Genomic DNA, 57,671 nt, shown 5'->3' with positions numbered 1-57,671 from the left:
CGTTGTAGTCTTCAACACTCTTTTCGCAAAATGGACAAACCCAAGGCAAATTGGGAAAGCCTTGACCATAGGGAATTGCCCCTGCTGGCACATCTGGCTCACAGTTATGATAAATGAGAAGCTGATTTTCACAGAGTCCTTCAGCTTCGAGAACAGCTATGACTGCAAGCGCTTCAAAGTATTCCAATCCCAATCTAACGGCAAGCTGGTGTGGCATAGCCGTTTTTGATGGTTTCTGAAAGTGCCTACTCAGTTCAGCCCTTTGCTCACCAGATAGGAAATCTAAACGTCCTTTACAAATCACGCTGACCATTGCCTTAGCCTCGAAGTCCAAGTTCCCTTAGAAGAAACTTTAGTACACCCGTACTCCCTCCATAGTATCCTGAATGGCACTTTAGGTGCTGAAGAGAATCTTGGGTTTTAGAACCGGGTTTGAGTCCAAAGTAACAATGTGCTTTGAAAAGCTTTTCTAATTGGGCTTTGGTTTTTGAACCTTCAGTGTCAGCTTCCCTCAAATTGACTTCTCTGTCTAGACTGAATTCATAAGATTTAGTGCCCCATTCTTTGAGCAGAGTACGCAAAAGGGCATTTTCAACATTACTGATTTTCTCTATATCATCTGTAAAGCCAAGTGTCTCTAGTGCAGATTCAGCTAATTGTCGAGAGAGTGCCTGTAACCCACTCGCATCAATTTCGTGTACTCCAGAACTATGAGCATTCAAAGCCACCCCGGCAGATTCTGCTCTTATCCGCAAGTGTTGCCATTTATAGTGAAAATCATTGATAGATTTGTTGAGATATTTGTTCCACATTTCATGCAGAACTAAACGAGGAAGATTGGGGTGAACCCATTGACCTTGCAGATAATCAGCTAATTGATCGAAGAATGCCGGAATATACAACCAGAAAGGAAACTGCGTTGATTTATCTGTGTGTTCATCACTGCGTGGAGTAAATGAGAAGCCTTCCCATGATAAAGCAACATAATTATGACCAACCTCAGCAATGACAGACCACCGAATATTGCATTCCTCAAATTGACTAGTTTCACCAGTCCTCCTACGGATGTAATCAGGAATCTTATAGGTGCGAATATACCATTTCTTTAATCCCATAGTCTCTTGAATAGGGCCATACCAGCCCTCTTCACCAAATTCTCTTAATAGCAAAGCGGGCGACTTTAAACTAGGTATATGGGCACTCTGTCCTTGCTTGATGCTCAACCACATCCTTGGCTGCTTGACATACGCTAGTAGAACTTTGTCTGTAGTAAGTTCACCCTTTTCAAGAGAATCAGCTATGTGTAAAGCTATTTTTTCTTTCTTTTCTTTACTCGTAGCTGACGGAGCAATTTCTCTGAGGGTTGTAGCCTTAAACTCCGAACTAGACAAAAATTGTACGCAAAAATCTCTGCCAGAAGGGAAGCCATAATCCACAAAAGCGTTAATGCTCATAGAATTTTTTTGAGGAGGTCAATTTTACTAAGTGGAAGTGATATTAACACTCAGAGCATACTAAGATAGCGTCTAATTTAAGTATTTAGTTTTGATATTTGTTTCAAAAGCGATCGCTCCTCTCTCCCCTTGCTTGCATTATGCTATCATTTTGATAAATTCTACTTTGAGGTAAAGCGATGGCTACCCTTTATGTAAGAAATTTACCCGATGATTTGTATGCAAAACTGCAAGAGTTAGCGGCATCTGAACACCGTTCTATTAACGCCCAAGTTATAACTCTGTTAGAACAAGCTTTAAAAACTGAAGCACAGCAAATAGAAGACGAAAGACGAAAAAATGTCCCAAAACTCTTAGAAGAAATCCGCCTTCGTCGTGAGAGTCGCCAGACTGATGTGGAATGGCCTGATAGTACTGCGTTAATCCGAGAAGACCGAGACAGATGACTATCCCTCTCAAGTGTGTTGTAGACGCAAGTGTAGCTATTAAGCAATTTATACCAGACGATCCACTAACTCCGAAAGTGAATCAACTGTTTGCTCATCTTGCCAATCCTCAAACTGCGATCTTTGTCCCAGACCTGTTTTACATTGAGTGCGGCAACATCATTTGGAAGTATGTCCGCGCCAGACTTTATTCTGTTGCTGATGTGCCAGCAGATTTAGCAACTCTCAAAAGCTTCCCTTTGCGTGTCGTCTCCACAGCTGACTTGATGGCGGATGCAGTTGCGATCGCATTAAATTATGGAATCTCCGCCTATGATGGCTCTTATGTTGCACTTTCACAGCAGATAGGTGTTACTTTGCTGACTCTCGACGGTAAGCTGGTAAAGGCTTTAGCGGCTTCTTCTTACAATGTTTGCTCGTTTAATGACTTTGAGGTTCCGCCGTTGGAGTCAATGTAGAAGCGATCGCCTTTCCTCACCATATATTCAACCCCAAAGCATTGAATGAGGCTAAACAAATCGATACAAACTCAGAATTGGGGAAATTAAATTTTTATCACTGACTTATCTTAGTTGCAATAAAATTAGTTTGTAAAGCAGGGGATAAACCTGCTGTTTTTTTAATATTCAATTGTCAAAAATGCCTTTTACTTATAACCGCACGGTTCGCTTTCAAGATACTGATGCTGCTGGGGTAGTTTATTTTGCTAATGTTTTGGGTATTTGCCATGAAGCTTATGAAGAATCTTTAGAAGCATCAAGTATTAATCTCAAAGATTTTTTTACTAATCCGTCTGTGGGGTTTCCCATTGTTCATGCTAGTGTTGATTTTTTGCGCCCTATGTTTGTTGGGGACAAGTTGCTGATTAGTTTAATTCCGCAAAAAATAGGTGTTGATAAGTTTGAAATTGCTTACGAGATTACAGTGGCTGAAGTGTTAGTTGCTAAGGCTATTACTAGGCATGTTTGTATTGATGCAAGTAGTAGAAGTAAGCAGGAATTATCTGAAGAGATAGTCGAATGGTTGGAAACGAACCGCAGAGACGCTGAGGGCGCAGAGAGAAGAAAGTCGAGAGAAATTATGTGATGGGATTTTGGAGGAATTCTGTGGCTATTTGCTGTAACTGTTGGCGGTTAATTTTACCTTGGGAGTTGCGGGGTAAGTTTTGCTGGGGAATCCAATATTTAGGGATTTTAAATTTGCTGAGTTTGTTTTTAAGTAAGATTTGGATTTTTAAGGCAGAGGTATTTGGTTGTTTGGGAATGTAAATCGCTGTTAAGGCTTGTCCCCAATGTTTATCTGGGATGCCGATGACACAAATATCGGCAACCATTTGAGTTGATAAGATAACTGATTCAATCTCTGCTGGGTAGATATTTTCTCCACCTGTAATAATTTTGTCGCTGTTACGTCCGACTATATTTAAATGACCTTGAGCGTCTAAAAAGCCTAAATCATCTACTTGGAAATCAGTTTGATCTTCTCTGGTTATCGGATAGTAACCAAGAGCTAAAGATTGAGCATGAATGGTGATATTTCCGATTTGATTGGAATTTAAAATTTCGCCTTGCTGATTGCGAATAGTTACTTTCGCATGGGGAAGAATTTGACCACTGCTAATTTTACCACTCAGAAAATCATCCGGTTTGAGGGTAGCAATTTGAGAGGCGGTTTCTGTCATACCATAGGTAGGTGCTAACCGGATGTGGTGAAATCTGGCTTTTTCTAGTAGTTCGTTCCATGCTGGCGCACCTCCCAAAAGTACAGTATTAAATTGGGATAGCCATTCAGTTAATTCTGGATTTTGCAGAAGACGTTGTAACTGCGTTGGTACTAAAGATATGAAAAAGTCTGATTGTTTAATATTTAAGATTTGACTAGATTCTACAGCTTTAAATGGTTGAATAGCTAGTTTACCTGCGGTAGCGAATGAGCGCATAAATTGCATTAAACCGCTAACGTGATATAGCGGCAATACACAAAACGAATTGACTTGTTTGATTTGAAAATATTCTGTAAACCCTTGTACCGACGAAATGAGAGTTTCCCAGGTGTGGATGGCAAATTTAATTTGTCCTGATGAACCACCTGTGGCAATCATGATGCTATTGGGAATTAGGCATTGGATATTATTATTCCCATTCCCTATGCCCCATGCCCCATGCCCCATTCCCAAAATAATATCTGGTTGTACTAAATCAAAGACTTGTTGCCATTCTTGTGTTCCCCAGTCGGGATTACAAAGAAAAACTGGACAATTAGCTGCACAAGCAGCAATAAAACTTGCTAAAAATCGTAATGGTTCACGTTCAGCTAATATGATTTTTGGTGGTGTTCCACGAGCTGATAATTGTGTTAATTCTAAATATAATTCTTGAGCTATTTGATTAAATTCATGGCTGTTGTAACCGATAAGCCAATCATTCTGAGTTAGGTTATTAAGACAGTCTAAAGGTCGTTCCATAAAGTTTGAAACCACGTTTCTTCTTGTTCAAAAAAATGGTCGATGCCAAAACCAATTGCTCTGTTGTTTTGGGATAATTCGGCTGCTAGCTTGAGTGCTGCAAGTCTAGCGATCGCAGTTTCAAATACTGATGAGAATACAGTATCAATTTGATGCTGGTAGCAAAACTTTCTCAGACGAGATGGCGATCCGACTATCCCAGGCTTGATCACAAAAATCCCTCGCCAACCTTGTTGATGACAAGCAGCAAGTTGCCCAAGTGTGGCGACAGATTCATCTAAAGCGATCGCAGTTTCATAACTTGTACTCAATTCCAACATCTGCTGAAATTTCTCAACGGGTAGCGGTTGTTCGATAAATTCAATTTCTAGGGGTAGTTCTGCATTTGCCTTGAGATTGTCGCAAGTCCGCAGCCATAAGTTAGCTTCTTCATAGCTGAGTCCACCGTTAGCATCTAATCGCAGTTTGGTAGAGGCTGGTAAGGTGTGTATCAATAACTCAAAAATTTCTAGTTCATCAGCGATCGCATACACACCAATTTTCCACTTAAATGTGCGATATCCTTGCTGCCACAACGTTTCCCATTGATTTAAAGCCGCTTCCCCTGCTACTAGCAAGGCGCTGTACAAGAAGAGTGAGGATTTAGGAGTTATAAAATTATCTCCCCCACTCCCCACTCCCCACTCCCCACTCCCCCACCCTTGCGCTGACTCAAAGCCAAATTGACAAGCAGGTAACTCATCTGGGATGGAGAAAATTATCTCGTCTGTAATTTCTCGTGGGAGTTGGCGACAAAAATCTAAGGCTTGTTCTAAGGTTTCGGAACCAAACCAACTGATGGGGGCAATTTCTCCCCAGCCGACTTTACCTGATTCATCGGTGAGACGGAGGATAATACCTTCACGAATATCCCATTTACCATGATTGGTGGTAAGCGATCGCAAAAACTTTCGCTGATATGGACGAAATTTAAATTGATAACGCATCAATTAATAATTGCTAAAGCATAAATCCCAGTCCGAACAGCAAGCAAGCCCAAAAATGCACGGCTACGGCGATGAATTTACAGTTACTAACTTTGTCCGGCTGGTTGTGATTTTCTTGAACGTGGCGACATAATTTGACAGCGAAGGGTAGACTTACCCAACTCAGTAACGTCCAAACTGGAGAAATTCCCAATAGTACGAATAGCAAGGTGAGGGGATAAATACTACCAGTGAACCAAACTAGGAGTTGGGCACCTTTTGCTGTTCCTAGACGGACGATAGGCGATCGCTTCCCTGCGGCTATGTCATCTTTAACTTGGTGAAAGTGTGAGCAAAATAAAATTAAGGTTGTGGCAATCCCGACAATCACTGAGGCTGCTAAACTTGTCATTGACCAAGTTTGAGTCTGGCTGTAGTAAGCTGCTTCCACTGCTAAGGGGCCAAAGGCAAAAAAGCAAAGAATCTCGCCTAAACCCTGATATCCTAAGCGAAAGGGAGGCCCTTGGTACATATAGCCCAGACCGCAGCATAGTAGAATGATGCCAATAACGGTTAGGTCATGTTGCCAAAAGGCGATCGCTAGTATGCCCAGCAATCCCAAACCTAAACATAAATTTCCTATCCAAAATATTAATGGCTTATTGCCTGTTAAGTTCACCAGAGAATGGTGCTTATTTTGATCAATACCTGTTTCGGAATCAAACACATCATTAGTGATATTTTCCCAGGCAAGAATTAAGATTGCCGCAGCTACAAAAGTAGAAAATACTACACCATTGAAAATTTTAGTTTCGGCAAATGCTACTGCTGTTCCTACCCAAATGGGCATAATGGCAACGCTATACATTGGCGGTTTAATCGCTGCCATCCATAACTTAGTGTTGGGATATAAAATTTGCTTGGTAGTCATCAGTCGTGATTAATTAAATTGCCGGAATATTACTCACACTTTAGATTTTATGATTTAAAGAGACGCTAGATATGGGCGATATACAAATAACTGTCACTTTTATGATGGCTTGTTAACCTTGTGTTGTTAACACTCACTCTCACATTGCAGTCTTAGGCTGAAACTGTCTTATCATGGTCTAGGAACACCATGAACAAAGCAAATCCTACGCTGGTGAAATGGCAACTTAATATGTTACCTGTAAAAATACGACCACGATTAATTACACTTTAGGAAGTTAACTTAAAAAAAATTTACTATCGTTAGATCCATGACAGTTTCACCATGTCGTAGTAACTTGTTTGTAAAGCGCAAAGATTTATATCAATTTCTGTTATCAGTCCAAGAAAAGTGCCTCCAAAATAATGACAAGCAAATTGTCAGCATCTCCCAAGAGATCGATTTAGTTGATCCTTTACTTGTATTGGATCAACTTACACAAGCAAATGAAATAAATTTTTACTTTGAAGACAAAGCAAAAGGAGAAGCGATCGCAGCAATTGATTCTGTAGCAAAATTACAGATTGATGGTGCAGATCGTTTTACACAAGCTGAGTATTTTATCAAATCTTGTCTAAAAAATATAATTAATTTTGGTAACGCAAACCAACCTTTTTCTGGGCCTCACTTTTTTTGTTATTTCAGCTTTTTTGATAAAAACGCCCAAGTAGATTATCCATTTCCATCTGCTACCATTTTTCTTCCACGTTGGCAAGTAGCCGTAAAAAATCAGCGTTGCATATTAGTAACAAATATAATTATCAATCCAAATGTAAATATAGAAAGATTGTTGGAGAATGTGCAAAATAAAATTGAATTTATTCAATCTTTAGAATATTACTCTGCTAATATTGATTATTTCCCTAAAAACTTATATAAAAAATCTCTCACAAACTCTGCCCAATTTAAACGTTCAGTAGTATCTGTTTTGGAAAAAATTCGGTCTAGCCATTTAAGTAAGATTGTCCTAGCAGATATATTAGATGTAAAATCAAGCAACCACTTTGACCTAGTTAAATCATTAAATAATCTTAGACAAAATCATCCTAATTGTTATATTTTTTCTACAAGTAATGGCAAAGGACAAAATTTTATTGGTGCAAGTCCAGAAAGATTAATTAGTATTAATAATCAACAGTTAATTACGGATGCTTTAGCTGGTTCTGCACCACGAGGTAAAACCCCTGCTGAAGATGCAGCTAATGCCAATCGCTTACTAAATAGTGAAAAAGAAAAGCATGAACATTCACTAGTGCTTGATTTCATTACACAACGCCTATGCCAGCTAGGTTTATTACCGCAAATATTAGCACCCCGCTTGCGACAATTATCTAATATCCAGCATTTATGGACACCAATAAGTGCTACAGTTCCTGCTGACATACACCCATTAAAGATTGTCGGACAATTGCATCCTACACCAGCCGTTGCGGGTGCAGCACAAGATGTAGCTTGTGCCGAAATTCGTCGTTACGAAAGCTTTGAAAGGGGTTTGTATGCTGCGCCTTTGGGTTGGATAGATTCTCAGGGTAACTGTGAGTTTATTGTGGGAATTCGTTCAGCATTAATTGATGGCGATCGCGCGAGATTGTATGCTGGTGCTGGTATCGTGGCTGGCTCTGATCCTGACAAAGAGTTTGCAGAGGTGCAGTTGAAACTTCAAGCTTTACTGAAAGCATTAGTTTAACATTCAAAAAAGGACGTTTTTAAACAGACTATTTGAGTTGATTTTAATTATCCAAAGAATTGTAGGCTTCATTCAGTTTGGTGGCTGACTCTTCTAATAAGCGTTGTTCATGAGCATTTCTTGGTAACACCAGTTGGCGCTCAATACCTTGGGAGCTAATGATACATGGAAGTCCAAGAACAACTTCACTACCAACTCCATAGTTAGAACCTGCTCTCACCGATACTGGAAATATCTGCTTTTCATCTCGCAGGATGGCATCAACTAACTGACAAATTACTATTGATATGCCATAGCTAGTATTTCCTTTACGTTCAGAAATGTTATAACCTCGCTTACGGGTTAACTCTGCGTACTCTTGCTGAATTTCTTCCAGCGTTGCTCCTTGTGGTATGGGAAATTCAGCTAACAAAATTCCCCCAATAAATGCACTAGACCAAACGACAAATTCACTGTCTCCATGCTCTCCAATCACATAAACACGAACGTCTTGTTTACTAACGTTCAATCGCTTACCAAGTTGATATCTCAGTCTAGCAGTATCAAGAACGGTTCCTGAACCGAAAATTAGATTTTCTGCTCTAGTGGAACTGGCGATCGCAATCCGTGTTAGTACATCCACTGGATTGCTAACAATAAGTATGATTGAATTGGGTGCAACTCGATCCAATTCTTTTATTGTTGAACGCACGATCTCTGCATTATCGCTCAATATATCTAATCGGCTTTGTCCTTCTTTTTGCTGCACCCCAACAGTCACGACAATCACATCAGAATCCGCTAAATCTTCATACTGATTTGATGGTATAATCTCCATGTCTTGAAGTAGGGGAATGGTGTCTTCAATATCCCATGCTTGCCCCTCAGCTTTTGATAAAGTTCGGTCAAAAAGGACGACTGTTACACATTTACCGAGTAGCACTAAAGCATTTGCTACGTCTGCACCCACATTACCCGCACCAATAATACCGACCTTGGATATTTTGCTACTCATGCGAAATCTACTTTTTTGTAACTGGCCCGACTATAGGACTCCGATTTGATTTTTGAAAACATATTGAGACTGAAAAGCCCGTTTTATCGGGGTTTCACTTTAACTCTTGTTCAGAAATCAGACATGAGTCCTATATGTGAGAATACTTTACACTAAATCCTGATGAGTAAAAGCCTTAGCATTCTCCCCTGTGTAAGTAGCTACAATATGACCATCGCCAGTCATTTGATATTTATATGTCACTAATCCTTCTAAACCAACGGGACCGCGGGGTGGCATTTGTTGCGTACTAATTCCTACTTCTGCACCAAAACCATAGCGGAAACCATCAGCAAAACGGGTGGAACAATTGTGGAATATATTGGCTGAATTTACTAGTCCAAAGAAAGTTTCAACAGACGCCGAATCTTCAGAGATAATGGCGTCAGTATGACGAGAACCATATTCGTTAATATGTGCGATCGCATCTTCTATAGAGTCTACAATCTTTATCGACAAAATAAAATCGCTGTATTCTGTTTCCCAGTCGGTTTCTGTTGCATTTGCAATGTTAGGCAAAATTTCCAAGGTGCGTTGATCACCTCTTAATTCCACATGGCGTTCTTGCAAAGCCTCAGCAACTTTTGGTAAAAATTCTGTAGCAATTGATTGATGAACTAGCAAAGTTTCAATTGCATTACAAACAGCAGGATATTGTGCTTTCGCATCGACGGTAATCGTAACTGCTTTAGAAATATCAGCGGCTTTATCTATATAAAGATGACAAATCCCGTCAGCGTGACCTAGTACCGGAATGCGCGTATTTTCCTGCACAAACCGGACAAAAGAATTAGAACCTCTAGGAATAATTAAATCTACATATTTATCTAACTTCAAAAGTTCTAAAGTTTCTTCTCTAGTTGTCAGCAACTGCACCGCATCAGGGTTAACAGCAGTTTGAGATAATCCCTGTTTAATTGCCTTAACTATCGCTTCACAAGAACGCACCGCTTCCTTTCCACATTTGAGGATTACACCATTTCCCGATTTGATTGCTAACGAAACAATTTGAATAGCCGCTTCTGGACGGGCTTCAAAAATAATCCCCAAAACACCTAAAGGACAAGTGATGCGCTTCAGAATTAAACCAGTGTCAAGTTCGCGGTGAATCTGCACTTTACCAATTGGATCAGCTAGCTTACCAACATCTCGTACCCCAACGATCGCATCTCTTAATTTATGTTCATCCAACTGCAAGCGTTTATAAAGCGGTTGAGGAATCCCTTCGGCAGTAGCAGCTTTACAATCAGCAACATTTGCTTGTAAAATTTCATCTCTAGCTGATTCTAAAGCTTGAGCGATCGCAACAATTGCTTGATTTTTGGCCTCAGTGGAGAGAATCGCTAGCTTACTTGCAGCTTGGCGGGTTTGTCCTGCGATCGCAATTAGGGGAGAAGCAATGTCAAGAATAGTCATAGCACAAATCTTTACCTTTTCTTCATCTTATCAATCTCAGGTGATGTTCATCACTCGTCTTCCTCCAATCGGGTGAACCATCTGGGTAATCAATAATTACTCTGATCGGGTGAAGTAAGACTTGGTTAAAAACATTTATTCTGTGATTATTGAACACAGATAAGGAAGACGTACTAAATTTACATTTTCAGCAATATTCTAAGTATTATCACGGTTTGTATTTGAAAGTCTTAAATATGATTTATGCGTTCCCCAGGCTAGAAAGACATACTAATGTATGTTTCTCTAGTCTTTTACTTAAGTAGATATTTTATACTTTCATTATTTAAATTTTTACGAAATTGCAGTGACGATCGCTGGATCTATTGAGTATTGATAGATTAAATACCACTCCTTCACTAGGGAGATCCTATGTCATTGCAATCTGGATTAGACGCTTTAAAACAAAAACGTTATCAAGAAGCGGTTGAATTACTCGAACAATTTTGCCGTGATTGTGTTGAACGTGATTCCTCAGATTATCTTTCAGCACAGATGTGGCTGATGAAAGCCTATCAAGCCACAGGCGAAACCGAAAAAGCCAAGGCCCTGTGTCAAAAGTTAATGATGAGTGAAAACCCACAGGCTCGTAGTTGGGCAGAACAAGCTAGTCAATCCTTCCGCCAAACGCCAACTAACGCCAGCCAAAAAGCTGGTCGTGCCGCTACCACCGGGATGAAATTAGCGATGGGGGGCGTGGGTGGTAGTTTAGCGTTAGCTTCTGGTGTCACCATGACCTTGCTGTTTGGCATGGTGTTGGCTTTAGGTTTGAGCTTGGTATTTATTATAGGTAGCGACGATCCACTCCAAGGGCTAGCGATCGCTATTGGTATTACCCTAGTTTTTAATATCGCTGCCTTTTTCATATCTCCATTCATCATGGACTTAACCCAAGGCTGGCTTTACCAAACTCGCTGGGTAGAGTTAGCAGAAGTTGAAACCCTCAGTCCAGAGACAGCTAAAGTTATTCAGCAAATCTGTGAGCAGAAAAAGCTGAAAATGCCCCGTTTGGGAATCATTAACGACCAAAACCCCACGGCTTTTACTTATGGTTCATTGCCGAACAGCGCCCGTTTAGTCGTCAGTCAAGGACTTTTCACATACCTGGATGACGATGAAATTGCTACTGTTTACGCCCACGAACTAGGGCACATAGTCCACTGGGACTTTGCAGTGATGACAGTAGCTTCTACCTTAGTGCAAATTTGCTATCTAATTTACATTACAGCCAGAAGATTGGGACGTGGTGGCGATAGCAAAATTAAAGATGCGATACAAACTGCTGGTCTAGTTGCCTACGTGTTTTATGTCATCGGTACATATTTAGTGCTGTACCTCTCCCGCACACGGGAATACTTTGCCGACCACTTTGCAGCCGAAAGTACAGGTAATCCCAATGGATTATCCCGCGCTTTGGTGAAGATTGCCTACGGAATTTTGGAAGAAGGTTCACGGACACAAGAACCGAGTCGTTTGATTGAAGGAACTCGCGCTTTGGGTATCTATGATCATAAAGCCGCCGCTTCCACAGGAACCGCCTACCGCATTGCATCTGATAGCCAAAAAATTGGTCGCGTCTTTCTGTGGGATATGTTTAACCCTTGGGGCTGGTGGATGGAGTTAAATTCAACTCACCCATTGACAGGTAAACGAGTTCGTGCATTAAGTAACTATGCCGAACAATTGGGTTTACCGACTGAGTTTGATATGGGGCGAGTTATTGGAGAAGGAAAAACTCTGAATAAAAGTAGGCTTTACGGCAACTTCTTTTTAGATGTTGTACTGTATGGTGCTGAAACAATTGGTTTCTTCGTTGGCTTGGTAATGGGTATAATTTTGTGGTCAAGTTCTCCAAACACAGGTTTGGTAATTGGTGCGCCACTAATTGGCTTAGGGATAGGAATTCTCGTCAAAGCCTTAGTGATGTTTCCTGACTACAAGCAAGCACCAGAAACCGACATTCTCACCTTAATGTCAGACCCCTACGCCAGTCCGTTGCGTGGACAACCTGCAAAACTTGAAGGTCAACTCATTGGTCGTGGCGACGCTGGTTATAAATTTGGTTCCGATTTAAAAATTCAGGATCGTAGCGGAATGCTTTATCTGCATTACGCCTCACGCTTTGGCCCCATTGGTAACTTTCTGTTTGGGATGAAGCGAGTCCAAAGCTTGATTGGTGAACAAGTTGGAGCGGTAGGTTGGTTCCGTCGGGGTGTTGCACCTTGGATGGATCTGATTCAACTCCAGAGTGAAAATGGCACTATTGTCAACAGTTACCATCGCTTCTGGTCATTCATCCTTGGCGGTGGATCGATTATCCTGGGAGTGGTCTTGACTATGTTTTTGAGCAGCAGATAGCTGAGTTTCTAGGCTGCTGTCAAAGCATTTCTCAGTCCATCCAAGCTTTAATTTCTAAGGAGGTAGTTCATAACTGCCTCCGTTTTTTATGTTAATACGAGTTTGTAGTAAGGACTTTAGTCAATACTGCTCGGTTAAGCATTTTTAACTCGGCATTGGGTTTGGGGTAAAGGTTAAAGGGTAAAGGTTAAAGGTTTTTTCTTTCCCCTTTCCCCCGCCCCTTATCCCCAGAGGGGGCCCCACCTTCCCCTTTTCCCCTTAACCGACAAGTATTGGGACTTTAGTCCTTGATTTTCACGCCCACGCAATCAGTAATTGCGTTCATCCTCAAACAAATTAAGTTAAGACAAAAATCTCTGCCTGGTTTAACGACTACGGCACAGCCAAAATAAACCACCCATTTGAAATGTCTGAAACCCTTGCAAAAACCTAATTACGAATTACGAACTAGTAACGCTGTGCATTATGTTTGCTGCCTTTAACAAGGTTTGCTACCACTGTCACCAACTCTTCTGGCTCGATTGGCTTGGATACATGAACTTGGAATCCAGCTTGCAGAGCGAGTCTGCGTTCTTCATCTCTAGCAAATGCCGTTAGTGCTACAGCTGGAATCTTCTCCCCTTGCTCTCCTTCCTGCGCCCGTACTTTGCGAATTAGAGAATAACCATCCTCATCTGGCATTCCGATATCACTGACTAGAACATGTGGTCTTAATCGTCGTAACGCTTCCAGGGCTTCACCTACTGAGCTAACCGCCCTCACCTGCGCTCCAGACTGTTCAAGAACGAAGGCAATTAACTCACGCGTATCGGCATTGTCATCTACAACAAGTACTTGCAAACCATCGAGCATTAAGAGGTTATCGACTTTTACTTCACTTTCTTTAATTAGCTGTTCTGGTTGCGGTTCTAATAAAGGTAACAGCACTGTAAATGTTGCTCCCTTTCCTTCCCCCTCGCTAACCGCATAGACTATGCCTGAGTGCATTTCTACTAAGTGGTGCACAATTGCTAACCCCAGCCCCAAACCACCATCTGCTCTAGTCGTTGTGCTATCAGCTTGACGGAAGCGCTCAAAGATATAAGGTAGAAAGTCAGCACTAATTCCCTTACCTGTGTCAGAGACAGTTATCTGGGCATTTGAGTTTACCTGTTCCAGATGTACTTCAACTCGTCCCCCGCTAGGTGTGAACTTGACGGCATTAGAGAGCAAATTCCAGAAAACTTGTTGGAGGCGTTCTGCATCACCCATAACCTGACCAACTGAGGAGTCAAGATTAGACTCAACTTGAATATCCTTAATTTCAGATGTGGGATGTACAGCTTCAATTGCCGCCTGAATTACAGGTACAAGGTCAACTTTACAGATATTTAGGCGGATTTGTCCTTGGACAATGCGTGAGATATCCAGGATATCTTCAATCAGTTTTCTTTGAAGTTTGGCATTCCGTTCGATTGTCGCCAGTGCCTTAAAGGTAATTGCCTCGTCCAATTTTCGATTACGTATTATTTGAACCCAACCCAACATAGAATTGAGAGGTGTACGAAGTTCGTGGGAAACGATCGCTAAAAACTCTTCTTTGATGCGGTTAGCTTCCTGGGCTTGTCGATAAAGCTGTGCATTGTCAATGGCGAACGCTGCCCGTTGAGCAAGTTCTTCAGCCATTTCTAGGTCTACGATAGTGTAATGGCGTCCTGGTTGTGCAGATGCAAATAGAATTGTCCCCAACTTATGTTCACGCACCAACAGTGGGACAACTATATGAGACTTAACTTGGAGTTGGCACAGCAGACTGAGGTGTTCCTGGTTCGACGCCTTTCTCTCTAATGAAGACTCAAGAATATTTGTAACTAATTCTGGCTTACCAGTCCGTAAAACCTTTGGTGGGCCATAATCAGCATCAACAGGAATTGGATAGCGTTGTTGGAGTTCTCGTACTAGTGATACTTTCGTCGGTTCAGATGCAGCGATGACTGGGTTACTGAAAACTGCCAAATTATTTTCAACAACATCCACAATACACCAATCGGCGAGGGTAGGCACTGCCAATTGCGCGACGCTGGTGAGGGTAGTACGGTAATCCAAGGAAGATACCAATATACGACTTGCTTCAGCCAAAAAATTAGAGCGCCTCTCTGCTGCTTGGGCTGCAATTCGGGCGGCTTGCTCATTGGCAAATAACTGCTCGCGTTGTGACTCTAAACGCCTACGCTGGCTAATGTCGCGCATTAGCCAGCGTAGAGCAACTGGCTTACCTTTTTCGTTACGGACGGTAACTACTGTCAAAGCAACATCAAAACAGATTTTTTCCCGTGGTTGTAAACACACTTCCCATTCTCCACCCCGGTCTAGGTGCTGCAACTGAGTTAGGTAATTAAAAAAAGGTTGATGATCTGACTGGGCGATGAAACTAAGCAGCGGTTTGCCAACCAAAAATCGCTGTAAAACATTCAGGTGTATGGTAGCAGCACGATTAGCTTCGAGGATAGTGCCGAATGTATCAGTTACCAAGTAACCATCAGGCGCAAAATCAAATAATTCTTGGTAGCGCTGACGCTCCTTCTCTACTACGATTCGTGTTGCTTGTAGTTCCTCGGAGGCGATTTTTAGTTCTTCCAAGGAGATTTGAAGTTCTTCAAAAGCTTCTGCCGTTAGCTCTTGTTGCGAGTATCCCTCACTTGCACTACTTTGCAGTAATCCTGTCACCCGTGAGCGCAATTTCTCTATTTGTTGACTAAAATCATCCATATTGCTCACTTTGCTAAGATATAACAAGCGCACGTGAGAGAGAAAATTAAGCAGCTATAAGCCCAACTTTACGCTAAAAGCTGATCTCAAAACTTATTGCTCAAACATAGAAGTTTGTCTTGCCAACGCGACTTCTACAAAGTGAATTTAGACACAATATAGCTATCTCAACCTCTAACTCTTATCCTAAAATAAAGAATTGATAAAGAAATCCATCTAGGGTGCTGTACAGCAACAAACATAATAAGTAGATTTAAGCAATTTAAGCAATTTTTTTTATAGCTTAAGGAGGGCCTGATGGTTATAGCAACAGTACCAGGACAACAGGTCAAAATTGGCCCAACCAAGTTGCTGATTAACAATGAGTGGGTAAATAGTGTCAGCGATCGCCGATTTGAAACAATCAACCCGACTACAGGTGAGGTAATCTGCGAAGTCTCAGAAGCAGACGCCCCAGATGTAGATAACGCAGTACAAGCGGCCCGCAACGCCTTCAATAGTGGGGAATGGAGAAAGATATCTGCGACCCGTCGCGGCGAGTTGCTTTACAAATTAGCTGACTTAATTGAGCAAAATATCGATGAGTTGGCGCAGCTAGAAACTCTCGACAACGGCAAACCATTACAAGATTCATTAGGTGATTTGGGTCTAGTCATCGCCTGCTATCGTTACTATGCAGGTTGGGCAGACAAAGTACAAGGTAAAACTATCCCAATTAACGGGCCATACTTCTGCTACACTCGCCATGAACCTGTGGGTGTAGTTGGTCAAATTATCCCGTGGAATTTTCCCCTATTGATGCAGGCGTGGAAATTAGCACCGGCTTTGGCAACTGGTAACACTGTAGTTCTTAAAACAGCAGAACAAACACCATTATCAGCGTTGCGGGTAGGTGAGTTGATTATTGAAGCTGGTTTTCCGCCTGGCGTGGTGAATATATTATCAGGATATGGCCCAACCGCCGGGGCTGCGATCGCTCGTCATAGAGATATTGACAAAGTGGCATTTACTGGTTCCACTGAAGTCGGTCATCTAATTATGGAAGCGGCAGCCAAAAGTAATCTGAAGCGCGTCACATTAGAACTTGGTGGTAAGAGTCCTAACATTGTCTTTGCCGATGCTGACATGGATGCAGCGATCGCAGGTTCCCACGATGCCATATTCTTTAACCAAGGGCAGTGCTGTTGTGCTGGTTCGCGGCTGTTTGTCGAAGAAAAATGTTATGACGAGTTCGTTGCTAGAACTGTAGAAAGAGCAAGAGTGCGGGTTGTCGGTAATCCTTTCGATGCGAACACAGAACAAGGGCCGCAAGTAGACAAAGACCAATTTGATCGAGTGATGAGCTATATCGAATCTGGAATGCGCGAAGGTGCACAGATGCTATGTGGCGGCAATCGAGTCGGCAACAAAGGTTATTTTATCGCCCCCACAGTCTTTGCAGATGTCCGCGATGACATGAAGATTGCTCAAGAGGAAATCTTTGGCCCAGTGATGAGCATCATCAAATTCAAAGATATCGACGAAGTAATTCAACGGGCGAATGCCACCATATACGGACTAGCCGCCGCTGTTTGGACTCAGGATATCACCAAAGCTCATGCGATCGCGAATAATCTCCGAGCAGGTACGGTGTGGGTAAACTGCTACGACGTATTTGATGCTGCTGCACCCTTTGGTGGATTTAAGCAGTCTGGTATTGGTCGAGAACTTGGCGAATATGGCTTGCAGCAATATACCGAAGTTAAGACCGTTACCATCAAATTGTAGTTCGGCTTGAATCTAGCTTTAACCATGTTCATCCCCCTAAATCTGAAAAAAATCGGTTTTAGGGGGATGATAATTGTGATATTTGATATGGGGTGGGCATGATAAATAGATTATGCATACAACCCCAAAAAAATTCTGATGATAAATGCGATCGCTACTAGATTTCGCCAACTTATAGCTGGGAGAAAAAGCCCAATTGGCAGATATGACCGGAAAAACAAAACCAGGCGTTCCTTAGCACTGTATACCTGCATAGGATTAATAAGTGGAATTCTGGCATTGTTGTTCATGACATCCCCAGGACTAGCCCAAAAACCACAACTCCAACAACCGTTATTAGTCGCTACACGAGTTATACCGCCCTTTGTGCTAGCAAACAAAGGTGAGCTATCAGGATTCAGTATCGACCTCTGGCGCAATATCGCTAACCAAATAGGTGTAGAGTCTAAATTTATTGAATATTCCTCTGTACCAGAACTGCTTTCTGCTATTAAGGACAACAAAGCTAATTTAGGGATTTCAGCTATTTCGATTACAGCCGAACGCCAGGAGAATTTTGATTTCTCATTACCCATTTTTGCTGGGGGGCTGCAAATTATGGTAAGAAACTCAGAAACCAACGACAATGCCTTCCCAAATATTTTGCAATTGTTTTTCTCAGCTAGCCTGTTGCAGGTAATAGGCGTTGCCCTAGTGCTAATTGTTGTAGCAGCCCACATTATTTGGTTATCTGAGCGCAATCATAAAGATGGGATGATTCCCAAATCATACTTTCCTGGCATTTTCAAAGCCTGTTGGTGGTCAGCTGCCACATTAGCCACCCAAGCTGATGAAATGCCCAAAGGAGTACTGGGACGCTTAGTAGGTATTATCTGGATGTTCATTGGAGTACTTTTTGCCGCCTACTTTACAGCCAGCGCTACTACCTCATTGACAGTACAACAGCTTCAGGGCGATATCAGGAGTATAGACGATTTACCTGGTAAGGTAGTGGCCACAACTGCGGGCAGCACAGCGGCCACATATATGCGAGAACATAAGATTTCAGTTTTAGAAGTTAACAAGATTGAGCAAGCTTACAATGCTCTGCAAACCAAAAAAGCTGATGCCGTGGTGTTTGATGCGCCTGTACTTCTTTTCTATGCTGCTAATGAAGGCAAAGGAAAAGTACAGATTGTTGGCAGTATCTTACGTGAAGAAAGCTATGGAATCATTCTGCCTAACAACAGTCCCTACCGCAAACCAATTAATCAGGCTCTACTGAATCTTAAAGAAAATGGCACTTATCAATCGCTATATGATAAGTGGTTCGATGCTGAAAAAGCTTGAAGTAGGGAATGGGGAATGGGGAATGGGGAATGGGGAATGGGGAATGGGGCATTGGTTATTAATTCTTCTCTTCCCACACCCCCCAGACCCCCCAGACTCCTCTTCCCCATCTGGCTATATGCGTGAGAAATCCGGGCTTACCCCCTGCCCCTTTTCAATGCCCAATGCCCAATGCCCCATTCCCTACTCCCCACTCCCTACTCCCCACTCCCTTCTTGAGCAAGTTGAGCTTTTGCTTGTTGCCAGAGAGTTTCTAACTCATTCAAACTGTAATCAGAAAGGGGACGGTCAACAACCGCCTCCATTTTTTCTAATCGCTGGACAAATCGCTGATTTGTACCTTGCAAACCAGTGCTGGGGTCAAGATCATGCCAACGGGCTAGCTGAATAACTGCAAAAAGTAAATCACCTAACTCTGCTTGTTGTCGTTCAGGTGTTTCCTCAGCTAAAGCCTGTTGAAACTCCCCTAACTCCTCATGAAACTTATCCCAAACGCCTTGAATATTTTCCCATTCAAACCCGATCGCCGCAGCCTTTTGAGAAATCTTCATCGCCGCCGTCAGTGGGGGAAGAGTACGTCCATAACGAGCGAGTTTAGCACTAAATTTTTGCGTGTCTGGAGATGCTTCACCCTTTTCCGCAGCTTTAATTTGTTCCCAATTTTGCCGCACCTCATCCACACTCGCCACCGACACATCACCAAACACATGGGGATGACGGCGAATCAACTTTTGGGAAATCCCCTGAGTTATTTCTTTCAAAGAAAATTGCCCAGATTCGCTAGCTATTTGGGCCTGCAATACCACCTGTAATAATAAATCGCCTAACTCCTCTGCGATCGCACCCTTATCCCCACTCTTAATCGCATCCACCACCTCATAAGCTTCCTCAATCACATAAGGTGTAAGCGTTTCGGAAGTTTGAGCCAAATCCCAAGGACAACCACCATCAGGCGATCGCAACTTCGCCACCACCTCAATCAATTCCTGCAACGCCACCAAAGTCTCATTTTTTTCTTCCATACCTCTGCGTACCTCTGCGCTTCCCTTCGCGTTCCTTTGCGTTTAAAAAAATTATTTCTTTACTCTCGGTCGACGACTACCACTCCTCACTTTCCGCCTCTTAATTTTGCCACTAGGAAACACCCCCCGAACCCCCTGCTTTTTAAACCGCTTATAAGCTGAACCACCCCAATCGCTGAGAGAATGACTCATCGCACCGAGTTCCAAACCCAAAAAGAGGGCAATATATTCAGTATCGTAATCCACGAGCGATCGCCCCACAGTTCTACCCAAATCCTGCCAAGTAAAACTCAGATTCCACAACCTTTCAGCAATTACCAAAACGAAAATTGCCACAATAGCAAGCAAACACCCCAGATAAATTATCCGCAAAATCGTGCCAATAATCGGCCCGTGGGATAAAAAAGAACGATGACGCAGACTTCTTTGATAAGGTAGCCAAATCCAGCGCAAGAAACCCCAGCGTTGAAATTGCACAGAGTAGATATCCAAATCGGGGCCAAACATCAGCCCGCCAAATAAAAACCCGCCTGCAACCAACAAAGTCGCATTGCTACTGTGAGTCTGCCAGAAAGTAACGCCCGCCACGAACGGCAGAGCATACATAGTAATGCGATCGTGCGTCCGACCAGAGGGCATACTAATTCCTGTTAGCGATAGCGGGGCGTTGAGCCAGTGCTGATTAACTGAATACTGAGTCAGTATAAGAGAAAAAAAGATTTTCTGAAAAAGACTAGCGCAATGTGAAATGTTTTGCTATATTAATTAAGGATTAGTCAAAAGGGCGGTTAGCTCAGTTGGTAGAGCGCCTGCCTTACAAGCAGGATGTCATCAGTTCGAGTCTGGTACTGCCCATTAAGTAACATCCATCTACCTTCAGCCATGTATTTTGGCTGGGGGTTTGATAGGAATTTCAATCCAGAACTCTGTACCCTTCCCAGGTTCTGAAATGCACTCCATTATTCCCCCATGTTTTTCGACAATAATCTGATAGCTGATTGCTAGTCCTAAGCCTGTGCCCTTGCCCACAGGCTTAGTAGTGTAAAACGGATCAAAAACTCGCTTTTTCACCTCTTCAGTCATTCCCGGCCCATTGTCGCTAATACGAATTAACAGACGAGAGTTATCTGCTGAGACTTTAGTAGAAATCCGGATAGTGGGCATTCGGCATAGGTTCTTCTCTTTGTCGTCAGTCCCGATTGCCCATTCCCCAGTCCCCATTACCAGGGCATCTATGGCATTGCTGAAAATATTCATAAATACCTGATTCATTTGGCCCGCATAGCATTCCACGCGTGGGATGTTGCCATACTCTTTGATTACCTCAATGCGTGGAGATTCAGCATTTCCTTTCAACCGATGTTGCAAAATTAATAAGGTATTGTTAATCCCTTCATGCAGGTCAGCCCGCTTATTTTCAGCCTCATCCAACCGAGAAAAATTGCGTAACGACAGCACTATTGAGCGGATGCGCTCGGTTCCCACTTGCATTGAGGTCATAATTTTTGGGAGGTCTTCTACCAAAAATTCAAAATCGATCGCTTCGATCGCAGCTTGGATTTCACTATGGGGATGGGGATAGTGTAGCTGGTAGAGACGTAAAATTTCTAGCAGTTGTTCGGTGTAGTCACTGGCGTGGCACAGGTTCCCGTAGATAAAGTTAACAGGATTGTTGATTTCGTGAGCGATACCTGCTACCAACTGTCCTAAGCCAGACATTTTTTCGGTGTGAATTAATCTTGTCTGTGTTTCTTGGAGTTCATGTAGGGTATGCTCTAACTGGGCAGCTTGATTTCTGGCTTCAATTTCGGCATCAGAGGTTTGTTCGTAGAGTTGTGCTTGTTGAATGGCGATCGCAGCCTGATCTCCTAGCTGTTGTAATAAATCAATTTCTGCATCCTGCCAATTTCTGGGAGCCTCACATTCATGGGCAATTAGTAAGCCCCATAGTTCTATACCTATATTTATCGGAACTATTAAGTTTGCTTGCACTTGTAAACTCTGCAAAAACTCTCGATGACAATCACTTAAAGAAGCTGTTGAAACGTTGTTAATTGCCCGTACCCTGCCCTGGCAGTATAGACGCGTATACTCATCAGGAAAGCATTCCGGTGGTGCATTCACTCCCAAGACTGACTGCCAATTGCCATTAATCTCTTCCACAATCACCGATTTACTCTTCAGTTGTAAAATCAGCACCCGATCTGAATTTAGCAGGGGACGGACTTCCCGAACGATAGTTTGCAGAGTTGTCTGCAAATCTAATGTGCGGCGAATCTGTTCGGTGACTTGCTTGAGTAGTTTAGTAAGCAGTAATGATTTTTCGAGTTCAGCAGTTTGCTCTTGCACACGCACTTCTAGATTGGCATTCAGGGCTTGTACGTGTTTGTACATTTGCTGCTGCTGAATTGCCATTGAGAAATGATCGTATAAGGCTTGCGCCAATAACATATCTTCCGGCTTCCACTCAGGTGCTTGCCCCTTTTTTTGCTCTCGCCAAACCTCAAATGAAAGTTTGGGTAGCAGTTGTCGGCGATTTTGTTCACATTGTCCGGCCCACAAGATTTCCGTTTCAAATTCAGAGCGAAAAATACTTAATACACCAATAAATTTTTCGCGGTAATGTAAGGGAATCACCATAAGTCCGCGAATTTCAGTAGAACGGAATGCTAAAGCCAAAACTCGCAAACGTGGTTCTTTATAGAGGTCAGGTGTTGTCCAAATATTACCTTGTTGAAACTCAGCCATCCAGTTTTGCCATAAGGGATGCTGTTCGATAATAGTGTTATCTAACTCGTAGGGAAGTGTCGGTTGATCGCCCCAGGTGTATAGTTCCCGACTCTCTTCAATGTAAAGCCTACCACCTACCCCATTGAAGGCAGTAATAACTTCTTCTAACGCTCCTTGTAATTGGATTGTCGGTAGTTTATGTAATAGTGTGGTAACTCGGTTAATAGTGGCTTCTCGCTCTTGCTTGGCGTGGGCTTCAGTGAGTAGATTACTTTGAGCGATCGCGATCGCTACCTGGTCAGCAACTTGTTGCAATACTTTCAGTTCCCGCTTTAAAATCTTTCGCGGTTCACTGTGGTGAGATACTAATAATCCCCACAATTTAGGCTTTGCCGATTGTTCTTGTAGATCGGAATGTAAAATGGGCACTACCAACGATGACTGCACGCCCATTGCCTGTAAGTATTGAATATGGCATGGGTCTACTTGCCGATAGTAGATATTAGTTTGTAGACGTTTGCCAGTTTCTTTTGACTGTAGAGGCGATAACCCTGTCTTACCATTAGCCACATCGACAATCACACGTTGCTGCGCTAACAGAAACATCTCTCTAGCTGCTTGTGGAATATCATGAACTGGGAAGCGTAACCCCAATAAAGATGGTAGATGCTGTTCATAGATAGATTCAGCAATGACTTCACCACTACCATCAGCATCAAAGCGATACACCTTTACCCGATCTGCACCCAAAAACAAACGCACTTCGCTAACAGTAGTTGTTAATATCTCTTGGAGATTGAGCGATCGCCTGATCTGTTTTGTCATCCGGTGCAGTAAACTTTGTTGGTATAAGCTTTGCTGCGACTCGTTTGGTTTATCGGTAAATGTCATTGTCTATATACACTATGACTGAAGTATATTTTTTTATAATTGTCTCTGATAAGAATTTTCAACTTACAATACTTTGATTTTCATCCCATTTCGCGACATATTTGCTAAAAATAGGTTGCTAGAGGTATACATCTGTTGCAAAGGTTTTTTCAATGGTATTCAAATATACTTGATGTGGATCAGTTATTTTGTTTTATACCTTAGATTTATAAAGTTATTTAGAAAAATCTCAAAGCATTTTGAATATCATTAATACTTTCCAAACATCCTCATAAGTCTAAAATTGAGAAAATCTTATTCATAGACACCTATTAATTTTATATTCTTAATCATCAAACTATTTCAGTGATATCACCCAACTTAATTCCTTCAGAATTGCTTTGAAATAAAAATATTTTTTACCACTTTTACTCATTAATTCAATGAATTAAGATTTTTAAAACAAATAACTAAATTATTGGCAACTTTTTATAATGTTTTTGACTGGGGAATTTTACCATTCCCCGTTTAATTGCTGATTTTATGTTGAACGTAACTATTTTGATTAAATTATTCGTAAATTCCCGTTAAAGATAGTAAATTACGAATTTCTTCACGCACACTCATGAGAGTTTTACCGAGATGATTTTGGCCGGCTTTATTAGCACCACAGCCCCAGAAAGAATCGGTTGGGGAATTTTCAACCAAAATCTCATCACCTGTCCTCAGAAGAACTTCTCTAATATCAGCATGGGTGAGAAACTTTTTGAGTACAGCTTCTCGCATAATTTGAGTTTTGACTAAATCCCAGTCTCGACGGAGTTGGCGATCGCTACATCTTCCCAAAGCAGCAGCTTCTTCTGGTGTGGCGGCAGCATGGATGATAGGTATAATTACTGCATCCGTGCTGGCTACAAACTTTTGTGCTTGATAATAATGCTCAACCGTTGGCCAGTAAGTACCCTGGATGTGGATTCCGTGGGGAGAAAAGTTAGAAAAACAGCCATAAGGCTGCCAAACCTTATAAAAGTAAATGGTCATTTGAAAATTGCTCTTTTATATATCAACTTCAGGGTAACTGAAACTTTAGGTTTCAAAACCCTTCATATAGAAGGGTTAATAACATCAGGTCAGGGGAATTATTTTACACAATTCCTGGAACAACAGGTTTACCACTTTACTCATAAGCCTTAGAGGTTATTTGAAAAGTTTTGGGCGAATATAATTCGCTACTACACAAACGAAGTCCACCTCCGTGGACTAATACAAAATCAAGGGTTTTTAACCTGTGTTCGCGTAGCATTCCGCAAGGAAAGGCAGGTTTTGTCTGTGTAGCCGCGACTTCTAGTCGCCAGGCAAGTAATAATTTAGACTTTTCAAACATCCTCTTAGAAAGGATGTGTTTACCACCTAGCAATTTTTTCACCCTGTTCACTGACGTTAGCTTTGAGTTTTGAGTGAGTCGCGGTAGTCAATCAATTCCTTGATCAGCTCGTTGACAGGAAGCATTACAGCTTCCATGCCGATCAAAACATATTGTCACAGGCTAGTTCGGCAAAAATATGAACCACTCGGTTTTTCAACCAGTCCATCTCCTGACTGTTTCAGAACAGTACTATCCCTAACCTCCTGCTTGAAAGTGTCGCGGCTGGGGTTGCGTTTAATCCGTTTTGTCTCGCCAGCTAATCGTTTTTGCGATGTCTAGGATGGGCTATACCTCAATACGCTTGGGTTAAGGAACGAAACCCAACAGTCGATACTATTCTTCTTTATATGCACCAGTCCAAGGTCCAATCACTTTATCTGGTAGTTCCTGCTGATGGATTTCCTCTTTGTAGAGTTGGAAACCTCTTGCTTGGTAATTGGCAAGCGCATGACCACTATCCAAACTGCACGTATGAACCCACACTCGCTTTGCGCCCATCGCCCAAGCTTTTTCTACACCAACACTCAACGAAGAGGCAGGGGGAAAGGGGCACAACACTTGGGGAGATGACCCCATCCTCCTGCTATGGAGCCTACGGTGTACACACAAGTCCTAAAAACCTAGCTTGATAAGCATTTCCTCGTTCCCAGTCTCCGACTGGGAATGCATTCATTGAGTCAGAGACTCAATATCTGACTAGCAGAGCCTCTAATTAGGCATTCCTATTGCTCTGCATAGGAACGAGATAAACGAGAGAACAATGAGAAATTGATCTTTTTTCGATTTGTGTGTACACCGTAGGCTATGGAGCAGAGCTTTAAATAGTTCAAGACTGTTCCAATAATTTTATCCGCTGCCACCAACGGTTCAAAGGATAATAAACTACAGGTGCCCATAAACTACTAAGAATGGCAGAGGCAAGAGCGACACGCTGGTAATACGTCCAAATATCTGTTACCTTGCGCTCATCGCCTATCAAAGTTAATTGCAACCCAAAGATAGTTTCTGCCAAAACTGCCATAATAAAGACAATTACAGCAATTGAGATAAAATCTTCTTCGATAAAACGCTGTTTCTGGAGCAGACTAGTTAAAATTCCCACTATACCTAAACTGAGGGCATGAGTAGGGTTAGGTGATGTCATTGAATCTTGAAGTAGCCCTAGAACTATACCTGCCAATGCTCCGGCAAACACCGTGCGCTTCACACTCCAAGCTACCACCCAAATTAACAGCCAGTTAGGGCCAATTCCCAATAATTCCATACCTGGGAACCGGGTTGGTAATAATAGTAAACATAACAGTACAGATCCAATCGTCACTATCCAACCCAACAGCTGACGTATGCCGGGATGCCAACGAGAAAGCGGCTGGATTTGGAATTTTGATTTTCGCTTTCGTTCTGACGATTTTGGCTTTTTCTGCCTGCTAACACCAAATGCAGGAATCTTCATTTTTCTATGGATTTTCAAGGAAGAATTTACTTAGACTTTTGCGGCACTTGATTTGCCGACTCTTGGTTTTCTGGCTTTGGATAAACAGCTACCCAATCGAGAGAACGGATTGGCGGAAAAAGCTCTATTTTTGCCACTGATGCTGGGAGTTTCTTTAAATCCAGCGACTTGATTCGTCCTACTGCCAAGCCGGATGGAAATTTCTGACTATAAGTAGATGTGGAAACTAAATCTCCCACTTTCACATTTGGAACTTTTTCATAAAATTCCAGCACAGCTTCCGCAGAAGAATCTCCTCGCAAAACACCTTTAGCTGCCGTGCGGCTAATGGATACACCCACTTGACTCTTGAGGTCACTGATTAACAACACGCGACTAGTATTGGGAGTTACGCTTTCCACTAAACCCACCAAACCGCCATCGGCTTTGACTATGAAGCCTTCCTGAATCCCTGCATTCGCACCGCGATTCAGGGTAACTTGTTGCCACCACTGGTCAGCACTACGTCCTATCACCCGTGCAGGAATTGGCCGTGATGCCAGAGGCTCTTTTTCTACATAGCCTAATAAATCTTGTAGTTTTGTCTTTTGACTTTCCAAATCTACTATACGGGTTTGCAGTTCTGATATCCGGGCATCTCTGAGACGTTCTTCTCGAGTGGGCCCTGACTGCAACATCTCTAATGGACGGGTAATTGCCTGGTAAGTCTCAAGCACCAATTCACCTTGAGTCTGTCGCAATATCCAAGCACTACCAACTACTAGAGCTAACAACCCGATTTGCAATCCTTTACGATCCCACCAACGCCGTATTGTCACCATATATACCTTTGCATACTTATATAAATTAAGTTCTACTTGGATTCTATTTATATAAAACCCAAATAGAACTCAAATAGAACTCAAGTCTGATATTTTTTTTGTTACATATTCCGAGAGCTTTCAGTGACAACTCGTTCCAACTGTTTAAAGTTTTCTAACACACGACCTGTTCCCAGCACAACACAGCTTAAAGGATCAGCTGCAATGTGGGTTACAATCCCTGTTTCATGGCTAATGAGGGTATCTATGCCTTTGAGCAAAGCACCGCCACCAGCTAACATAATACCTCTGTCAATGATGTCTGCTGCTAGTTCTGGAGGTGTGCGTTCCAGTGTCCGCTTTACAGCTTCTATAATTACTGATAGCGGTTCTAACATGCTTTCACGGATTTCTGGGGCTTTGATTGTTACAGTTCGCGGTAGACCAGAAAGCAGGTGTAAACCTCGGACTTCCATCATGGCGTCATTATCATCATTAGTCGGATAGGCAGAACCAAGCCGAATTTTGATATCTTCGGCAGTACGTTCACCAATAACTAAGTTATGAACCTTCTTAATATACTGAATGATCGCTTCAGTCAGTTCATCTCCAGCAATGCGTACTGATTCGCTGATCACTGTACCTTGAAGACTCAGCACTGCAACTTCAGTTGTTCCACCACCGATATCAATGATCATGTTGCCAGTTGCTTCGGCAACAGGTAGTCCTGCACCGATGGCCGCAGCTACAGGTTCATCAATTAAATACACTTTTCTTGCTCCTGCTTGGTGAGCTGCATCCATTACAGCTCGCCTTTCTACCCCTGTGACACCACTGGGAATACCAATGACAATCCGGGGTAAAACTAAAGATTTACCTTCATTTACACGCTGAATAAAGCTTTTTAGCATCAGCTCGGCTATCTCAAAGTCAGCGATTACACCATCTCGCAAAGGGCGGAGGGCAATCACATTTCCAGGTGTGCGACCGAGCATTTTTTTGGCTTCTTCTCCGACTGCTAGTGCCACCTTTTCGTTGACATCGATAGCAACTACAGAAGGCTCTTGTAGTACAATACCTTTACCAGATACATAAACCAGGGTGTTAGCGGTACCGAGATCGATACCCATATCCCATGATGTGCGAAAGTTCCTAAAAATGCCCACGCTTCTCTAAGCCCCCTATGTGCGATACTTTTTGACTACAACGGTCAGAGTTAATCGTGCCAGATTGGATTACGTTTGTATCCTGAGTTGAGTAAACTAGACTATATTTTTATATGATTCCCAGGAATATTTAGTATGTCTCAGGCATCTGTTTTTTGATATTCTCTGGTTAGCTTAGTATATCCGTATACTTTTATGTGTTTCTCCAAGTAGTGTGTATAATTTTTCAAGTCAACTATATTGTTAACTGTTTAACACATTATTTTCAAGTGTTTCACAATTCGCTATGATGGAAGTCGGAATTAATGAGTACACTTGTACTGAAAGGCAACACGTATGAGTATTAATATTGTCACTCTTGTTGGTCGTGTAGGCGGCGACCCTGATATAAAATATTTTGAGTCTGGTAGTGTGAAGTGTAGATTGACACTAGCGGTAAAAAGGCGATCGCGCAACAGCGATGAACCTGACTGGTTCACGTTGGAATTATGGGATAAGACGGCTGAGGTAGCAGGTAATTATGTCCGCAAGGGAAGTCTAATTGGCATCAAAGGTTCCTTAAAGTTTGACACATGGAGCGATCGCCAAACAGGAGCAAACCGTTCTACACCGATTATTAGAGTAGACCAACTAGATTTATTAGGCTCTAAGCGAGATGGAGAGGGCGGTACTGGAGATATGTCTTCAGAACATTTTTAATTGGGCATTGATTATTAGTCCTTTATCCTGACAAAGGACAAAGGACTAATGACAAATGACTAATAACTAATTTGTAATGTCACCGATGCTTCTACTTCCTGTTCACCACCAACAACAGGGGTGGAAGCATCATCTAACTTTGCAGCCTCAGCCCGTAAAAACATGGGTGGTCGAGGTGGAGTAGCATTATTAACTTGAATGCTCACTATTTCTTTGGATTTGAAACCCAAGGCACTGAAAACAGCTTCAGCTTGCTGCTGGGCATCTTGAGTAGCTTCTTTTAATGCTTGTTTTTGAGCAGCCGCGATCGCTTCATCATTCGCAACAAAACTAATACCGTTAATTTGTGTCGCACCCGCTTTTACTGCATCATCCAATAATGTCCCAGCTTGCTCAACAGGAATGCTAAAACTCACAGTGTTATTGGCAGCATAACCTGTAATTCGCTGTACATTATCGGTGTAGCTATAAACTGGGTTGAGCCGGATACCAGTAGTTTGTAATTTTTCAACATTTTTGCTCTTGAGGAACGCAACTACAGCCGATGACCTGCGAGCGGCTTCTTGCTGTACCTCCTGTGCTGTTTTCCCCTGAATCTCCACTCCTAAACTGACTTGCGCCAGGGTTGTAGGAATTGTTTCCACTCCGCGACCACTGACACTAAGGGTTCGCCACAATTTATCTTTTTCTTGCGCCAACGCGGGCAGCGTAAAAGTTACACATACTAGCAAGGCTAAAGGCAGTATTTTCCACAAGTTTCCAGATGGAAACTGAGAACCGGTTAAAGCGGCTCTAGTCATAAGATTTGCACTCCTCAAAGTATCCACAGATGTTTTTAATCAACGCATGTAGCAATCTTCTGGTGGCCGTTGAGAGTCAACAGCTACCACAAGTTTTTCACAACTCAAGTGCGATCGCTAGATACGATTTGTATGTTCTTACTTTGACATTGCGATCGTCAAAAGCTGAAACGGTTACATTTTTTGAAACTAAAAAAATTACACTAGTTTTTTTAGAGATTTTATTGTGGCGTATTGGCTGCTGAAACCTGAACCGGAAAGGTAGCGCTTGATTGATTTGACAAATGGCACAAATTAATTTATGTAAGCTGCAAATTGCATCTCCACAGATAGACGTTTTTCAGAAACGCGTCAAAATCAAAGAGAAGGATTTTCAGAGAACCTAATGCATTTGTTAGATCCAATCAACTTTTCTTTTCCTCTGCTGGCTAGCGCAACAGAAGTCGCAGACAGTTCAATGGTAGTAGCAGCAGTGCTACTAAGCTTAGTAGTCATTTATCTCGCCAGCAAAGTTGGTGGAGAGTTATCAAACCAAGTGGGTTTACCGCCTGTCTTAGGCGAACTCGTAGGTGGTGTGGTAGTTGGCATCTCTGTTTTCCACCTTTTGGTATTTCCAGAAGGCAGCACAGACAGTTCTAGCTCTTTGATCATGTCCTTCCTTCAAACCACTGGTGGTTTAACGCCTGAAGCCACACCAGCGGTGTTTGCCGCTCAGTCTGAAGTCGTTTCCGTTTTAGCAGAATTGGGTGTAATCATCCTGCTGTTTGAAATCGGCTTGGAGTCGAATTTAAAAGACTTAATGGCAGTTGGTATCCAAGCCACTGTTGTAGCAATAGTGGGGGTAGTAGTACCCTTTACCGCTGGTACTGTGGGACTGATGACTTTATTTGGTATTAGTGCTGTCCCGGCAATTTTTGCAGGGGCGGCTTTGACTGCCACTAGTATTGGGATTACTTCCAAAGTGCTGTCAGAGTTGGGGCGACTCAATTCTAAAGAAGGGCAGATTATTTTGGGTGCTGCCGTAATTGACGATGTATTAGGAATCATCGTTTTAGCGGTAGTTGCCAGCCTAGCTAAAGATGGCGTGGTGGATGTCACCAAAGTAATTTATTTGATTATCAGCGCCACTGGTTTTATTTTGGGAGCAATCCTACTAGGTAATGTTTTCAATAAGTCCTTTGTGGCGATCGCTGATAAACTCAAAACACGCGGTGGACTGGTAATACCAGCATTCATCTTTGCTTTTGCGATGGCATACCTTGCCGCCGCTATCCACTTAGAAGCAATTCTGGGAGCTTTTGCAGCGGGTTTAGTCTTAGAAGAGACAGATAAGCGCAAAGAACTGCAAAGGCAAGTCTGTCCCATTGCTGATATGTTAGTGCCAATTTTCTTTGTGACTGTTGGGGCAAAAACCGATTTGGGAGTGTTAAACCCAGCAATTCCCGATAATCGGGAAGGTCTAATTATGGCAACTTTCCTGATCATAGTAGCCATTCTCGGTAAAGTGATCACAGGTTTAAGCGTGTTTGGTCAACCAGGAATTAACCGTTTAGCGATCGGTGTGGGGATGATTCCCAGAGGGGAAGTTGGATTAGTGTTTGCTGGTGTCGGCGCAGCCAGTGGCGCTCTCTCAAAACCATTAGGGGCGGCAATTATCATGATGGTTATCTTGACAACCTTTTTAGCTCCTCCCTTATTACGATTTGTATTTCCAGACCCAAAAGCTGTGGACGCAGGCTCAGAGCAACTAGTTTTAGACGGTTCTTCTGGGACTTCGTTGGTAATTGAACCACCTCAGTTAAAGGTGCCAGCATCAAATGATAGTGGCAATTCGGAAATAACTCCAGAATCTAGCGATCGTTAATCAAAGTCTTGGGTAAATTCTTACTGAGTTCTGAGTAATTTTCGCTCAGAACTCAGGACTCTGAATTCAGTACTATCACCGTGCTTTGAAGATGTTGCGATTGTGCAGTGGAAACTTCTCTCCTCAAATTTCCGTCCCGTGTGATTGTAGAATAATCGTCTGTTTATAATTTCTACCAGCATTCGGAATGTTATTTATTTCTAGTCTCCCTTGGCTTGTATGCCTTTATCTGAATATTTTCCAGGTAATTGGGGAGTAAACCCATAAATCTTGCTAAATCATCTGACAGTAATGGGAATTATTTACTTAGTGCATTGATGGCAAAAAACAAAAAACAGTTATCAGTGAACGGTTATCAATTATTTGTTTTCTAGCTTCCTTGAGAGTGACAATTCCTACCTCTAAAGGTGGAAGATTTCATATTGGGGATTTAGATCCAATATGAAATCTGATAACTGATTTTAAGTGGTCTTACAGAAGTTTTCAGTTATTTAGACCACAACTGAGACGGAGGTAGGGAGTGCTGTAGTTCTATTACTTGAAAAGCCCTCTAGTAGCAGCTTAAAAATCAAAATAAGGCATCATAGGTCAAGTTTAGGTGGTGACGATGTGATGATTTACCAATGAGTTGAGATATTGACGGCTCCCATGAACGTGAATTAGGAGAAAGGACTGTGAAATTACACTGGTTACTACCCAGCACTATTGGAACTATCTTCATGCTGTCGTCGCCAGCAATGGCTGCGAGACTTGAATCTTGGCGCTTTGATGCCAATCAAAACAGGCTGGAAATTAATACTGTGGGAGCAGTTCAACCCCAGGCACAACTAATTTTCAACCCGACTCGGCTAGTAATTGATTTGCCAGGAACCACATTTGGGCGTCCGCAGTTAACCCAACAGGTGGGTGGTGGAATTCGCTCAATACGTGTTGGGCAGTTTGATACAGAAACAACACGCATAGTTGTCGAACTAACTCCTGGTTATACTTTAGACCCCAAACGAGTGCAATTTGTGGGTACAACTGGCGATCGCTGGACGGTGCAATTACCTAAGCCAGAAATCGAGAGAGTAGCTTTATCTCCCACCTTATCTCCGACCTCATCTCCCAGAAGTGCTTACACTGTTGTTACCCCAGACTCTGAGCCGCAACCTAGTATTTCCAGAGTTGCCACAACTACACGAGGGGCGACTCAAATTGAGAGCTTACAAGTAACAGGTGATGGGTTGTTCATCCGCACCAGTGGTAGTAATCCTCCGATTCAGATAATTCGCAGTCGCGATCGCGCTACCATCTTCATGGATATCTCTGGCGCATCTTTATCACCACGTCTGGCGCAGCAAAATAATATATCGGTGAACAAGCATGGTGTTAGCCGCGTCGAATTCACCCGACTACAAACCCAACCTCCTGGCGTTCGCCTGACTTTGCGGGTAGATAAAAATAGCCCAGACTGGCGAGCAAGTAATAGTAACGGTGGTGGTTTGGTAGTTCTACCTAGTCGCGTTGTCAGATTACCTGGAAGTAGTAATTCAAACAATCAGTCACAACCACCTTCCTTACCTAGCAGACTATCTGCTAACAACTCCCCAGCAACAATTGAGTCTGTACAACTGGCTGATAATGGCACACAACTGCTAATTAGAGCTGACCAAACTGTATCTGCTACAGGAGCCTGGGATAGAACTTCTGGTCTGTTCCGCGTCACAATTCCCAATGCCAAGTTAGCTCCCAGAGTTACAGGCCCTACTTTTGCTCCTAATAGCCCCATTCTTCGGGTACGCCTGCAACCACAAGAACCCAACACAGTCGTTGTCTTAGTTCAACCAGCAAGCGGAGTACAACTTGGACAACCCCAGCAAATCGGCGACCAGCTTTTAGCTCTACCAATACAAGGCTCTCGTCGAATTGTTACAATCCCCCCCAGAAGACCTCCTTTTGCTTTACCTCCGCTACCACCGCCAAACCGGGGGCCATTCCCAGACCCAAACAATCCAAATCCCCAACCCCCAACACAACCACAGCGCCGAGTTACCAATGGACGAGTGGTAGTCCTCATTGACCCAGGACATGGTGGTAAAGACCCTGGTGCAGTAGGTCTTGGGGGACTACGCGAAAAGGATGTTATTTTACCTATTAGCAAAAGAATAGCTCAGGTCTTGCAGCAAAATGGCGTACAAGTAGTTATGACGCGGGATTCTGACTATTTTGTTACCCTTCCAGGACGGGTGCAATTAGCAGAGCGAGCTAATGCTGATGTGTTTGTTAGCATCCACGCTAATGCAGTTGGCCCAGGTCGTTCGGATGTCAGTGGACTGGAAACATATTATTACGACAGTGGTTTGGGTCTAGCTCGCAGTGTCCATAGCAGTATTCTCCAAAGTATAAATGTCAGAGACAGGGGAGTGCGGCGAGCTAGATTTTTTGTCCTCAGAAAAAGTTCTATGCCTTCTATTCTCGTAGAAACAGGTTATTTGACCGGTCGAGATGATAACGCTAAACTCAGAAGCTTGGCTTACCAAAATCAAATGGCAGATGCGATCGCTCGTGGCATTCTTCAGTATCTCAAGAGAAGATAAGTAATTTAGTCGAAATTATTGAGTAAATACATCTAATCTTTACCATTTTTATCCAATTTAGTAGTAAAACAATTTAAGTATTCTTGCGGCGGGACAAGAGTAGTTTCTTTGTTATTGTCATCTGATGCTTTGTAAGTCAACAGATTTTGGATTTTAGATTGGTGTCACCCACAAGGGGTGAAAGCGCATAGCAGGACGTTAGTCCGGTATGAACCTAAAATAGGCAGTCAAATTTATATCGGCTAATGGCATGGCAAAACCAGAGGAGCGTGCTATATTTTACGCCATTAGCTGTGTCTTAATAACAGCGCAAAACTCAAGTGTGCGTGGTGACGGTGTGAGGATTTGCCAATATGTTGAGATGTTGACGGCTCCCATGAATGTGAATCAGGAGAAAAGACTGTGAAATTACGCTGGTTACTATCCAGTACTATTGGAACTATCTTCATGCTGTCGTCGCCGGCAATGGCCGCGAGACTTGAATCTTGGCGTTTTGATGCCAATCAAAACAAGCTGGAAATTAATACTTTAGGGGATGTTCAACCCCAAGCACAATTAATTTTTAACCCGACTCGGCTAGTAATTGATTTGCCAGGAACCACATTTGGGCGTCCGCAGCAAACCCAACAAGTGGGCGGTGGAATTCGCTCGATTCGTATTGGGCAGTTTGATACAGAGACAACGCGTATAGTCGTTGAAATCAGCCCTGGTTACACTTTAGACCCCAAAAAAGTACAATTTGTGGGCACAACTGGCGATCGCTGGACAGTGCAATTACCTACACCAGAAGCCGAAAATGTACCCTCAAGAAATACTGAGGGGCAACAAGAAGAAGTTATAGCCACAGACACTTCACCAAGAACATCTACACCAAATTTCTCCCCAAGAAATATTTACAATGTGGTGACAACCGGCTCTGTCAATTCACCTAGAAACGGAATGGTTGCCGCCAGGGTTACTGAAATTGAGAACTTACAAGTCACAGGTGATGGCTTTTTCATCCGCACCAATGGTGGTAATCCTCAGATTCAGGTAAATCGTAGTAATGATCAGAAGGCAATCAACATTGACATTGCTGGCGCAATTTTATCACCAAGTCTAGAGCAACGCGATTTGTCAATTAATCGCTATGGTGTCAGCCGCATTCAGTTCAGTCAACTACAAACAAGTCCATCTGTTGTCCGCTTGACTTTAGAGGTAGGCGAAAATAGTCCTAATTGGCGAGCAACTACTAGCAGTGTTGGTGGTTTTATAGTTCTGCCTAGTCGTGGCGTTGCTCAAGTGCCTGGAAGTAGCATTCCACGCCCCGTAGCACCTTCTAACACCTTACCTGCTACCATTCAGTCTGTGGAACTGGCTAATAATGGTACACAACTGTTGATTAGAGCCGACCAAGCTTTATCTGCTATAGCCGGCTGGGATAGAACTTCTGGTCTGTATCGCATTTCCATCAACAATGCTCGGTTAGCTCCCAAAGTTACAGGCCCAACTTTTAATGCTAATAGTCCTATTCTGCGAGTCCGCCTGCAACCACAAGAATCTAATACTGTCACGATCTTAGTTCAACCAGCAGCCGGAGTGCAAATTGGAGAACTCAACCAAGTTAGCGATCAGCTTTTAGCTCTACAATTACAACGCTCTAGTAGTAGTATCACACCGCCCATTACTTTACCTCCCCTACCATCGTCAAACCAAGGTCAATTCCCAAACCCCACAGATAATCCCCGTCCCACTTCTCAGCCACGCCCCTCGGTTCCCAGAGGAAAATTGCTAGTAGTGATTGACCCAGGACATGGTGGCAAAGACTCAGGTGCCCCTGGTCTGGGTGAACTCTTAGAAAAGGATGTAGTCTTACCCATTGGTAGAAGGGTAGCAGCAATTTTAGAGCAAAATGGTGTACAAGCGATACTCACGCGGGATGCTGACTTTTTCGTAGAACTTCAGGGACGGGTAAATATCGCCGAGCGAGTTAACGCGACTTTGTTTGTCAGCATTCACGCTAACTCGGTTGATGGTCGTCCAAGTGTGAATGGGTTAGAAGTCTATTATTACGAAAGTGGTTATGCTCTGGCTGAAGCAGTTCGCAATTCTATTCTCCAGAACATCGGTACTATCAAAGACCGAGGAACCCGCAAAGCTAGATTCTACGTTCTCAGGAAAAGCTCCATGCCTTCGATTTTAGTGGAAACAGGCTACATGAGTGGTTACGAGGATAACCCCAGATTGGGAACACCAGAGTATCAAAATCGGATGGCAGAAGCGATCGCTAGTGGCATCCTCAAATACTTAAAGCAGAGGTAATATAGTACAAATTACTAATTAAAGAGGTGGTATTTAAACTTCTTTTATTTGCAGAATTTAGTGGTCAATTTGGAGATTGTCTGCTAAATTCTGTATTTTAAATCCCAAATCCTAAATTTATATCTGCCTGTGTATTCATCTTCCATTTTTGAAGGGAATCTTGACGATTTTTCTGATCAAGAACCCCAACGTGCCCCAATTGGCATCTTTGATAGTGGTGTGGGTGGGCTAACGGTATTGCGACAACTATATCGGCAACTCCCCAATGAATCAATTATTTATTTTGGGGATACAGCTAGACTTCCTTACGGAATTCGTTCACAAGCAGAAATTTTACGATTTACGCGTGAAATTATTACCTGGCTACAACAGCAGCAGGTAAAAATGGTGATTATGGCTTGCAACACCAGTTCTGCTCTAGCTTTAGAAACCGTGCGTCAAGAATTCAGCATACCCATTTTGGGAGTAATTTTACCGGGTGCAAGAGCGGCGGTGCAGCTAGGAAAGCGGATTGGTGTAATTGCTACTCCAGCCACAGCTAAGAGTAATGCTTATAAGCACGCCATACTCGAAATTGCTCCTGATGTCCAAGTCTGGCAAGTTGGATGTCCAGAGTTTGTACCACTGATTGAGCAAAATCGCATTCACGACCCTTACACTGCGGAAGTAGCACGAGCCTACTTAGAGCCTTTATTGGAGCAGGAAATTGATACCTTAGTCCACGGCTGTACCCATTATCCCCACCTTACACCAGTACTGCGATCGCTCCTCCCCTCTCAAGTCCAGTTAGTTGATCCAGCTGTTCATGTTGTGGCAGCTTGTGCCCAAGAGCTAGACTTACTAGGCTTAAAAAATACTCACTTACCACTACCAACTCGCTTCGCCGTCAGCGGTTGTCCGCAACAGTTTTCCCAGTCAGGAGTGCAGTGGCTAGGCTATACCCCAATGGTTGAAGAGGTTTGCTTCACTGATACCGCTATTTCCAAACTCCAATAAAACTAATTTGTCCTTAGTCCTTAATCTTTTAATCAAAACAAATGACCAAGGACGAAGGACAAATGACTATTGACTATTAACTGATATCTCCTGCTTGTGTTTTCCCTTAGCAGATGAAGGGAAACTTGTAGGAACAGTCTTTGTACCCGTTCGCTTCGCCAGTGCTAATAACAGGTAGACTGTGAACAAATATCCAGACGCTAAAATAAAAATCATCATAGGTATACTTCCGTAAATCATTGTTCTACTAGCACCCTTCTAAACGAATATAAAATTCCATAAATTAGTAGAACCTCAGCCAATCAAGTGCATTCTTGATGGCTGTAGTTTCCTATGGTAAAATTACCTATAGAGATAAAATTCTCTACGGACAAAGAATTTATTGTCTGATGCGACTTCTTGCAGACCATAGATCCCACAGCAGTTAGCTTGCCGTTTAGCAATCTAAAACTACGATTCTCAGCGGTCTACTTGATCTGCTTTATTGCTGCTAAAACTGCTGTGAAAAGAGCAATGCTTGCGCTCAACGTGCGCTGAAGACGTGTAGCAGCTTCCCATAGGGATATCACATAGCTCCAAACCAGGAGTTTCGCGTACCGTAGGAAAAATTAAAGAATTTATTCCCTTAATCTTACCGACGAATATTTATTTTAGACTCACAATACCAACTCAGTAAAATCAACTAGTAGCTGACTTAACTTTTGGGGTGTGAATATCTGAAAAATTTAAAATTCCTACATTTTAGCGTAACACAACGACCCTGAATTTGAAGCCCAATCGGCTGCTAAATTTCAAATTTTTTGAAGAGCTATGACTCAATCTGAAAAAATTTAGCCTTACTCATTGGCAAAAAATTTAAATTGCATCTCTTTTGTCAATAAGTAATGTTACTTAACTTTTGTTTTGAACTGTGGCGGTAAAGGTGAGATGAGAAACTACTTAATACAATTTAATCTGATATTTATTCCCATGTACTGAAAATTTATGTTTTAAGTTAGTTTAAAATCTGAGTTCTCACAAATTAAGCACAATTACTTATTGACAAACCCATTATCAACCTTAATTATCACCCATAGACTCATAAAAATGGGATTACCTTATGAAAACTTTGCGCTGGCACAGGGTTATCTTAAAATGAGTATAGGATATGTAAACTTTCGTAACCTAAGTCAGAGTCCGCCCATCCATGACCCCAGCCACCTCCCTGTTTACCCCTGTGGAAGCAGACCTGCGACTACTAGCAGATAACCTAAAACAGCTAGTTGGAAACCGCCACCCCATTCTGTTTGCAGCAGCCGAACATTTATTCGGAGCTGGGGGAAAGCGTATCAGACCAGCAATTGTCCTGTTAATATCGCGGGCAACAATGTTAGAACAAGATATTACATCGCGTCACCGCCGCCTAGCTGAGATTACAGAAATGATTCACACAGCAAGTTTGGTACATGACGACGTGGTAGATGAATCAGACGTGCGGCGAGGCGTTCCCACTGTTCATAGTTTGTTTGGGAACCGCATTGCCATCTTAGCAGGAGATTTTCTCTTTGCCCAATCGTCCTGGTATTTAGCAAACTTGGACAATTTGGAGGTGGTGAAACTGCTCTCAGAAGTCATTATGGATCTGGCTACTGGGGAGATTCAGCAGGGACTAAATCGTTTTGATGCTGGTATCTCTATTGAAACTTACATTGAGAAGAGTTACTACAAAACAGCTTCGTTAATCGCCAACAGTTCTAAAGCAGCTGGATTGCTCAGTGAAGTCTCACGAGAAACTGTTGAGCATCTGTATAGCTACGGTCGTCATTTTGGTATAGCATTTCAAATTGTTGACGACATTCTAGATTTCACCAGTACAACAGATACCTTGGGTAAACCAGTGGGGTCGGATCTCAAAAGTGGTAATCTGACTGCACCTGTTTTATTTGCTTTAGCAGAAAAACCATCTTTGGAAGTGCTGATTGAACGAGAGTTTGCTCAAGAAGGTGATTTAGAGCAAGCACTAGCATTAATTCAAGACAGTCAAGGTATACAGCAGGCGCGAGAGCTAGCTGCTCACCATGCTAAGTTAGCAATTGAACATCTTGCAGTTCTCCCACCCTCAGAATCCCACCAGGCATTGATTAACATAGCTGAGTACACACTGAGTCGCCTCTATTAAATCAGTTCTCAGTTATCGGGTAGAAAGTGGGGATTTAGACCCAAGTGAAACTTTCCACCTGTTATTAAGGGAACTTCAAAAAATAAATTCAGTAGATCGAAAAGTTCTGCAATGCCTACGCTAAAACTCTAATAAGCTGTTCCAAATCTGACTTTTCACGTCATGTGGAATCAAACATCCTCTAAAAGGGAATGGAGAGAGTTCAAAACCTCTCTCCTACAAAATTACAGTGTAAACACAAATCTTAAAAACTTAGTTTGAGAAGACTTTCCTCGTTCTTATACTCCGTAGACTGTTGGTCTTTTTAGACAAAATAAGTTTTGACATTGAAGTAAGGACGACACCAGATGCTCCACTTGGGATGCATCCCAAGACCGCACTGGCTTTCTTATGTCTTGTGTCACTTTCCGCGACGCTCGATAGCATAGCGTTAGCGACACAAAAGCGTCTGACTCGCTTGCCGCCGGCGCTATCGACACAAATCTTTTTATACTAGTGGGCAATAACCCGCAACTAAAGTTTTTATTAATACTTCTTTCATAAAAGCCTTCTGCCCTCTGCCTTTCTTTGTAACACACTCTATTGGTATGACAGATATTAGCTAATGTTAAAAACCTTTAGAAATTATAAGTTTAGAAGCATAGCCAAATTAGTTTTTTATCCACCAATTTATAGTTAAACTGATACAAATTTAATTTTTATTGTATCAATTAATATGCCAAGAAAAATTCTACTATTAATTATGTTTTTTAGTAGTAGAATTAGCATTTTGTTGTGAGATTACATAGTAATTATTGACAATAGAGCTTATTCACAAATTAAAATCTTTTTCTTGTAAAGGTTTTAACGCTGGAATCTGTCAAAAAAACGATTGCTATCTTTGAGAAAAAATACTTATGCTCATTGATGATGTTAATAACAATGTGCTGCCAGATAAACAGCTAAACGTCACTTCAATATCCTCATTAGATAGCTTTAATACGAAGGATGACTACAGCATTAACTTCAGCGGACGTAGTAGCTATAACTCAACTTCCGCGGACGTGCAGTTGCTAAATAACGGTGACTCCGAAAATACCATTAACGCTACTGCTAATGCTTTTAGCACTGGAAATTATAACTCCACCAATGGCTATGGCTTGATTAATGGGGCAGCAGCAGTGGCTAGAGCTACTGGTCAGAATACCTTTGCTGATGTTCCTAATCTTGGTGGCAATAATTGGGGAGCAGACCTTGTTAAAGCACCAGAAGTTTGGGCACATGGATACACAGGTCAAGGTGTTGTTGTTGCTGTTGTAGATACTGGGGTTGACTACAACCACGAGGATTTGAGGAATAATATCTGGACAAATGCCAACGAAATTGCAGGTAACGGTATAGATGATGATGGCAATGGTTATATTGATGATAATTACGGCTGGAATTTCTCTGGTAACAACAACAACACCCTAGACATAAACGGTCATGGCACCCATGTTTCCGGCACGATCGCAGGAGAAAATAATAACTACGGTGTCACTGGTATTGCATACAATGCCAAGATTATGCCCGTCAAAGTTTTAAATGACTCTGGCTCTGGTTCCTATAGTTCCATCTCTAAGGGTATTCGCTACGCTGTGGATAATGGAGCTAATGTAATTAATCTCAGTTTAGGAGGCGCATCTGCCAATCGTACTCTAGAGTCAGCTATTAACTATGCCAGCAGCAAAGGAGTGATTGTTGTCATGGCAGCAGGTAATGATGGTGACTCATTACCAGACTATCCCGCTCGTTATGCATACAAGTCGGGAATTGCAGTTGGGGCAGTAGATAGAAATAATAATATGCCCGACTTCTCTAACCGTTCTGGAACGAATGAAATTTCCTACGTCACAGCCCCAGGAGTCAAGGTCTACTCCTCAGTTCCGAATAATCAATATGCCACTTATAATGGCACTTCTATGGCTACTCCCCACGTTGCTGGTGTAGTTGCTCTAATGCTTAGTGCTAACCCCAACCTAACTGATGCCCAAGTACGTCAGATTGTCACAGAAACCGCAGGAAATACTACACAAACTACAAGTTCTAGGTTTAATATTTCTAATGTCAATTCTCTAGCGAGTCAGGTGATTGCAGAGACATCAAGAAATAACACACAAAGTACAATCTCTAGTTTTAATAGTTACAATTTTGCTTCTCTAGGGAGTCAGGCAATGTCTGGCGACAACCTGCTACGCGTCTATACACAAACCGCAAGTTATCTCACATCACAACAGAGAATTTCTAGTTTTAATAATTCTGATGTCGGTTTTCTGATTGGTCAGGCAATTACAGAAACGGCAAAATATCTGACACCAGGAACCCTCGCTAGTTTTAATAATTCTGATGTCGGTTTCCTGATTGGTCAGGCAATTACAGAAACTACAAAATATCTGACACCAGAAACCCTCGCTAGTTTTAATAATTCCGATCTCGGTTCTCTGATTGGTCAGGCAATTACAGAAACGGCAAAATATCTGACACCAACCGCAGGTAATAACGGATTAGCCAATCCAGAATTATGGTCGCAATTCCAAAACTATGAGAAGATTCTGGGCAGCACAAATATGGATAGCAATGAGGATGAAAATAATCTTGATTTTGGCAAACTACTAGAGGAAATGCAAAAACAAATAGATCAGTATAGAAAATTCTTGGGTATGGTTTGAAAATTGTAGCGATTTGCAGTTCAGTTCAATACTGATTGGTTAAGAAAATCAACTAACTAATACCAATTCAATTAATGATTGCAACACATCCTTGGGTAAAGACGCGATTCATCGCGTCTCTACAAATGGTCTATTTGTTGCATTCTTTTTTCAAATTGGTATAACTCATCTGTTGTGAATGAATGTAAGAGTTTAGCATTGCTAAACTCTTAGGTTTTAGGTGTGGGTTGTAGGATGCGTAGGCGTAGCCCAACCCAGGCATAACTTTTGTGAATCGCCTTTGAACTGGAATAAAAACAGGAGAGGTTACAAACCTACCTAACTGAAAAGGCCTCGTTGAACCGTCGGGTCACAGGCTCAGTGATGAATGTTAAAATTGACTTTTTGCGAGTTACAATTTCACCTGTAGCAGCCATCCCTGGTGTAAATGCTACTTCCTGACCCCGCACGTTTACGGTGTGTTTACTTAACTTAATTCTTGTAGGAAAAACTAAGCCTAATTCTTTATCAATAATTGCATTCGGACTGACTTGCATTACTTCGCCCTCCACAATGCCAAATTCCTGGAAGGGGAAAGTTGCCATTTTCACTTTTGCCTTCATTCCTTGACGAATAAACCCAATATCGCGGTTGAGAACTTTCACTTCTAGGAGCATTTCTTCCCCTTCCGGCAAAATTGACACTAATTCTTCACCCACTTGTACTGGCCCTTTGGTGGCTTTGACTCTGTAAATCGTACCCGCAACTGGAGCCTCAATGGTTTCTAATGCTTGCTGTTTTCTCGCCTGTTCTAATTGACCTTGAACAGTTGTCAGTTCTTCTTTACGCTTGTTGAACTGAGTCAAAATTTCACTTTGGCGTTCTGATGCTACACGCTGGGCCTGACTGCGTGCAGCGTTGTAAGCTTGTTCTGCTTGGCGAATTTCTTGGGCTTGGGCAGCAATATCTTTTTCTAATGATGTGACTTTATCTTGAGCCTCTGTGATTCTATTTTGGGCGTTAATCACTTCATCTTGTGATCTAGTGATTTCTGTCTTTGCACGAGTTAATCTTTCTTGGGCATCCAAGTAATCGACACGAGGTACAGCGCCAGGAGTAATTAGGGTGCGTAAGCTTTTTTCCCTTTCTTGGGCGAGAGCCAAATTACTTTCAATTTTAATGCGGATGCTATCTGCGTTGGCAAGGTTGGTTTTAGCATTTGCAACGCTGGTTTTGGCATTAACTAAGTTGTCTTGTAATCGAGTCAACCGGACTTTGGCTTGATCAATAAGTGCTATTTGGCGATTTGCTTCTGCTTCCGCCCCTGCTTGACGCGCTTGGTAATCTTGCAAACGGGAGTTTAAAAGTTCATCTTGTACTTTCGTCCCAGTAGTTGTGCCTCCAATGCGTTCTGCATCTAAACGTTGCAAATCGTCTTGAATTAATCTAGTAGATTTAGCTAGGCGGGAAACATCGGTTTTCTGCAAGTCTGGATCTTTTTGAATCAGAATTTGACCTTTGGTAACGCGATCGCCTTCTTGCACTTTGACGGCGACAATTGAGCCTCCACCCAAGGATGTCACCGGTCTTACCTGTGTGGAAGCAATTAATTCCCCTGGTGCTGTTGCTACTTCATCTATTTGTGAAAAGTACGCCCAAGCGATCGCTCCAAATACAATGGCGCTCATCGTTCCCGCTAATAATCTAGTGTACAGGGGTGGCAATTCCTGTACCGCTTTACCTAATTCATAAGTGAGTTGTTCCTCTGGTTGCGCGAATCGCTCTTTTGTCTGACGTGCTTGAGCAGCATTTACCATATATTTTTGTCCTTTGTCCTTTGTCCTTTGTCATTCGTTATTTGTCATTTGTCCTTTGTCATTTGTCCTTTGTTATTCACTAATGACTATTGACCAATGACCAATGACTATTCAAACTGCTAAATAGCGCCGCAAAAAATTTTCTAATGTCTCCAATTTAAAGTTATAAATCGCTTCTAAATTGGCAATTTCATCTTTTGTACAGAAAAATTCATTTGCTAGCAATGTGCGATAAGTTCCTAAAGCTTTTTGGATTTGAGGATTAAATAAACCCAATGCACCTTGTAATCCATCAATTACAAATAATGGTGAATTAATTATTACTGGCTCTTTGGCAAAGATCCGACCAAAAATTCGGGGAATATCTTCTCGCAATAAAATTTCCGGGCCTCCAACGGGTAAAATCTGGTTGCGAGCGCCTTCAACCGTCACAGAATCCACTACTATCCTTGCCAAATCATCGGTACTGACGATTGAGGTACGGTTTTTGCGATCGCCAATCAGCAGATACAATCCTGTTTCGCGAAACCGTTCTACTAATGGCAGCAAGTTAGATGCTAATCCAGCTGGGCGTAAAATAGTGTAATTCAAGCCACTAGCTGCCAAATATCGCTCTACTGCTCGTTTGGCTTTGAAAACGGGAGCGTCTTCATAACCGCGATCGGCACCCAGTACGGAAATGAAAACAAAATGCTCGACGCCATTGGCTTTTGCTTGGTCAATAAGTTCAATATTGGCGCGGTAATCTAAGGATAGGGCATCGCTATCAGAACCGTGGGCGCTAATAACATACTGGACACCCCGACTAGCTTTCTGGATATCTTTTTCGTGTAGCAAATCACCAATGAAAATTTCTGCACCCCGGTGTTCTAACTCGCTGTAGCGCGAGTTAAGGCGGACAAATGCCCGCACAGACTGTTCTCGTTGCCGTAGGAGTCGCACAACTCTGCGACCAATTCCTCCCGTTGCTCCAGTTACCAGAAACATATAAATACCTTAATTGAATATTTCAGCGTTTATAGTTTTTGAAATGCTCGATATATGCTCAAAAAGATACGAGCATATTTTTATACTTTGTTGCCATGCTCAAGATATCCTCACGCCAACTAAACCAATAGGTCACACCTTATTTATCTTAATACTGTAAAAATTATCCCCCATATCTTTGTAGATGTGGGGGATAGGGTAATGGGATTAGTTTTACTAGCTCAACAAGTCAATAGCTTGTTCAAATGACATCTTAGCCTTCTAGGAGAGAGAAATAGAAGAGAGGTTTTCCATATACCGTGAAAAGTCAGCTTTTTAATTGTCGCTTGTAGGGCAGGGAACAGACTTTTCTCCTGACCAATCTGTAAGAGTATTTTCATCTTTATAATGTCGGGGAGTTTGCAGCAGCAAGTACCAAGCCTCTCCAGCATCCAATAAATTAAAGCGTTCAGGATAGTGAGTTTCTAACAAATCCCTAACCAGACAATAGTAATCAGAGTTCATTCCTGGAAAAATATGATGTTCGGTATGGTGAGAAAAATTTAAATGCAACAGGTCAAATATTTTATAAACCCGGAGAGACATACTATTAATCAGTGGATCATTAACGCTGGTCATCCTACAAAGTAAATGATTTGTATAAATATAAAACATTACTCCAGCATAACCAATTGCAATTGGTAAAAAGTAACCAAGTATGAGCTTTATGGGTTCAAACTGGAGATAGATGAGGATACTCAGATGAATCATGATCATCATTAATAATTCACCTGCGATCGCCCGACGATCTTTAAGACTAACTGTAAATGCAGCAGGAACATAATCGACGGATTCATGATTGAAAAATAGCACAGATGTCAGATTGCGAAAAGTATGTACTCCCCAAGCAGAAGTCATGCCCACTGTGAACCATATCGGATTGACTTCAGTAGAAGGCACAAATAAGTCCTGAATCCATTTTCCCCAGGTTGCAGACTGTTCATATAAGTAATTGCGATCAGGGTCGCTCAAATCATTAGTGTGGTTATGATGTACTCGATTATGAACTGCCTTCCACAATGTTGGTGGCATCCACAACATTGTTAGCCCTAAAAAGCTAATAATATAAGATAATCGGGCGTTTTGAATCACGCTACCATGCATCAGATCGTGAGTGCTAAATAGTAAGACAACCACGCTGTTACCCATAACGATGGTTAGAGGTAGATAAAGCCATAAAAGATATGGCGACCAACAATCTAGCCGAGCCGCTATCATCCAACCTAGAATCAAAATAGCTAGATTAATGAACAAGATAACTAATTTACTTGGATCGGGGATAAATGCTTCAGGTGGAATTAGGGAACGTAATTCTTTGGCATATATTTTCTGATGAATTAGTTTCTGCTCGGTACTAATAGTCATAAATCATTGTCACGTAAAGAATTTAAGCAAGCACAGTTTTGCGGAAAATCCTAGTGTTTTAAACTCGGACGATTCAATTCGCAGTAGGCCAGCTTATCACCATATCACAAAATATTTTTACAAGAGACATATTGCAGAATTTTGCCTCATAATAAATTCTGCGGCTCATAGCTAAAGTCATCTTAAACTGGCTGAAATTATTGTTTTACAAGCATTTTATGCTGGTAAATACACAAGTTGAGAAAAGCCCGATTTTCCTTTGTTCTCTTGTTACCATGTAGAGTAGGGGAACAAGGAAAGTCTCATCAAGCTAGGCTTTTAGAACTTTTGTGTACATTGTATGCCAGGGGCTAGACAAAAGTCTGTGAAAAGTTTTCCTAATTTGCAATCCCCCTACATCTACAAAGATGTAGGGGTAGTCATGAAATATTGATTATTAATCAATTTGTGGGCGCTATTTACCGATTAATCCCACTTACCGCAGGTGTGGTGTCTACGATGGGCTACGCTTACGCACTATGTATGCTTTGTGTAAGCAGCCCATCTTAAAACTATTCAGATGCTTTATTATTAGCTCTATTGGCACGCGCCTCAGCTGAAGCCATCACTTCATCCATATTTTCTAAGACTTCACCAGGGAAGTTTTCCAAAACTCTGGTAGAAAGAGCAACACGCCCTTTACCTTCATCCAAGTCAATAATTACAGCTTTAATTGGCTGACCAACTTGAAATACTTTTTCGAGAGATTCAATGAATTTTTGGCTTACCTGCTTAATATGAAGCAAGGCACTCATGCCACTTAAATCGACAAATACACCAAAAGGTTTGATGCCGGTAACTTTGCCTTCCACCAGTTGACCTAGTTCTAATAAACTGAAGTTGCTAGAACGAGTTGCTAAACGCTGAGAAAGAATGAGTTTATTGGTGTTTTTATTAATTTCCAAAAAACCCACAGTCAGATTTTGACCTTTGAGTGCTTCTAAATTATCACGTTCGGCGAGGTGCGATCGCGGAATAAATCCCCGCAAGGAGAGAATATCAACGGTGACACCACCTTTATTCACACCCATAACCCGTACTTGCACAGTCTGAGCATTTTCCTGCATTTCGGCCAGTCGTTCCCAGATGTGCTGAATTTCCAACTGCTTTCGAGAAAGGGTGACTTGACCTTCTGCATCCTGATCTCGGATAATCAAAAACTGCATTTCCTCTTGCAATGGCAGCACCTCCGATAAATCGGTAACTGCTCTCAAAGAAGCCTCATCGCGCGGCAGAAAAGCTGACGACTTGCCACCAATATCAACATAAGCCCCATCATGGTCAAGTTGGAACACTTTGCCATGTACAATCTGTCCCTTTTGAAATTGGTAGTCGTGTTTTTCTAGTGCTTTGGCAAAATCGTCCATTGTAAATGACGAATTGGCTGTTTGAGAAAGTTTCGATTCGGAATTCATGACTTTTGAAGATTAATTGTTATTTGATATGATGCCACTGGAGTTTAGATTGTCATTTGTCACTTGTCATTCGTCAGTTGTCCTTTGTTATTCACTAATGACTAATGACTAATGACAAACTTGCCTGCGTATGCTTCAGTTTAGTTGACTAAAGAGTTGTTTTACTTGCTCCCAAGCATCGGCCGCAGCTTTAGGATTATAACTGGCACGATGGTCACAGAAAAATCCGTGATCAGCTCCATCGTAGCGAAACACGCGATGAGGAATTTTATATTTTTCTAACTCTGCCTCAATCTCGTCTACTTGTTCCGCTGGGATGCTAGCATCTTCTTTACCAAAGAAGCTATATAGAGTACCTGGAATTTCTCTGGTACGGGTGACAGTAGGAGCGCCGCCTCCTGGTGTGCGAGTGGTAATTCCAGCACCGTAGAAGGAAGCTGTAACTTTAATATCTGGCAAAGTGGCTGCAAGATATGCGACATGACCACCAAAACAGAAGCCAATACAGCCAAAGCCATCTTTTTTCACTTGGGGCAGATTTTTGAGGTAGTCAATTGCTAATTGAATATCGCTCAATAACTCTGATGCTTGAGTCTGCATGGCGTAGCTTCTGCCAGTTTCAATGTCTTCGGGTGTGTATCCGGTTTCAAAGCCAGGAGCAATCCGTTGAAAAAGCGCAGGTGCGATCGCTACATACCCAAGTTTGGCAATCCGTTCTGTAACTTCCCGAATGTGAACGTTGACACCAAAAATCTCTTGTAATACCACCACTCCTGGGTAAGATCCAGATTCTTTTGGTTCTGCAAGAGTTGCAGACACTTGAATATTATCTTGCAAAAGATTAACCGTTGTGGTAATTGTTGCTTGCTCTGTCATAATAATTTTTACCAGTGCTGTGTAATTAGCTGTGTGTTTATTTGATATAACTATGCCAGTATGCCCAGGTTATTCCCAATTAAATTATCAATTACCAATAGTGGACGCGTTAGAAATTTCTACCAGAAAAACTTTATATGTAAATAAAATATTCAATATGTAGCAAATGCATCTGGACACGAAAATAGTGCTGAGTTAAAAGTGCTGAGTAGACAAGCAACACTTAATACTCAAACCTCAGCACGGGCAAACGCCCCGCTAACAGCACTCATCAGCACTTAGTATTCAGGAGGTTTGGTGATGATTCAATTCCGTATTCAGCCAGACAGCGAAATTCCGGCATCAACCCAGCTGTTTAATCAAATCAGGTTTGCGATCGCTTCCCGGCAATATCCCCCTGCTTACAAATTACCAAGCACACGGGCGCTAGCAATGCAAACTGGGTTACACCGCAATACCATTAGCAAAGTTTACCGTCAACTGGAGGAAGACGGATTTGTTGAAAGTATGGCTGGTTCGGGAATTTATGTTCGTCCCCAAGGTCATGAGGGCGGTAGCAGGCTGCAATCACCAATTCTCAAACAAAATCCTGATGCATATCAAGTTGTCCAGCAAGCACTGGATGATTTGCTCTCTCAAGGATGTTCACTGAATCAAGCCAGGGAGCTATTTTTAGCGGAAATTGACTGGCGCTTGCGTTGTAGTGCGCGGGTATTGGTTGCAGTTCCATCTTATGACATGGGTGCTGGTGAGTTGATGGTATATGAATTGGAGCGATCGCTAAAAATACCAGTCCAGTTGGTAGCAATGGAAGAATTAACGGCTGTGTTAGATAAAACTACCTCTGCGACAGTCGTCACAAGTCGGTATTTTATCAGTAATGTGGAAGCGATCGCAGCTCCAAAAGCTGCACGGGTAATTCCTTTGGATATCTACGACTACAGCAAGGAACTCAGCCTATTGAAAACCCTACCAAAAGAAAACTGTGTAGGCATAGTCAGCCTCAGTTCCGGCATTGCACGAGCAGCAGAAGTAATTCTCCACGGTTTGCGGGGGGATGAACTACTGGTGATGACTTCACAACCAAAAGATGCCTATAAACTTCAGGCTATGGTAAAACGGGCTGAGGTAATCATAAGTGATCAAGCTAGTTTTGCGGCAGTGCAAGCAGCCGTGCAAGCATCTGATGAAGATATTATTCGTCCACCAAAGCTGATTAAGGTTGAAAATTATATCGGCGCTAATTCAATTAACTTGCTAAAACGAGAACTGGGTTTGAGTTAATCTCAAGATAATCCGACCAACATCTTTGAGAGCAATTGATATAGGAGGGATGGGATAGTGCAGATTGTAATTGTGGGCGCAGGTCCAACAGGTGCAACCCTTGCACTGCTCCTTGCAAAACGTGGTATTGCTGTAACGTTAATTGAAGCAGCAAGAGATTTTCATCGTGTATTTCGCGGTGAAGGATTAATGCCCAGTGGCTTAAATGCACTAGAGCAAATGGGTCTATCAGCATTGTTAGAGCATATTCCCCATCGACAACTTGACGCGTGGGAATTTATTATCGGGGGGAAGCAGTTGTTTCGAGTTGATGAACCAATGGGGGCAACCCGACCCTGTACACTGGTTTCACAACCACCATTGCTCAAAGCACTGATTTCGGAAGCTCAAACCAATGATGGGTTTGAATTCATTCAGGGTGTTCCTATAAAGGATTTACTGTGGAGTAACCAACGTGTAGCAGGTGTATTACTTACCGATGGAAGAGAATTTGCTGCTGACTTAGTGGTTGGGGCAGATGGTAGAAATTCTCTTGTGCGACAACGTATAGGATTGGAATTGGTACGCCAGCCCAAAAATATTGATATTCTCTGGTTTAAACTTGCCGCCAGCCCTGAGTTTGCAGCCGATAATGTGTTTCGTACTATTGTAAATAGCGATCGCGTATTTAGCATCTTTCACGGAGCAGAGTCAGGAAAACTGCATCTGGCTTGGGTGATGTCGGCAACCGAAAACACTGACTGGAAACAAGCCAACTGGGCAGAGATTTTTGCCTCCCTATCACCCTCATGGCTAGCAGAGCATTTCCGTAATCATGCAGACAACATCGAATCGCCCATTCGGCTTTCTGTTGTAGTTGGTTATTGTCCCAAATGGCACGCACCAGGGGTACTGCTTCTAGGTGACGCTGCACACCCAATGTCTCCTGTCCGCGCTCAAGGAATTAATTTAGCATTCCGTGATGTAATTGTCGCTGCGAATCATCTTGTGCCGCTGTTTTACAAAGAAAGTGGACACCAGGATATTGACATCGCACTATCGCAAATCCAAGCGGAACGTGAGCCAGAAATTATCCGCGCCCAGCAACTCCAGTTAGCGGAAGCTAAACAAGGCGAACTACTGCGAAAAAATGCACTGCTGCGATCGCTGTTGATTCAACTTGCTCCCCTGCTCCGTAAAACAATTCAAAAGTCTTGGTTAAAGCGACAATATGAAATGCGTCAAGGTATTACACAGGTACACTTAACTGTCTAAAAATCGCCAGCAGTTATCCCACTTGTGGTTGTGGGCTGTTAATTTGCAAAAACTCTTGTACCCGTTGCAGATAAGTTGGAGCATCTTCCAACATTGGGAAATGCGCTGTGTTACGAATCATTACAAATTCCACTTTGTCATTCAGTGCCGCTGCTTGACGCCCCATCTCGGCTGGAATAATTTTGTCATACTCCCCTGCCACAAGCAGAGTCGGCACTGTTAGCTTGGCAAACTCTTGCGGCATGACTTCAGATTGAGCCTTACTGACTGAAGTAAAAATTGTTCCTAAAGCCGCATCGTAATCTGCTTCGAGAAAATCTTCCAAAAAAGCTTGCCGCTCAGAATGTGGTATGGAACTATATAAAAATCTGGCCATAAACATCCGGTCAACAAATGGAATTTTGCTTAACCATTTGGGACGGAACTTCACTACATAGCCACCGAACTTATGAAAAGCACTAAAAGATTTTTCGTCGTACTCAAAAATGCCGCTACAAGTTAAAATTCCTCGTTCTACTCGTTCGGGATAGCGGTTAAAAAATAAAGTAGCAACAGACGCGCCCATCGAGTGAGCATTGATATAAACACGCTGAAGATGCAACCCATCTAACAAAGCTGCCAAATCATCAGCGTATTCCTCTAACTCATAGGTTAGCTCTTTAATTGCCTCTGATTCTTCCTGTGGGGAATCAGATTCAGCAACAGCTTCACTTGCTTGGGCGATGGTTGGCTTCCCACCAGAACGGCCAAATCCCCGCATATCGTAGAGTAAACAATCAAATTGCTCTGATAAAGCATCAGCAGTATTTTGCCAATATCTAGCCGAACCAGCCCAACCATGCATGAAAACCATCACTGGTTTGACCAAAGAACCGGATGGTTTTTTCACCCATTCGTAGTAATGCTCAACGCCACGAACATTAATATAAGGCATTAGTCATTTGTCCTTTGTCAGTTGTCATTAGTCCCTGGTATATGGTTATTATTCCTTATTTTTTGACCAATGACTAATGACCAATGACTAATGACTATTAAGCTGATTCTGGCTTCGGTAGTGAAGACGGATGTATTATCAGTTCAGCAGTCGATCGCTTCTCGACCATTTCCCTTGTAACTGTACAGCGTGTCACATCCTTACGGGATGGTAACTCATACATTACATCCAACATCAATTCTTCGACAATACCACGTAATGCTCTCGCACCAGTTTTACGGCGGTAAGCTTCTTGAGCGATCGCTCGTAAAGCATCTGCTTTAAAATCTAACTGGACATTATCCATCTTCAGCAGTTTTTGGTACTGCTTCACTAAGGCGCTGCGTGGTTGGGTAAGAATCGCCATCAGCGCTTCTTCATCTAGCGGATCTACTACTGCTACCATTGGCACACGCCCAATAAATTCTGGAATCATGCCAAATTTGACTAAATCATCCGGTTCTAGATGGCGAAGAGTATCTGCTGCTCGTTTCTCCTTCGATTGGCCTTCTCCTGGTTGCACAAAACCAATTGCTTTTTTGCCAACTCTCTGGTCTACAATTTTTTCTAAGCCCACGAAGGCACCACCACAGACGAACAAAATATTACTTGTATCAATCTGGATGCAGTCTTGATAGGGATGCTTGCGCCCTCCTTGGGGTGGTACATTGGCGATCGTTCCCTCTAACATTTTCAGCAAAGCTTGCTGCACGCCTTCGCCAGAAACATCGCGGGTAATTGACGTGTTCTCGCTCTTACGAGCAACTTTGTCAATTTCATCAATGTAAATAATTCCTCGTTGCGCTTCCTCTATATCCAAATCTGCCACCTGCAACAGTCGCAGCAAGATATTTTCCACATCTTCTCCCACATACCCTGCTTCCGTCAGCGTTGTCGCATCGGCGACGGCAAAGGGTACATCCAAGATTTTCGCTAGGGTTTGCGCTAAGAGAGTTTTGCCGCAACCGGTCGGGCCAATTAACAAAATGTTGGATTTTTGCAATTCTATTGCGTCATCCGCCCCAGCTTTGCCACTGGCTTTAGACTGAATGACCGCCAGCCGCTTGTAGTGATTGTAAACAGCTACTGACAGTACTTTCTTCGCTTCGTCTTGACCAATAACGTGCTCGTCTAGATACTTTTTAATCTCTCTTGGCTTGGGTATTTGATTAAACGAAATACTAGCAGAGTGGGTACGCCGTTTTTGAGGTGGCTCTGCTCTTGGTGCTGGTTGTGCGGCCGCACCATTGGTATCGAGTAATTCCTCGTCTAGTATTTCATTACACAAGTCAACGCATTCATCGCAGATGTAGACTCCCGGCCCCGCGATTAATTTACGCACCTGCTCTTGAGACTTGCCACAAAATGAACATTTCAAATGGGAGTCGTACTTAGACATACCAGCCTCTTATTTCAGAATGGTGACGTTTTCCCCTGCTGTGGGAAGATTTTGCCTGGAAATGACCTGATCAATCAAACCGTAGTTTTTCGCCTCTTCTGCCGACATAAAAAAGTCGCGCTCAGTATCTGCTTCAATTCTTTCTAAGGGTTGACCAGTATGGTGAGCCATTAACTGATTCAACTTAGCCTTAACGTAAAGAATTTCTCTGGCTTGAATTTCAATGTCAATGGCTTGACCTTGAGCGCCACCAAGTGGTTGGTGAATCATAATCCGGGAGTCGGGCAGAGACATTCGCTTACCGACAGCCCCTGCTGTCAACAAAAATGCCCCCATGCTCGCGGCTAATCCAAAACAGATGGTAACAACATCAGGGCGAATTTGCTGTATTGTATCATAGATTGCCATCCCTGCGTAGACCGAGCCGCCAGGAGAATTAACATACAGTTGGATGTCTTTTTCTGAGTCTTCGGCATCTAGGAATAACAACTGAGCCACAATTGAGTTGGCTACGGCATCGTCTATTGGTGTTCCCAAAAATATAATCCGCTCTCGCAGCAGGCGGGAGTAGATGTCGAAAGCCCTTTCTCCCATGCCAGATTGTTCTATCACCATCGGCACGATGTTGCTAGGGCTGCTCAACTGGGAGTTAATGTTTATTCGACTTAAGTTGCTGATGGGGGAATTTCCTGACTGCGATTCAAGCATACAAGCTTTCTTTGACGATAATTGAGGACAGATGTTTCAGCAGCAGATGCTGCCTTTTCGACGAATGGGATTTTTATAAGCTACGTGTTAACCATTATGCCTCATATAATTTCCTCTCGTTTAACACAGTATCAAGCCCAGGCGATAACAGGTGTCACTATTTGCCGAAAATTCATTAATTCTTTAATTATTCTGACTTTATCCCTGAGTCATGGGGCATTGGTTATTTCTTGCCCTACTTCTTCATCTCCCTTACCTTACCGATTTCACCAGTACTTTAACTCAGAACTGGTGAACTCATGGCTGTGGGATTTTTTATTATCCTTCTGTGACTTCTGTAGAAGTTTCGCTGTTTTCTTCTTCAGTCTGAGGTGCATCACCATCAGCATCAGATTCTGCGTCTTCTGTTTCCTCTGCGGGACTCAAAGAACCTTCGGGTACAAGTTCAACTGAGGAGTGTTCTAAAAGCCAATCGATGATTTTTTCGTTTAGCAGCTCGTTTTCCACGATTGAGCGCAGTTTATCTTCATCAACGTCTTGCTCGTCTGGGTACTGTTCCAAAAGTTCTGTGACTCTGGCTGCGATTTCTTCTGGTGTTACCTCGATAGATTCGCGTTTACCGACTTCCCGCAAAGACAAGGAACGCTTGATGCGTTCAATTGCTTCAGTGCGCGATCGCTCCCGCAATTGCGGAATAATATCTTGAGTAAACAACTTCCTCACATCCAATCCCTGCTGAGACAGCCGCATTGCTGTTTGCGTTAGCATTGCATCTACTTCTTGCTCAATCAAGGTTGCTGGTAAGTCAACTTCTACGTGCTTAAGCAGTTCCGTTAACAAGGCTTCCTGCTTATTTGTCTTTGTTTTGTCATCCGCCTCTTTTTGATATCGTTCTACCAGAGAGGTGCGTAATTCCTCTAAGGTTTCAAAATCGCTGATTTCCTGGGCGAAATCGTCATTTATTTCTGGTAGTTCCTTTTCCTTCAGTTCTTTGAGCGTCACTGTGAAAGTTGCCGCTTTTCCAGCTAAATCTTCATTAGCATAGGGGTCTGGGAATTGTGCTGCAATTTCTCTGGTTTCTTCAGGATTCATCCCTACTATCCCAGAAATAAAGCCTGGAATAAATTTATCTTCTTGCAACTCAACTTGAAAATCAGTTGCTTCGGCTCCGGGAATTGGTTCTAGTTCGGCTGTTTCGTCCTCACCCTCGGCTTTGGCGAATGAACCTTTAAAATCGACTACAGCAATATCACCGATTTGGGCTGCACGTCCTTCCACAGGAATTAATGTCCCCAATTCTTGACGTTCCTTATCCAGCGTGTTCTCCACTTGTTCTGGATCGAACTTGACTTCTTCAGCCTTAGCTTGCAAATCAGTGTACTGCAAGAGATTCACTTCTGGTTCTACATCGACCGCAGCCAAAATTGTCAAGGGTTTTCCAGGTTCATAATTATTAATTAAATCCTCAAAGGAGGAGCGCAATTGCGGCTGACCAATTGCCGGGATAGCTTCTTGTTTAACTGCTTTCTCAATGCCGTCTTGAATTAGTTCTTCCAGCGCTGCTGCCTTGATACGAGTTGTACCCAGCCGTTGTAGTAATATCGGCCGGGGTACCTTGCCTTTACGAAACCCAGGAATATTGGCAGTACTCGCTAAGTTTTTAATGACCTGTTCGTAAGTTTGCTTGGTAATTTCCGGCGTAATCTCTATTTCCAGGCCAATTTGGCTGGCGGGAAGTTTTTCCTGGGTGACTTTCATGCTTCGTCTCTAGTTTTCTGGTATTTTATACTCCGAGTACACACAAGACGCAATAAAATAATTGTTTGCGTTTATAGCTTGATGTCTCTTAGGGGCAATGGGAGTTTGCCAAAAGGTCTGATGACATCCAAGGATGGATGTTTATCCTGGGGCAAAGATCCAGTTTACTGCCAATGACCAAGGACTTGACATTTTACCTTCATAACAATTTTGTTAATGGGGCATTGGGATTAGGGGGAAGGTGACAGGTGATAGGGGAGAGGTGATAGGGAATAAATCTGTAACCTTTACCCTGTAGCCTATTCCCTTCTTCACTCCCTACTACCCCTAAAACTTAGGAATTAATTATTCAGTGGGCTAATGCCGTGATATCCTGGTTGTCAACGAGTGGTTAGTACCCCCAAGTTAAAGTTATAGTATTGAGTCTAGCTATTATTAAGTTGTGGTACGAGAGCGCATCTGTTACCAAACCGCATAGCTCACTTTTGTGCTGTGCTAGTTTTGTGCAATTTGATCATAGTATATTCATCATGTTGGTAAGCAGATTTGCAGCCAAAACGTTTATTGCCTTAAAGCTGGGATGCCTATTAAACGTCTAAGTGCAGATATCTACATTTTTCTGCTAAATGGTGGTTTATTGTATAATAGTTATTATAGTTAAAAGTTGACGAAAAAATTGGAAGTCCGTTGTCGGAGAATGCAACATCACTTAACTTATTAAAAAACCAAGAAAATAAATGTATTAGATATATAAAGACCAACTAAATTAGAGAAAAATCTAAATCTATTCAAAATGTATTTCAAGACTGCGATCGCAATTTATATATAAGAAAATTGTCAATTGTTCCAAGAAATTGCACATAAATCTCTTAAAGGAGGAAGCAAGTTTGTCGAAATCCTATCGTTTAGCTATTTTGGGAGCGACTGGTGCAGTTGGCACAGAGTTGCTGGAATTGTTAGAAAGTCGTAATTTTCCTCTTGCCAACCTGAAGTTATTGGCATCAGAGCGGAGTGTCGGGCGATCGCTACAGTTTAAAGGTGAAAATATACCAATAGAAGCAGTGAGCGATCGCGCTTTTGAAAATGTCGATATAGTACTGGCTAGTGCAGGTGGTTCCACATCCAAAACTTGGGCAGCAGTTGCCGTCGAAAAGGGCGCAGTGGTAATTGACAATTCCAGTGCCTTTCGGATGAACCCGGAAGTTCCCTTAGTTGTGCCAGAGGTGAATCCCCAAGCCGCAGCGCATCACCAAGGCATTATTGCTAACCCCAACTGCACAACAATTTTAATGGCTGTGGCAGTCTGGCCATTGCACAAAGTTAAACCAGTGCAACGCATCGTCGCCGCAACCTACCAATCTGCTAGTGGTGCTGGTGCTCGAGCAATGGCAGAAGTCAAAACCCAAACAAGCGCTATACTACAAGGACAGCCACCGGTTGCTGAAATATTGCCTTACCCATTGGCATTTAATTTATTCCCACACAACTCACCATTAAACGATTTGGGTTATTGTGAGGAAGAAATGAAAATGGTTAACGAAACCCGAAAAA

45 protein-coding genes and 1 tRNA gene (2 of these 46 cut by a window edge) are annotated in these 57,671 nt (G+C 42.5%); 20 read left to right on the top strand and 26 right to left on the bottom strand.

All coding sequences use genetic code 11. From position 1 onward, the window contains the following. Positions 1-313 carry the 5' portion of a hypothetical protein gene (locus tag ABF638_RS03025; RefSeq protein WP_435020142.1) on the bottom strand. The gene continues 53 nt to the left of window position 1, outside the view, so the window shows 313 of its 366 coding nt (coding positions 1-313); the start codon lies at positions 311-313; its stop codon lies off the left edge, out of view. A 4-nt stretch (positions 314-317) separates the two neighbouring features. Beyond that, the gene (locus ABF638_RS03020) at positions 318-1,454 is read right to left on the bottom strand and encodes a hypothetical protein (protein ID WP_435020140.1); all 1,137 of its coding nucleotides are present in this window, start codon (positions 1,452-1,454) and stop codon (positions 318-320) included. Between the two features lie 179 nt (positions 1,455-1,633). Between ABF638_RS03020 and ABF638_RS03015 the strand changes: the two genes are divergently transcribed. The 3 genes from ABF638_RS03015 (at position 1,634) to ABF638_RS03005 (ending at position 2,986) form a co-directional block, all read left to right on the top strand. Next, on the top strand, positions 1,634-1,900 hold the full coding sequence (locus tag ABF638_RS03015) for a FitA-like ribbon-helix-helix domain-containing protein (protein WP_435020138.1): 267 nt from the start codon (positions 1,634-1,636) through the stop codon (positions 1,898-1,900). Next, a complete protein-coding gene (locus ABF638_RS03010; RefSeq protein WP_435020136.1) occupies positions 1,897-2,358 on the top strand; it encodes a type II toxin-antitoxin system VapC family toxin in 462 nt (153 codons plus the stop codon). Before ABF638_RS03015 ends, ABF638_RS03010 begins: the two co-directional genes overlap by 4 nt. A 181-nt stretch (positions 2,359-2,539) precedes the next feature. Continuing rightward, a complete protein-coding gene (locus ABF638_RS03005) occupies positions 2,540-2,986 on the top strand; it encodes an acyl-CoA thioesterase (RefSeq protein WP_435020134.1) in 447 nt (148 codons plus the stop codon). Here ABF638_RS03005 and ABF638_RS03000 read toward each other — a convergent pair. From ABF638_RS03000 to menA, 3 genes are read right to left on the bottom strand one after another with little or no spacing between them, the layout of a single operon-like run. Next, positions 2,979-4,364: a 2-succinylbenzoate--CoA ligase gene (locus ABF638_RS03000; protein ID WP_435020132.1), complete on the bottom strand. Its 1,386-nt coding sequence runs from the start codon at positions 4,362-4,364 to the stop codon at positions 2,979-2,981. The two genes, ABF638_RS03005 and ABF638_RS03000, sit on opposite strands and share 8 nt — an antisense overlap. After that, entirely contained in the window at positions 4,349-5,350 is a 1,002-nt protein-coding gene (locus ABF638_RS02995) for an o-succinylbenzoate synthase (protein ID WP_435020130.1), read from the bottom strand. The genes ABF638_RS03000 and ABF638_RS02995 overlap by 16 nt, the downstream gene beginning before the upstream one ends. 13 nt (positions 5,351-5,363) lie before the next feature. Further along, positions 5,364-6,260 carry a 2-carboxy-1,4-naphthoquinone phytyltransferase gene (gene menA / locus ABF638_RS02990; RefSeq protein WP_435020128.1) on the bottom strand — a complete coding sequence of 299 codons (897 nt, stop codon included), beginning with the start codon at positions 6,258-6,260 and terminating at the stop codon, positions 5,364-5,366. A gap of 310 nt (positions 6,261-6,570) precedes the next feature. On the opposite strand from menA, the gene ABF638_RS02985 reads away from it, so the two are divergent. Then, positions 6,571-7,986 carry an isochorismate synthase gene (locus ABF638_RS02985; protein ID WP_435020126.1) on the top strand — a complete coding sequence of 472 codons (1,416 nt, stop codon included), beginning with the start codon at positions 6,571-6,573 and terminating at the stop codon, positions 7,984-7,986. A gap of 43 nt (positions 7,987-8,029) precedes the next feature. Here the strand turns inward: ABF638_RS02985 and ABF638_RS02980 are convergent, their stop codons facing one another. Together ABF638_RS02980 and ABF638_RS02975 are read right to left on the bottom strand one after the other, a co-directional pair. Then, the gene (locus ABF638_RS02980; protein WP_435020124.1) at positions 8,030-8,980 is read right to left on the bottom strand and encodes a malate dehydrogenase; all 951 of its coding nucleotides are present in this window, start codon (positions 8,978-8,980) and stop codon (positions 8,030-8,032) included. Between the two features lie 147 nt (positions 8,981-9,127). Next, on the bottom strand, positions 9,128-10,435 hold the full coding sequence (locus ABF638_RS02975) for a glutamate-5-semialdehyde dehydrogenase (RefSeq protein WP_435020122.1): 1,308 nt from the start codon (positions 10,433-10,435) through the stop codon (positions 9,128-9,130). A 411-nt stretch (positions 10,436-10,846) separates the two neighbouring features. Here ABF638_RS02975 and ABF638_RS02970 point away from each other — a divergent pair, with 411 nt between their 5' ends. Beyond that, a complete protein-coding gene (locus ABF638_RS02970) occupies positions 10,847-12,832 on the top strand; it encodes a M48 family metalloprotease (RefSeq protein WP_435020120.1) in 1,986 nt (661 codons plus the stop codon). Between the two features lie 447 nt (positions 12,833-13,279). Here the strand turns inward: ABF638_RS02970 and ABF638_RS02965 are convergent, their stop codons facing one another. Next, the gene (locus ABF638_RS02965) at positions 13,280-15,580 is read right to left on the bottom strand and encodes an ATP-binding protein (RefSeq protein WP_435020118.1); all 2,301 of its coding nucleotides are present in this window, start codon (positions 15,578-15,580) and stop codon (positions 13,280-13,282) included. 297 nt (positions 15,581-15,877) lie between these two features. Between ABF638_RS02965 and ABF638_RS02960 the strand changes: the two genes are divergently transcribed. Together ABF638_RS02960 and ABF638_RS02955 are read left to right on the top strand one after the other, a co-directional pair. Continuing rightward, positions 15,878-17,347, top strand: a complete 1,470-nt coding sequence (locus ABF638_RS02960; protein ID WP_435020116.1) for an aldehyde dehydrogenase family protein — start codon at positions 15,878-15,880, stop codon at positions 17,345-17,347. Between the two features lie 138 nt (positions 17,348-17,485). Then, the gene (locus ABF638_RS02955; protein ID WP_435020114.1) at positions 17,486-18,676 is read left to right on the top strand and encodes a transporter substrate-binding domain-containing protein; all 1,191 of its coding nucleotides are present in this window, start codon (positions 17,486-17,488) and stop codon (positions 18,674-18,676) included. 197 nt (positions 18,677-18,873) lie between these two features. Here the strand turns inward: ABF638_RS02955 and mazG are convergent, their stop codons facing one another. Both mazG and ABF638_RS02945 read right to left on the bottom strand, forming a co-directional pair. Continuing rightward, positions 18,874-19,698, bottom strand: coding sequence for a nucleoside triphosphate pyrophosphohydrolase (gene mazG / locus ABF638_RS02950; RefSeq protein ID WP_435020112.1), 825 nt, complete (start codon positions 19,696-19,698; stop codon positions 18,874-18,876). A 51-nt stretch (positions 19,699-19,749) separates the two neighbouring features. Beyond that, positions 19,750-20,337, bottom strand: a complete 588-nt coding sequence (locus ABF638_RS02945; RefSeq protein ID WP_435020110.1) for a metal-binding protein — start codon at positions 20,335-20,337, stop codon at positions 19,750-19,752. Between the two features lie 143 nt (positions 20,338-20,480). Here ABF638_RS02945 and ABF638_RS02940 point away from each other — a divergent pair. After that, positions 20,481-20,553, top strand: a tRNA-Val gene (locus ABF638_RS02940). 21 nt (positions 20,554-20,574) lie between these two features. Here ABF638_RS02940 and ABF638_RS02935 read toward each other — a convergent pair. The 6 genes from ABF638_RS02935 to ABF638_RS02910 all read right to left on the bottom strand — a co-directional run bounded on the left by ABF638_RS02935 (position 20,575) and on the right by ABF638_RS02910 (position 28,107). Continuing rightward, entirely contained in the window at positions 20,575-23,319 is a 2,745-nt protein-coding gene (locus tag ABF638_RS02935; RefSeq protein WP_435020108.1) for a GAF domain-containing sensor histidine kinase, read from the bottom strand. A 549-nt stretch (positions 23,320-23,868) separates the two neighbouring features. After that, positions 23,869-24,339, bottom strand: a complete 471-nt coding sequence (locus ABF638_RS02930; RefSeq protein ID WP_435020106.1) for an N-glycosidase — start codon at positions 24,337-24,339, stop codon at positions 23,869-23,871. A 718-nt stretch (positions 24,340-25,057) separates the two neighbouring features. Next, entirely contained in the window at positions 25,058-25,300 is a 243-nt protein-coding gene (locus tag ABF638_RS02925; protein WP_435020104.1) for a hypothetical protein, read from the bottom strand. Positions 25,301-25,550: 250 nt separating this feature from the next. Continuing rightward, a complete protein-coding gene (gene mreD / locus ABF638_RS02920; RefSeq protein WP_181927915.1) occupies positions 25,551-26,177 on the bottom strand; it encodes a rod shape-determining protein MreD in 627 nt (208 codons plus the stop codon). A 26-nt stretch (positions 26,178-26,203) separates the two neighbouring features. Further along, complete coding sequence (mreC, locus tag ABF638_RS02915; RefSeq protein WP_181927914.1) at positions 26,204-26,998, bottom strand: rod shape-determining protein MreC; 795 nt, start codon at positions 26,996-26,998, stop codon at positions 26,204-26,206. Between the two features lie 101 nt (positions 26,999-27,099). Continuing rightward, a complete protein-coding gene (locus tag ABF638_RS02910; RefSeq protein WP_435020101.1) occupies positions 27,100-28,107 on the bottom strand; it encodes a rod shape-determining protein in 1,008 nt (335 codons plus the stop codon). Between the two features lie 372 nt (positions 28,108-28,479). On the opposite strand from ABF638_RS02910, the gene ABF638_RS02905 reads away from it, so the two are divergent. Beyond that, positions 28,480-28,842 (top strand): single-stranded DNA-binding protein, encoded by a 363-nt coding sequence (locus ABF638_RS02905; protein ID WP_069071395.1) that lies wholly within the window; start codon positions 28,480-28,482, stop codon positions 28,840-28,842. 59 nt (positions 28,843-28,901) lie between these two features. Here the strand turns inward: ABF638_RS02905 and ABF638_RS02900 are convergent, their stop codons facing one another. Next, entirely contained in the window at positions 28,902-29,642 is a 741-nt protein-coding gene (locus ABF638_RS02900; RefSeq protein WP_435020099.1) for an SIMPL domain-containing protein, read from the bottom strand. 29 nt (positions 29,643-29,671) lie between these two features. Between ABF638_RS02900 and ABF638_RS02895 the strand changes: the two genes are divergently transcribed. The 8 genes from ABF638_RS02895 to ABF638_RS02860 all read left to right on the top strand — a co-directional run bounded on the left by ABF638_RS02895 (position 29,672) and on the right by ABF638_RS02860 (position 42,227). After that, on the top strand, positions 29,672-29,887 hold the full coding sequence (locus tag ABF638_RS02895; RefSeq protein WP_435020097.1) for a hypothetical protein: 216 nt from the start codon (positions 29,672-29,674) through the stop codon (positions 29,885-29,887). Between the two features lie 140 nt (positions 29,888-30,027). Further along, positions 30,028-31,506, top strand: coding sequence for a cation:proton antiporter (locus tag ABF638_RS02890; RefSeq protein WP_435020095.1), 1,479 nt, complete (start codon positions 30,028-30,030; stop codon positions 31,504-31,506). 674 nt (positions 31,507-32,180) lie between these two features. Beyond that, entirely contained in the window at positions 32,181-34,085 is a 1,905-nt protein-coding gene (locus ABF638_RS02885) for an N-acetylmuramoyl-L-alanine amidase (protein WP_435020093.1), read from the top strand. 250 nt (positions 34,086-34,335) lie between these two features. Then, positions 34,336-34,491 (top strand): hypothetical protein, encoded by a 156-nt coding sequence (locus ABF638_RS02880; RefSeq protein WP_435020091.1) that lies wholly within the window; start codon positions 34,336-34,338, stop codon positions 34,489-34,491. Continuing rightward, a complete protein-coding gene (locus ABF638_RS02875; protein ID WP_435020089.1) occupies positions 34,488-36,386 on the top strand; it encodes an N-acetylmuramoyl-L-alanine amidase in 1,899 nt (632 codons plus the stop codon). The genes ABF638_RS02880 and ABF638_RS02875 overlap by 4 nt, the downstream gene beginning before the upstream one ends. A 129-nt stretch (positions 36,387-36,515) precedes the next feature. Next, the gene (murI, locus tag ABF638_RS02870; RefSeq protein WP_069071400.1) at positions 36,516-37,382 is read left to right on the top strand and encodes a glutamate racemase; all 867 of its coding nucleotides are present in this window, start codon (positions 36,516-36,518) and stop codon (positions 37,380-37,382) included. Between the two features lie 1,186 nt (positions 37,383-38,568). Then, positions 38,569-39,540 carry a solanesyl diphosphate synthase gene (sds, locus tag ABF638_RS02865; RefSeq protein ID WP_435020087.1) on the top strand — a complete coding sequence of 324 codons (972 nt, stop codon included), beginning with the start codon at positions 38,569-38,571 and terminating at the stop codon, positions 39,538-39,540. 896 nt (positions 39,541-40,436) lie between these two features. Further along, the gene (locus ABF638_RS02860) at positions 40,437-42,227 is read left to right on the top strand and encodes a S8 family serine peptidase (RefSeq protein WP_435020085.1); all 1,791 of its coding nucleotides are present in this window, start codon (positions 40,437-40,439) and stop codon (positions 42,225-42,227) included. A 314-nt stretch (positions 42,228-42,541) separates the two neighbouring features. Here ABF638_RS02860 and ABF638_RS02855 read toward each other — a convergent pair whose 3' ends face one another. The 5 genes from ABF638_RS02855 to ABF638_RS02835 form a co-directional block, all read right to left on the bottom strand. Beyond that, positions 42,542-44,023 carry an HlyD family efflux transporter periplasmic adaptor subunit gene (locus ABF638_RS02855; RefSeq protein ID WP_435020083.1) on the bottom strand — a complete coding sequence of 494 codons (1,482 nt, stop codon included), beginning with the start codon at positions 44,021-44,023 and terminating at the stop codon, positions 42,542-42,544. A 111-nt stretch (positions 44,024-44,134) separates the two neighbouring features. Next, complete coding sequence (locus ABF638_RS02850) at positions 44,135-45,010, bottom strand: SDR family oxidoreductase (protein ID WP_435020081.1); 876 nt, start codon at positions 45,008-45,010, stop codon at positions 44,135-44,137. Between the two features lie 315 nt (positions 45,011-45,325). Further along, positions 45,326-46,414: a fatty acid desaturase family protein gene (locus ABF638_RS02845; RefSeq protein ID WP_435020079.1), complete on the bottom strand. Its 1,089-nt coding sequence runs from the start codon at positions 46,412-46,414 to the stop codon at positions 45,326-45,328. Positions 46,415-46,965: 551 nt separating this feature from the next. Next, complete coding sequence (locus ABF638_RS02840; RefSeq protein WP_069071406.1) at positions 46,966-47,868, bottom strand: S1 RNA-binding domain-containing protein; 903 nt, start codon at positions 47,866-47,868, stop codon at positions 46,966-46,968. Between the two features lie 135 nt (positions 47,869-48,003). Then, entirely contained in the window at positions 48,004-48,744 is a 741-nt protein-coding gene (locus ABF638_RS02835; RefSeq protein ID WP_435020076.1) for a dienelactone hydrolase family protein, read from the bottom strand. 300 nt (positions 48,745-49,044) lie between these two features. Between ABF638_RS02835 and ABF638_RS02830 the strand changes: the two genes are divergently transcribed. After that, complete coding sequence (locus tag ABF638_RS02830; protein WP_435020074.1) at positions 49,045-50,028, top strand: GntR family transcriptional regulator; 984 nt, start codon at positions 49,045-49,047, stop codon at positions 50,026-50,028. A 54-nt stretch (positions 50,029-50,082) separates the two neighbouring features. Beyond that, positions 50,083-51,282, top strand: coding sequence for an FAD-dependent oxidoreductase (locus ABF638_RS02825; RefSeq protein WP_435020161.1), 1,200 nt, complete (start codon positions 50,083-50,085; stop codon positions 51,280-51,282). Positions 51,283-51,295: 13 nt separating this feature from the next. Here the strand turns inward: ABF638_RS02825 and ABF638_RS02820 are convergent, their stop codons facing one another. The 4 genes from ABF638_RS02820 to tig form a co-directional block, all read right to left on the bottom strand. Further along, on the bottom strand, positions 51,296-52,216 hold the full coding sequence (locus ABF638_RS02820) for an alpha/beta fold hydrolase (RefSeq protein ID WP_435020072.1): 921 nt from the start codon (positions 52,214-52,216) through the stop codon (positions 51,296-51,298). 97 nt (positions 52,217-52,313) lie between these two features. Beyond that, positions 52,314-53,654 (bottom strand): ATP-dependent protease ATP-binding subunit ClpX, encoded by a 1,341-nt coding sequence (gene clpX / locus ABF638_RS02815; protein WP_181927898.1) that lies wholly within the window; start codon positions 53,652-53,654, stop codon positions 52,314-52,316. Positions 53,655-53,663: 9 nt separating this feature from the next. Further along, complete coding sequence (gene clpP / locus ABF638_RS02810) at positions 53,664-54,362, bottom strand: ATP-dependent Clp endopeptidase proteolytic subunit ClpP (protein ID WP_435020069.1); 699 nt, start codon at positions 54,360-54,362, stop codon at positions 53,664-53,666. Positions 54,363-54,680: 318 nt separating this feature from the next. Next, on the bottom strand, positions 54,681-56,120 hold the full coding sequence (tig, locus tag ABF638_RS02805; protein WP_435020067.1) for a trigger factor: 1,440 nt from the start codon (positions 56,118-56,120) through the stop codon (positions 54,681-54,683). Positions 56,121-57,007: 887 nt separating this feature from the next. Here tig and ABF638_RS02800 point away from each other — a divergent pair. After that, positions 57,008-57,671, top strand: the 5' portion of a protein-coding gene (locus ABF638_RS02800) for an aspartate-semialdehyde dehydrogenase (protein WP_435020065.1). The gene runs 374 nt beyond the window's last position; only the first 664 of its 1,038 coding nucleotides appear in the window; the start codon lies at positions 57,008-57,010; its stop codon lies beyond the right edge, outside the window.

This window comes from Nostoc sp. CALU 1950 (assembly GCF_051172895.1).
Taxonomy (GTDB): domain Bacteria; phylum Cyanobacteriota; class Cyanobacteriia; order Cyanobacteriales; family Nostocaceae; genus Nostoc; species Nostoc edaphicum_A.
This window is presented reverse-complemented; position numbering and strand designations above follow the sequence as displayed.

Bases quoted from the DNA above. Each gene is read 5' to 3' on its own strand.
- ABF638_RS03020 (WP_435020140.1), bottom strand. From the start codon at position 1,454: ATGAGCATTAACGCTTTTGTGGATTATGGCTTCCCTTCTGGCAGAGAT.
- ABF638_RS03015 (WP_435020138.1), top strand. From the start codon at position 1,634: ATGGCTACCCTTTATGTAAGAAATTTACCCGATGATTTGTATGCAAAA.
- ABF638_RS03010 (WP_435020136.1), top strand. From the start codon at position 1,897: ATGACTATCCCTCTCAAGTGTGTTGTAGACGCAAGTGTAGCTATTAAG.
- ABF638_RS03005 (WP_435020134.1), top strand. From the start codon at position 2,540: ATGCCTTTTACTTATAACCGCACGGTTCGCTTTCAAGATACTGATGCT.
- ABF638_RS03000 (WP_435020132.1), bottom strand. From the start codon at position 4,364: ATGGAACGACCTTTAGACTGTCTTAATAACCTAACTCAGAATGATTGG.
- ABF638_RS02995 (WP_435020130.1), bottom strand. From the start codon at position 5,350: ATGCGTTATCAATTTAAATTTCGTCCATATCAGCGAAAGTTTTTGCGA.
- menA (WP_435020128.1), bottom strand. From the start codon at position 6,260: ATGACTACCAAGCAAATTTTATATCCCAACACTAAGTTATGGATGGCA.
- ABF638_RS02985 (WP_435020126.1), top strand. From the start codon at position 6,571: ATGACAGTTTCACCATGTCGTAGTAACTTGTTTGTAAAGCGCAAAGAT.
- ABF638_RS02980 (WP_435020124.1), bottom strand. From the start codon at position 8,980: ATGAGTAGCAAAATATCCAAGGTCGGTATTATTGGTGCGGGTAATGTG.
- ABF638_RS02975 (WP_435020122.1), bottom strand. From the start codon at position 10,435: ATGACTATTCTTGACATTGCTTCTCCCCTAATTGCGATCGCAGGACAA.
- ABF638_RS02970 (WP_435020120.1), top strand. From the start codon at position 10,847: ATGTCATTGCAATCTGGATTAGACGCTTTAAAACAAAAACGTTATCAA.
- ABF638_RS02965 (WP_435020118.1), bottom strand. From the start codon at position 15,580: ATGGATGATTTTAGTCAACAAATAGAGAAATTGCGCTCACGGGTGACA.
- ABF638_RS02960 (WP_435020116.1), top strand. From the start codon at position 15,878: ATGGTTATAGCAACAGTACCAGGACAACAGGTCAAAATTGGCCCAACC.
- ABF638_RS02955 (WP_435020114.1), top strand. From the start codon at position 17,486: ATGATAAATGCGATCGCTACTAGATTTCGCCAACTTATAGCTGGGAGA.
- mazG (WP_435020112.1), bottom strand. From the start codon at position 19,698: ATGGAAGAAAAAAATGAGACTTTGGTGGCGTTGCAGGAATTGATTGAG.
- ABF638_RS02945 (WP_435020110.1), bottom strand. From the start codon at position 20,337: ATGCCCTCTGGTCGGACGCACGATCGCATTACTATGTATGCTCTGCCG.
- ABF638_RS02935 (WP_435020108.1), bottom strand. From the start codon at position 23,319: ATGACATTTACCGATAAACCAAACGAGTCGCAGCAAAGCTTATACCAA.
- ABF638_RS02930 (WP_435020106.1), bottom strand. From the start codon at position 24,339: ATGACCATTTACTTTTATAAGGTTTGGCAGCCTTATGGCTGTTTTTCT.
- ABF638_RS02925 (WP_435020104.1), bottom strand. From the start codon at position 25,300: ATGGGGTCATCTCCCCAAGTGTTGTGCCCCTTTCCCCCTGCCTCTTCG.
- mreD (WP_181927915.1), bottom strand. From the start codon at position 26,177: ATGAAGATTCCTGCATTTGGTGTTAGCAGGCAGAAAAAGCCAAAATCG.
- mreC (WP_181927914.1), bottom strand. From the start codon at position 26,998: ATGGTGACAATACGGCGTTGGTGGGATCGTAAAGGATTGCAAATCGGG.
- ABF638_RS02910 (WP_435020101.1), bottom strand. From the start codon at position 28,107: ATGGGTATCGATCTCGGTACCGCTAACACCCTGGTTTATGTATCTGGT.
- ABF638_RS02905 (WP_069071395.1), top strand. From the start codon at position 28,480: ATGAGTATTAATATTGTCACTCTTGTTGGTCGTGTAGGCGGCGACCCT.
- ABF638_RS02900 (WP_435020099.1), bottom strand. From the start codon at position 29,642: ATGACTAGAGCCGCTTTAACCGGTTCTCAGTTTCCATCTGGAAACTTG.
- ABF638_RS02895 (WP_435020097.1), top strand. From the start codon at position 29,672: ATGTTTTTAATCAACGCATGTAGCAATCTTCTGGTGGCCGTTGAGAGT.
- ABF638_RS02890 (WP_435020095.1), top strand. From the start codon at position 30,028: ATGCATTTGTTAGATCCAATCAACTTTTCTTTTCCTCTGCTGGCTAGC.
- ABF638_RS02880 (WP_435020091.1), top strand. From the start codon at position 34,336: ATGGCAAAACCAGAGGAGCGTGCTATATTTTACGCCATTAGCTGTGTC.
- sds (WP_435020087.1), top strand. From the start codon at position 38,569: ATGACCCCAGCCACCTCCCTGTTTACCCCTGTGGAAGCAGACCTGCGA.
- ABF638_RS02860 (WP_435020085.1), top strand. From the start codon at position 40,437: ATGCTCATTGATGATGTTAATAACAATGTGCTGCCAGATAAACAGCTA.
- ABF638_RS02855 (WP_435020083.1), bottom strand. From the start codon at position 44,023: ATGGTAAATGCTGCTCAAGCACGTCAGACAAAAGAGCGATTCGCGCAA.
- ABF638_RS02850 (WP_435020081.1), bottom strand. From the start codon at position 45,010: ATGTTTCTGGTAACTGGAGCAACGGGAGGAATTGGTCGCAGAGTTGTG.
- ABF638_RS02845 (WP_435020079.1), bottom strand. From the start codon at position 46,414: ATGACTATTAGTACCGAGCAGAAACTAATTCATCAGAAAATATATGCC.
- ABF638_RS02840 (WP_069071406.1), bottom strand. From the start codon at position 47,868: ATGAATTCCGAATCGAAACTTTCTCAAACAGCCAATTCGTCATTTACA.
- ABF638_RS02835 (WP_435020076.1), bottom strand. From the start codon at position 48,744: ATGACAGAGCAAGCAACAATTACCACAACGGTTAATCTTTTGCAAGAT.
- ABF638_RS02830 (WP_435020074.1), top strand. From the start codon at position 49,045: ATGATTCAATTCCGTATTCAGCCAGACAGCGAAATTCCGGCATCAACC.
- ABF638_RS02820 (WP_435020072.1), bottom strand. From the start codon at position 52,216: ATGCCTTATATTAATGTTCGTGGCGTTGAGCATTACTACGAATGGGTG.
- clpX (WP_181927898.1), bottom strand. From the start codon at position 53,654: ATGTCTAAGTACGACTCCCATTTGAAATGTTCATTTTGTGGCAAGTCT.
- clpP (WP_435020069.1), bottom strand. From the start codon at position 54,362: ATGCTTGAATCGCAGTCAGGAAATTCCCCCATCAGCAACTTAAGTCGA.
- tig (WP_435020067.1), bottom strand. From the start codon at position 56,120: ATGAAAGTCACCCAGGAAAAACTTCCCGCCAGCCAAATTGGCCTGGAA.